The organism is Azospirillum rugosum, assembly GCF_017876155.1.
Classification (GTDB): domain Bacteria; phylum Pseudomonadota; class Alphaproteobacteria; order Azospirillales; family Azospirillaceae; genus Azospirillum; species Azospirillum rugosum.
The window spans coordinates 1-57,671 of sequence record NZ_JAGINP010000015.1; the positions used below are offsets into that span (position 1 = coordinate 1).

Annotated in this window: 38 protein-coding genes and 1 pseudogene (1 of these 39 running past the window's edge); 22 read left to right on the forward strand and 17 right to left on the reverse strand. The window is 68.9% G+C overall.

Features of this window, described 5'->3' with window-relative positions:
- Positions 1-141 precede the first annotated feature (141 nt).
- The 3 genes from J2851_RS19970 to J2851_RS19980 all read right to left on the reverse strand — a co-directional run bounded on the left by J2851_RS19970 (position 142) and on the right by J2851_RS19980 (position 5,921).
- The gene (locus J2851_RS19970) at positions 142-891 is read right to left on the reverse strand and encodes a hypothetical protein (protein ID WP_209768345.1); all 750 of its coding nucleotides are present in this window, start codon (positions 889-891) and stop codon (positions 142-144) included.
- Positions 892-1,014: 123 nt separating this feature from the next.
- Entirely contained in the window at positions 1,015-1,320 is a 306-nt protein-coding gene (locus J2851_RS19975) for a hypothetical protein (protein ID WP_209768348.1), read from the reverse strand.
- 173 nt (positions 1,321-1,493) lie between these two features.
- Positions 1,494-5,921, reverse strand: a complete 4,428-nt coding sequence (locus J2851_RS19980) for a glycosyltransferase family protein (RefSeq protein WP_209768351.1) — start codon at positions 5,919-5,921, stop codon at positions 1,494-1,496.
- A gap of 527 nt (positions 5,922-6,448) precedes the next feature.
- Between J2851_RS19980 and J2851_RS36585 the strand changes: the two genes are divergently transcribed.
- The 13 genes from J2851_RS36585 (at position 6,449) to J2851_RS20045 (ending at position 23,714) form a co-directional block, all read left to right on the forward strand.
- Positions 6,449-8,791, forward strand: a complete 2,343-nt coding sequence (locus J2851_RS36585; protein ID WP_209768353.1) for a glycosyltransferase family 4 protein — start codon at positions 6,449-6,451, stop codon at positions 8,789-8,791.
- Positions 8,788-9,879, forward strand: coding sequence for a GHMP family kinase ATP-binding protein (locus tag J2851_RS19990; protein ID WP_209768355.1), 1,092 nt, complete (start codon positions 8,788-8,790; stop codon positions 9,877-9,879). The genes J2851_RS36585 and J2851_RS19990 overlap by 4 nt, the downstream gene beginning before the upstream one ends.
- Before the next feature lie 38 nt (positions 9,880-9,917).
- Entirely contained in the window at positions 9,918-10,802 is an 885-nt protein-coding gene (locus J2851_RS19995) for an NAD-dependent epimerase/dehydratase family protein (protein WP_209768357.1), read from the forward strand.
- A 31-nt stretch (positions 10,803-10,833) separates the two neighbouring features.
- Entirely contained in the window at positions 10,834-11,187 is a 354-nt protein-coding gene (locus J2851_RS20000; RefSeq protein WP_209768359.1) for a cupin domain-containing protein, read from the forward strand.
- Between the two features lie 155 nt (positions 11,188-11,342).
- A complete protein-coding gene (locus J2851_RS20005; RefSeq protein ID WP_209768361.1) occupies positions 11,343-12,356 on the forward strand; it encodes a GDP-mannose 4,6-dehydratase in 1,014 nt (337 codons plus the stop codon).
- 113 nt (positions 12,357-12,469) lie between these two features.
- The gene (locus J2851_RS20010) at positions 12,470-13,696 is read left to right on the forward strand and encodes an HAD-IIIA family hydrolase (RefSeq protein ID WP_209768363.1); all 1,227 of its coding nucleotides are present in this window, start codon (positions 12,470-12,472) and stop codon (positions 13,694-13,696) included.
- A gap of 81 nt (positions 13,697-13,777) precedes the next feature.
- Complete coding sequence (locus tag J2851_RS20015) at positions 13,778-14,356, forward strand: D-sedoheptulose-7-phosphate isomerase (protein WP_209768365.1); 579 nt, start codon at positions 13,778-13,780, stop codon at positions 14,354-14,356.
- A gap of 38 nt (positions 14,357-14,394) precedes the next feature.
- Positions 14,395-16,839: a glycosyltransferase family protein gene (locus J2851_RS20020; RefSeq protein WP_209768369.1), complete on the forward strand. Its 2,445-nt coding sequence runs from the start codon at positions 14,395-14,397 to the stop codon at positions 16,837-16,839.
- Between the two features lie 76 nt (positions 16,840-16,915).
- Complete coding sequence (locus tag J2851_RS20025; protein WP_209768370.1) at positions 16,916-17,191, forward strand: hypothetical protein; 276 nt, start codon at positions 16,916-16,918, stop codon at positions 17,189-17,191.
- Positions 17,192-17,362: 171 nt separating this feature from the next.
- Positions 17,363-18,136 carry a glucose-1-phosphate cytidylyltransferase gene (gene rfbF, locus J2851_RS20030; protein WP_209768372.1) on the forward strand — a complete coding sequence of 258 codons (774 nt, stop codon included), beginning with the start codon at positions 17,363-17,365 and terminating at the stop codon, positions 18,134-18,136.
- Between the two features lie 2 nt (positions 18,137-18,138).
- The gene (gene rfbG / locus J2851_RS20035) at positions 18,139-19,197 is read left to right on the forward strand and encodes a CDP-glucose 4,6-dehydratase (protein ID WP_209768374.1); all 1,059 of its coding nucleotides are present in this window, start codon (positions 18,139-18,141) and stop codon (positions 19,195-19,197) included.
- A 91-nt stretch (positions 19,198-19,288) separates the two neighbouring features.
- Positions 19,289-20,620 (forward strand): lipopolysaccharide biosynthesis protein RfbH, encoded by a 1,332-nt coding sequence (gene rfbH / locus J2851_RS20040; protein ID WP_209768376.1) that lies wholly within the window; start codon positions 19,289-19,291, stop codon positions 20,618-20,620.
- Positions 20,621-20,651: 31 nt separating this feature from the next.
- A complete protein-coding gene (locus J2851_RS20045) occupies positions 20,652-23,714 on the forward strand; it encodes an NAD-dependent epimerase/dehydratase family protein (protein ID WP_209768377.1) in 3,063 nt (1,020 codons plus the stop codon).
- A gap of 16 nt (positions 23,715-23,730) precedes the next feature.
- Here the strand turns inward: J2851_RS20045 and J2851_RS20050 are convergent, their stop codons facing one another.
- Positions 23,731-26,235: a glycosyltransferase family 2 protein gene (locus J2851_RS20050; protein WP_209768379.1), complete on the reverse strand. Its 2,505-nt coding sequence runs from the start codon at positions 26,233-26,235 to the stop codon at positions 23,731-23,733.
- Between the two features lie 312 nt (positions 26,236-26,547).
- Between J2851_RS20050 and J2851_RS20055 the strand changes: the two genes are divergently transcribed.
- Positions 26,548-27,378 carry a hypothetical protein gene (locus J2851_RS20055; protein ID WP_209768381.1) on the forward strand — a complete coding sequence of 277 codons (831 nt, stop codon included), beginning with the start codon at positions 26,548-26,550 and terminating at the stop codon, positions 27,376-27,378.
- A 35-nt stretch (positions 27,379-27,413) separates the two neighbouring features.
- Here the strand turns inward: J2851_RS20055 and J2851_RS20060 are convergent, their stop codons facing one another.
- On the reverse strand, positions 27,414-28,823 hold the full coding sequence (locus J2851_RS20060; protein WP_209768382.1) for a fascin domain-containing protein: 1,410 nt from the start codon (positions 28,821-28,823) through the stop codon (positions 27,414-27,416).
- 372 nt (positions 28,824-29,195) lie between these two features.
- A pseudogene (locus J2851_RS35865) lies at positions 29,196-29,360 on the reverse strand (IS5/IS1182 family transposase); the annotation flags it as partial.
- A gap of 287 nt (positions 29,361-29,647) precedes the next feature.
- On the opposite strand from J2851_RS35865, the gene gmd reads away from it, so the two are divergent.
- The 7 genes from gmd (at position 29,648) to J2851_RS20095 (ending at position 39,240) form a co-directional block, all read left to right on the forward strand.
- Complete coding sequence (gene gmd / locus J2851_RS20065) at positions 29,648-30,733, forward strand: GDP-mannose 4,6-dehydratase (protein WP_209768385.1); 1,086 nt, start codon at positions 29,648-29,650, stop codon at positions 30,731-30,733.
- Positions 30,734-30,934: 201 nt separating this feature from the next.
- Positions 30,935-31,780, forward strand: a complete 846-nt coding sequence (locus tag J2851_RS20070; protein ID WP_209768387.1) for an ABC transporter permease — start codon at positions 30,935-30,937, stop codon at positions 31,778-31,780.
- Positions 31,780-32,547, forward strand: coding sequence for an ABC transporter ATP-binding protein (locus J2851_RS20075; protein WP_209768389.1), 768 nt, complete (start codon positions 31,780-31,782; stop codon positions 32,545-32,547). Before J2851_RS20070 ends, J2851_RS20075 begins: the two co-directional genes overlap by 1 nt.
- A gap of 37 nt (positions 32,548-32,584) precedes the next feature.
- Positions 32,585-33,577 carry a GDP-L-fucose synthase family protein gene (locus tag J2851_RS20080; protein ID WP_281416061.1) on the forward strand — a complete coding sequence of 331 codons (993 nt, stop codon included), beginning with the start codon at positions 32,585-32,587 and terminating at the stop codon, positions 33,575-33,577.
- A gap of 293 nt (positions 33,578-33,870) precedes the next feature.
- A complete protein-coding gene (locus J2851_RS20085; RefSeq protein ID WP_209768391.1) occupies positions 33,871-36,108 on the forward strand; it encodes a peptidase domain-containing ABC transporter in 2,238 nt (745 codons plus the stop codon).
- Complete coding sequence (locus J2851_RS20090; RefSeq protein ID WP_209768393.1) at positions 36,071-37,429, forward strand: HlyD family type I secretion periplasmic adaptor subunit; 1,359 nt, start codon at positions 36,071-36,073, stop codon at positions 37,427-37,429. Before J2851_RS20085 ends, J2851_RS20090 begins: the two co-directional genes overlap by 38 nt.
- A gap of 113 nt (positions 37,430-37,542) precedes the next feature.
- Complete coding sequence (locus J2851_RS20095; RefSeq protein WP_209768395.1) at positions 37,543-39,240, forward strand: tetratricopeptide repeat protein; 1,698 nt, start codon at positions 37,543-37,545, stop codon at positions 39,238-39,240.
- A gap of 43 nt (positions 39,241-39,283) precedes the next feature.
- Here J2851_RS20095 and J2851_RS20100 read toward each other — a convergent pair whose 3' ends face one another.
- From J2851_RS20100 to J2851_RS20135, 8 genes are all read right to left on the reverse strand, one after another.
- Positions 39,284-40,171 (reverse strand): GNAT family N-acetyltransferase, encoded by an 888-nt coding sequence (locus J2851_RS20100; protein ID WP_209768397.1) that lies wholly within the window; start codon positions 40,169-40,171, stop codon positions 39,284-39,286.
- The gene (locus tag J2851_RS20105) at positions 40,168-41,847 is read right to left on the reverse strand and encodes a glycosyltransferase family 4 protein (protein WP_209768398.1); all 1,680 of its coding nucleotides are present in this window, start codon (positions 41,845-41,847) and stop codon (positions 40,168-40,170) included. The genes J2851_RS20100 and J2851_RS20105 overlap by 4 nt, the downstream gene beginning before the upstream one ends.
- A gap of 114 nt (positions 41,848-41,961) precedes the next feature.
- Complete coding sequence (locus J2851_RS20110) at positions 41,962-43,725, reverse strand: M10 family metallopeptidase (RefSeq protein WP_209768401.1); 1,764 nt, start codon at positions 43,723-43,725, stop codon at positions 41,962-41,964.
- A 405-nt stretch (positions 43,726-44,130) separates the two neighbouring features.
- The gene (locus J2851_RS20115; protein WP_209768404.1) at positions 44,131-45,708 is read right to left on the reverse strand and encodes a class I SAM-dependent methyltransferase; all 1,578 of its coding nucleotides are present in this window, start codon (positions 45,706-45,708) and stop codon (positions 44,131-44,133) included.
- Positions 45,705-46,982 carry a glycosyltransferase family 4 protein gene (locus J2851_RS20120; RefSeq protein WP_209768406.1) on the reverse strand — a complete coding sequence of 426 codons (1,278 nt, stop codon included), beginning with the start codon at positions 46,980-46,982 and terminating at the stop codon, positions 45,705-45,707. Before J2851_RS20120 ends, J2851_RS20115 begins: the two co-directional genes overlap by 4 nt.
- A 115-nt stretch (positions 46,983-47,097) precedes the next feature.
- A complete protein-coding gene (locus tag J2851_RS20125) occupies positions 47,098-47,736 on the reverse strand; it encodes a class I SAM-dependent methyltransferase (RefSeq protein ID WP_209768408.1) in 639 nt (212 codons plus the stop codon).
- Between the two features lie 21 nt (positions 47,737-47,757).
- Positions 47,758-51,993 carry a glycosyltransferase gene (locus tag J2851_RS20130; protein WP_209768410.1) on the reverse strand — a complete coding sequence of 1,412 codons (4,236 nt, stop codon included), beginning with the start codon at positions 51,991-51,993 and terminating at the stop codon, positions 47,758-47,760.
- Positions 51,994-52,148: 155 nt separating this feature from the next.
- On the reverse strand, positions 52,149-53,171 hold the full coding sequence (locus J2851_RS20135) for a calcium-binding protein (protein ID WP_209768411.1): 1,023 nt from the start codon (positions 53,169-53,171) through the stop codon (positions 52,149-52,151).
- Positions 53,172-53,728: 557 nt separating this feature from the next.
- On the opposite strand from J2851_RS20135, the gene galE reads away from it, so the two are divergent.
- Entirely contained in the window at positions 53,729-54,730 is a 1,002-nt protein-coding gene (gene galE, locus J2851_RS20140; protein ID WP_209768413.1) for a UDP-glucose 4-epimerase GalE, read from the forward strand.
- A gap of 9 nt (positions 54,731-54,739) precedes the next feature.
- Here the strand turns inward: galE and J2851_RS20145 are convergent, their stop codons facing one another.
- The 3 genes from J2851_RS20145 to J2851_RS20155 form a co-directional block, all read right to left on the reverse strand.
- Positions 54,740-56,044 (reverse strand): nucleotide sugar dehydrogenase, encoded by a 1,305-nt coding sequence (locus J2851_RS20145; protein ID WP_209768416.1) that lies wholly within the window; start codon positions 56,042-56,044, stop codon positions 54,740-54,742.
- 227 nt (positions 56,045-56,271) lie between these two features.
- A complete protein-coding gene (locus tag J2851_RS20150; protein WP_209768419.1) occupies positions 56,272-56,877 on the reverse strand; it encodes an SIS domain-containing protein in 606 nt (201 codons plus the stop codon).
- Positions 56,878-56,906: 29 nt separating this feature from the next.
- Positions 56,907-57,671 carry the 3' portion of an SGNH/GDSL hydrolase family protein gene (locus J2851_RS20155; protein WP_209768422.1) on the reverse strand. 495 nt of this gene lie beyond the right edge of the window, so only the last 765 of its 1,260 coding nucleotides appear in the window; its start codon lies beyond the right edge, outside the window — the gene reads right to left on this strand; it ends in the stop codon at positions 56,907-56,909.

Below are 57,671 nucleotides of genomic sequence, written 5' to 3' on the forward strand. Positions count from 1 at the left end.
AGCACGGCGCCGTCCTCGTCGCGGGTGACGTAGCGGAACTGCGCGTGCGCGCCCGACAGGCGGCCGTCGCGGTCCCAGCGCACCAGGAATTCGTAAGCGTGCTTTTCCGTCTTCATAAGTGCCTCCAAGACGCGATGTGGATCAGGAAACGGCGGCGCCGTCGGGCCACCGCCAACCGGTGCCGTCGCTGACGGCCAGCCGCCGGTTCGCCGCGCCGTCGGAGACGTAGATCAGCCCGCGCGCCGTCGCCGTCGGCAGAGTGGCGATGGTGTAGCTCGGCAGAGCCGGGACGGAGCCGAACAGCACCCGCCCGCCGCCGTCCGGGTTCAGGTGCAGGTCGGCCACTGCGCCGGCCGCCGTCGCCCCTTGCAGGGCGGCAGCGTTGTATCGGCTGCCGATGAGAACGCGACCGGTGTTCCCGGCGTCGGTGCTGGTGATCTGCGCCACCCACCCGGCCGCGAGGTTGCCGGTCGCGGTCAGGGTGGTGACGGTGGCGGTGCTGGGCGCCGTCGCCCCGATCGGGGTGCCGTTGATCGACCCGCCGGTGACGGCGACGGCGTTGGCGTTCTGGGCCGACAGGCTGCCCAGCGCGGCCAGTTCCGAGTGGACGAAGGCGGTGGTGGCGAGCTGGGTGGTGTTGGTGCCGACGGGCGCGGTCGGCGCGGTCGGCGTGCCGCCGAGGACCGGCGAAACCAGCGGGGCCTTGGCGTTGAGCGCGCCTTGCAGGCCGTTCACATCGGCGACGGCGTGGCCGTGGACGGACGTGGCGAGACCCTGACGGATGGCGTCGACCGTGGTGCGGACGGTGGCGGTGCCGTCGTCGACCGGCACGATTTCCGCTCCCGTCAGGGCGCCCGCGGCGGGCAGCTGGTGGATGGCGATGTCGGGCATGGGACGGTCATCTCCGGATGAGGCGCAGCCCCGACCGCGTCACCAGCGGGCTTGCGAAACGGGTGGTCAGGAGCGTGGCGAGGCGCCGCGCCGCGCTCAGCAGGAGGCCGGTGCGGATCAGCATCACAGCATCTCCGACAGGTGGAGCGTGCCGTCGCCGGTGGCGCGGATGGCGGCCAGGGATTCGCCGGGCACGACGCGGAAATATTCCGGGGCGTCCGCCGGCAGATAGTGGCCGGCCTGGGTTGCGACCGGGCTGCGGCCCAGGACGAGGAAGCAGGGCGCCGTGGCGACGGCGCGCACCACCGTGGTGGTCGCCCCGAAGGGGGCGGAGGCGGTCGACGTGGCGGCGATGGCCACCGCCTGCGCGGTGCCCGGCCGAAGCGCCTGGATGTGGTGGCCATAGTCGTCCGTTGGCAAAAGCGGCATAAGCGCTTCTCCTTCCTGTCGGCAGGGTGTTGTCGGGATCGGCCCGGCCGGCGTGCGCGGCCGGAAAAAAGAAACCCCGCCACGGCGGGGGGCCGGGCGGGGATGCACGTCGGGTGTTGGCGAAAATATTCCTACATTAGGTGGCGTGCCCTGTCAAGCCGCCTCAAGCCGCCTCAAGCCGTCACCCGTCCCGTCCAGGCGGCGGCGGTGGCGGGATCGACCGGCGCGTCGTCGCCCCCCTGCATCCGCATCCGGTGCAGGGCGCCGATCGTCCCCAGGGCTTCCGCGGCCCGTTGCGCCGGGCTGTGGTGATCGCGGATCAGCGCCGCCAGCCGCTGCGCCCGCCTGTCCCGATCCTCGGGACGGGCCATGAGATCGGACACCGCGGCGGCAAGCTCGGCGGCGTCGGCACCGGTGGCGACGGCATCGCCGAACAGCTCCGCGACGGCCGGGGCGGGGCGGGTGACGACGAAGGCGCCGTCGGCCCCCGCCTCGAACAGGTCGAGCGGCAGGAAGCCATCGGCCGCATCGTCGGGGGAAAGGTCGACATAGACGGTCGCCGCGGACGCGCGCAGACGGTGCAGGTCCTCCCCCGCGATCCGCCGGCCTTCGACGCGGTCGAGCGGCGCCGTGCCGTCCCACCCCTCGCCGAAAAGGACGAGCGGCAGCCCGGCGGCCAACGCGTCGACGGCAATGCCGCGGTGCCCGGCGGGACGGTCGCCGACGAACAGGTGGGCGCCGGCGGTGGACCCGGATTGGGGCTCGCGGGGCCGGACCTCGGCGCAGGGGAGAAGCGGCGATGCCGGCAGTCCCGTCTCGGCCAACCGGCGCGCGCAGGCGGCGGAGGCGACGAAGACATGGTCGTAGCCGAGCATTTCCGCGCGCGACACCCGCCCGGGCTGGCCGGTCAGCCACAGGATGTTGATGTGTTCCGGCTGCGGCTCGTAGGCGTCGGGGCCGCGCAGCACGATCACGACGTCGTCCATGCGGTCCATCCGCCGCCATTCGGGCCGGCCGTCGATCCGCACGCGGTGGCCGTGCGCCCGCATGGCCTTCGCCAGGGCCTCGGCCATGCGGCGCTCGGGTCCGCCGGTCTCGCCGCTGCTCCCATTGCTGGCGCCTGGCGTCGGACCGGGCACCTTGAGGGCGATGCGCAGGCTGGTCTCCGCGTGCCGGCGCAGCTGGTCGAGCAGCGACCGGGCCCGCTGCCCGCAGTGGTGGCGCTCCCGCACCAGCGCCGCCAGCCGGGCCGCCAGGGCGTCGCGCTCGTCGGGATGGTCGAGGAAATGGGCGATCCGCCGGGCGAGGTCGTCGCGGTCCGACCAGACCGGCAGCAGCCCGTCGAATGCCTCCCGCGCGGCGGCCTCCGCGTTCGTCAGGACCAGGCGCCCGGCCGCCAGGGCGGCCAGCGTCCGCGGGCCCGCCACGCCCCACCGGCGCTCGTCCGCGCCGGCGCCGTCGACGACCAGGGAGGTCGAGGCGTGCAGGTCGGGCAGGCGGGCGTGGGGCTGGACGCCGCGCGCGCAGGCCGCAAGGCGCGGATCCTCGTCCCAGCCTTCCCCGAACAGGGCCAGCCGGCGGCCGGGCAGCAGCCGGGGGTCGAGCGCGTCGGCCACGGCCGGGCCGACGCGGTGGGCGGCGCCCGTCAGGCAGACGTCGGATTCCAGCTGCCGGTCGGGCCGGCCGGCCGCGTGGAGGTCGGGATCGACGGCGTTGGGAAAGGCCAGGACGGCCGGCCCGAACCGCTCGCCGAGGCGCTGCGCGAAGCTGGCGGAGGCGGACAGGTACAGGTCGTAGCGGTCGAACCAGTCCTGCTCCTCCCACCGCTCGAACCGGTCCTGGCACCAGGCGACGCACAGCAGGTCGGGGCCGGCGTTCACCACGGCGGTCAGGTCGTAGTCCCAGCGGGTGACGATCAGCAGGCTGAGGTCGGCAAGGTCGTACCAGTCCTGGTGCTCGTCCAGGAACACGACCTCGATGCCGGGATGCCGCAGCAGGGCGCGCCCCAGCTCCAGCGCCAGGGCGTGGTCCTCCGCCGTGGCCGCGGGGCCGCTTTCGCTGACCACGAAGCCGATGCGCAGCGGCTCCACGGTGTAGACGCGGTCCCGCGCGACCTGGCTTTCCCGGACCAGCCGCTTGACGGCGTAGCCGTAGCGCCGGGCCAGCAGGCGGTCGTTGTCCGCGTGCCGGCCGGCCACCGCCGGCTCCCGCCCGGTCAGCCGGGTGAAGCCGCGGTGGTGGAGCGCGGTCAGGTGGTTGGCCGTGATCACGCGCTTGCCGAGGCGCTGCCGGTACTTCAGGCAGAGATCGACGTCCTCGTAGCCGTAGACGTACGCCTCGCAGAAGCCGCCGGCGGCCAGGAACTCGTCGCGGCGCACCAGCATGATCGCGCCGGTGGTGGCCGCCGTCTCCTCCGCGACGTGGGCGCCGGCGGCCGACCAGGGCGAGAACTTCTCGTCGTAGGGGCTGTAGACCGGCCGGTCGCTGCCGCAGAACCGCACGCCCAGATGCTGGATCGGCGGGATGTCCAGTTCGGAATGCTTGTCCAGCGTGTCCAGCAGCTTGCAGCCGACCACGCCCACGCCGGGATCCTGGTCGAGGATCGCCGTCATCGGCGACAGGATGTCCTGGACGAGGATGACGTCGTTGTTGAGGAACAGCACGTGCCGCCCGCGCGCGAGCGCCGCCGCCCGGTTGTTCGAGGCGGAAAACGAGCCGTTGTGGTCCAGATAGGCCGTCACGATGGGAAGCCGCGCGCACCAGCCGTCGACGATGGCGCGGCTGCGGTCGGTCGAGTCATGGTCGACCAGGATGATCTCGTAGGTCCCCGCCTTGCACCAGCGCTGGATCGACCGGAAGAGCGGGTCGAGCAGGGCCTCCCCGTTGCGGTTGAGGATCACCAGGGAAACGGCGCAGGACTCCGCGTCGACGGTGACGGGCGGGGCGGGATCGGCGGGGAAGGCGCGGAAGAAGTCGGCGAGCGCCGGCGGCGTTCCGCCCAGGCGGCCGCGCTTGGGGAAGCTGACCCGGATCGGGCTGCCGTTCAGGGGATTGCCGCTGCCCACCACCCGGACCACGGCGTCGTGGGGCCGCCCGTCGCGCACGAAGGCCGGGGTGTCGATCCGGAAGCCGCAGTTGCCCGCCCTGGGATGGCCGCTCTTCACGTCGGGACGGAAGACGTTGGTGGTGAAGCGGCCGATCACCTTGCCGTCCACGACGAGTTCGAGATCGATGGGCCGCTCGGGCGCGTTGAGGTCGAGCGCCCAGCCGACGGCTTCCCAGCGGCGCAGGGAGTCGAAATAGCCGATGATGTGCTCCGGCGCCTCCGGCTGGCGGACCAGGGCCGGGGAGCGGGCAAGCTCGTACCCGGCGCCGACGACCTCCACGCGCACCATGGCGTCGGTGGCCAGCGGCGGTTCGAAGGGCAGGTGGAAGGCGAAGGCCGCGTCGGCGGTGCCGGCGTCCGTCACGTCGGTGCGCGGCGACAGCGCGGCGGTGGAGGCGATCGTCCGCCCGTCGATGGACGCGGCGACGCGGATGCGCCCGCCCGCGTCCTTCCCCTTCACGCCGATCCATCCGTCGATGCCGGACGGCGTGGCCGTCTCGACCACGCCGACGTAACGGCCGAAGCGCAGGCGGCGCTCGCCGTCCGCCAGCGGGGTTCCGGTCCCGGCGATGCGGACGGCCACCTCGTGCTCGAAGCCGTCGCGCAGGACCGCCGGCGTGCCGATCCGGAATCCGCAGGAGCCGCCCGGCGCCTTGCCGTCCTCGGTTGCCGCGGGCGCCGGCTCGGCGCGCTTCAGGGAGGCCCGGCCGCTGGCCGCCACCGCGCCGTCCACCAGCACCTCGACGACGGCGGGCGCGCCGGCGGCGTCGCCGAGCGCCCAGCCTTCGATGACGTGGGCGTCGAGGAACTCGACCGCCCCCTCGTTCCGTCGCGCCGCCCCGGCGTCGTCGCCGCCGGGAGCGACGGTGACGAGGACCGGGCTGTTGTCGAGTTCGCCGCCGCCGGCCACCCGGACGTGGATCCGCTTGGGCGTCCCGTCGGCCAGGCAGGCGGGCAGGCGGGCGTGAAAGCCATGGCGCCCGACGCCGCTCCCCCCGAAGAGGTTCGGCTCCGGTTCCGGGACGGTCTGGTCGGCCAGGCATTCGGCCACGACCGCGCCGTCCACGACCAGTTCCAGCGCCAGCGGCTCGTCCGGCCGGCGGTGGTCGAACGCCCAGCCGTACAGGCTGCGCGCGGTGACCGTGTCGATCTGCCCGGCCAGCGGCGGCTTGATCACGAAGTCGGTCGGACGCGGCAGGTCGGACCCGTCGGGGCAGACCGCCCGCAGCGTTGCGAAGGCGTCGGACGGCACGTCCGGCGGGATGTCGAAGACGAAGCTGTGCGCGCCGATTCCGCCGGCGTCGAGATCCGGGCGCGGCTGGTCGGCGCGCACCGACCCGATCGGCGTCCGTCCCAGGAGGATCGTCACCTCCACCACGTCGGACCGCTGGTCCGTCCGGACGACCCAGCCCCGGATGTGCCGTGGCCCGATGCCGTCGAGAAAGCCTTCGTAGGACAGGACGAAAGCATCGCTAACGGCGTCGGCGGGCAGCATGCAGCAACGTTCCCTGGTGAGCAGGGTGGCGAGGCCGGGCAAGGGCTCGTCCACCACGGGTTGGTGTCATCGGACCACATTCCCCGGAAAGAGTGGATGCCGGGTTAACGGGCCGGCCGGCGGCGCTGCGCCGGACTCTTCATCCCTTCTGCTCCGCTCCACGCGGAAAGGACCCGGCCAGGGAAATATCGGCAAGGCTTGGCAGAAGGTTCGCCGACGGTTGCATTGCAAACTTGTAACATTTATTTCCGAGGCGAAAGCCTCATCCTCTCCAGCGATCCGTCAGTGACATCAATGGGCGATGACAAATGATTGATCGCCCCGCCCGGACAGGCAAGCGTATGGGGATGATGTTGATCCTGCTTCCATCGCCGTGATATAGGTCTTCCGACCGAGTTACCCAAATTGGCTGAGCCAGCAGCCTTTCTTGCCGCAACCTGGCAGGGAAGCGCGGCGAGGGTTGCGTTGGTTCGCACGATGTCAGCCCGCCGGCGCAAGCCGTGGGGCGCAAATGCCGGAATGTCGCTGTGCTTGTAGATCCGCCTCCGGTGCTGGTGCCGGGTTTTCCGGACCCCCGAACGAATGATTCCGGAACCGAGCACACCGGCGGTCGCCCCTTCGCCACGGAACAGGCCTGGCTGGACAACGTCCGGAAAACCATCTGGCTGATCCGTCCCGACCTCCGCGATCACTGCGGACAGGATTGGGAGCGCTTCAACGCGTGGTTGCTGCTGAACGGCGCGGCGGAATACCGCGCCCTGGCCGAGATCAGCGAGGAGCAACGAGCCCGCGACCTGGAGTCGGAGCCGGCGGAGGAAGCCTTCCCCGACGTGCGGCCGCGCCTGACCCGCCTGATGAAGCAGGCCTGGTCGCTTCTGCCCGACCTGAAGACGGTGTTCGACCTCGCCACGCCCGAAGGGCAGCGCGACTTCGCCACCTGGCTGATCGTCCACGGCCGGCGCCAGTCGGATGGCTGGGCGGATCTGGCCCTGGCCGTGGCCCGGCCGCTGCTGTCGGAGCCGGCCCCGGAGGCCGTGCCGGGGCAGTATCCGGTGCTGACCAGATTCATGACGATGGTGCACCGGGCGCGGGCCGACCTGCCGAACGCCTTCAACCTCGCCACGCCCGAAGGGCAGCGGGACTTCGCCTGGTGGGTCTTCATCAACGGGCCGGGCGAACTCGGCCTCGCCCGCTACATCACCGACGAGCAGAAGCGCTTCCTGAACGAGCCGGACGAGAGCCTGCCGGCCGACACGCCCATCCCCATCAGCCGCCTGATGCGCCAGATCTGGCTCCGGCGGCCCGACCTTCAGGCGGCCTTTCCGCTCGACCAGGCCGGCGGCCGGGCCGGATTCCTGGCCTGGTACGTCGTCCACGGCGTCGGGGAGCTGCAGCTGGCCGAGGTGATCGACGCGCCGATGGCGGGGGAACTGCTGGCCCCGGCCGGCGAGGCGCTGCCCGTGCCGCGCGTCCTGTCGCTTCTGTGGACGGGTGACGTGGCGCTGCAGGAGCGCTTTCCCGATCCCGCCGCGCCGGACTTCCGCCTCTGGGCCGATGGCGAGGGCCGCGCGCGCTATCCCGTCCTGGCGCGCCTGGCCAAGCTGGCCGCGACGCCGGCCCAGGGGACGCCCGCCCCGGCGGTGCGCAACGGGCGGGGCGACCTGCCGTTCGGCGTCAACCTGATCGGCGCCGCGCGCGGCCAGTTCGGCATCGGCGAGGACGTGCGGATGGCCGCGCACGCCATGCGCGTCGCCGGCATCCCCTTCAGCATCTACAACGTCGATCCCGGGCCCAGCGTGTGCCAGGGCGACGACAGCGTCGAGGGGCTGATCGGCGACGGCCTGCCCTATGCGGTCAACATGATCTGCACCACCGGCATCGAGACGGCGCGCCTGGCGGCGTTCGAAGGCCGGCGCCTGTTCGACGGGCGGCCCGCCATCGGCTTCTGGCCATGGGAGCTGCCCGAATGGCCGCGGGAATGGCGGCACGCCTACGACCTCGTCGACGAGGTCTGGGCGTCGACCCGCTACACCTACCAGGCCTACGCGGCGAGCTGCCCCAGGACGGTGCGGCACATGCCCATGACCGTCACGGTGGACGCCAGCGACGGGCTCGGCCGGCGCGACTTCGGCCTGCCCGAGAACCGCTTCCTCTTCGTCTTCTCCTTCGACGCGCTGTCCAGCTTCTTCCGCAAGAACCCGGAGGCCTGCGTGCAGGCCTTCCGGATGGCCTTCCCGCGCGGCGACGAGCCGGTCGGGCTGGTGATCAAGGCGATGCGCGCGACGGGCGAGAACCCGGTGTGGCTGTCCATGCTCGACACGGCGGCGGCCGACCGGCGCATGACCATCATCGGGCGGACGCTGACCCGCGGAGCCGTGCTCGACCTCTACCGCGCCTGCGACTGCTTCGTCTCGCTGCACCGGGCCGAGGGCTTCGGGCGCGGGATCGCCGACGCGATGATGCTGGGCAAGCCGGTGATCGTCACCGGCCATTCCGGCAACCTCGACTTCACCACGCCGGGCTGCGCCGCCCTGGTGGACCACCGGCCGCGGCCGGTGGGAGCGGACGAATACCCGTTCGCCGCCGGCCAGATGTGGGTGGAGCCGAGCGTCGAGCACGCCGCCTGGTGGATGCGGCGCCTTTTCGAGGAGGCGCAGCTGCGCGAGCGGCTGGCCGAGCAGGGGCGGCGGCTGACGATGGCGACCTACGCGCCCGAGGTGGTGGGCGCCCATTACGCCGCGGTGCTTCGCCAGGTGATGTCCGGCCAGGGGATTTCCGGCCGGAGGACGTCCGAATGGCGCTGCCAGCCCGAGGCCGCGCAAACCGACCACGATTCCAATCAGCACCTAATCCGGGGCTTCCAGCGATGAAACACCTCTCCGATTCCGTGATCCGGTCGCGCGCCCCGTTGCGCCTGGGCTTTGCCGGCGGCGGAACCGAGATTTCGCCCTACGTCGACCGCTTCGGCGGCGTCGTGCTGAACGCGACGCTCGGCCTGCATGCCCTGACCAGCATCCAGCCCTCGCCGGACGGCCGCATCCATTTCCACGCCAAGGACATGGAACAGTCGATGTCGTTCGACCTGGCGGACGAACTGCCGACGGACAACGCGCTGCAGCTGCACTGCGCGGTCTACAACCGGATGATCCAGAGCTTCGGCGATGGCCGGGCGCTGCCCATCACGGTGACCACCCATTGCGACGCGCCTCCGGGATCGGGCCTCGGCTCGTCCTCGACCCTGACGGTCGCGATGATCAGCGCCTACGACCGCCTGCTGCGCGCCAGCCTCGACGAATACTCCATCGCGCGCGTCGCCTTCGAGATCGAGCGGATCAGCCTGGGGCTGCAGGGCGGCCACCAGGACCAGTACGCGGCCTCCTTCGGCGGCTTCAACCTGATCGAGTTCCTTCCCGACGGCGAGGTGGTGGTCAATTCGCTGAAGATCGCCCCGCGCATCATCCGCGAACTGGAAAGCTCCCTCGTTCTCTATTACACCGGCCGTTCGCGCTCGTCGGGCGACATCATCGCCAACCAGGCCAAGAACCTCGCCGAGCCGTCGTCGGAAGCGGTGGAGAGCATGCACCGGATCAAGGAGATGGTCGGCGACATGCGGCAGTGCCTGGTGGCCGGCGACATCGCCCGGCTGGGCCGCCTGCTGCATCAGAGCTGGGAAGCGAAGAAGCGCACGGCCAGCAGCGTCTCCAACAGCCACATCGACGATTTGTACGAGGCGGTGCTCAAGGCCGGGGCCATCGGCGGCAAGATCTCCGGCGCCGGCGGCGGCGGCTTCATGATGCTGGTCGTCGATCCGGTGCGGCGCCTCGACGTGATCCGCTCGCTGAGCCGGGACGGCGGCTTCGTCCTGCCGACCTCCTTCGTCCAGGAAGGGGTGCAATCCTGGCACGTCCCGCAGACGGACACCGCCTTCAACCGCCGCCGAGCCCTTATTCCCGCCTGAACCGGCGTTTGAAAGACATCGTCTAAGGATATCGCACCATGTGGCTTATCGTCGGTGCCTCCGGTTATCTCGGAAGCTACTTCCTCAAGAACATCCTCGAACACACCGACGACAGGATCGTTGCCACCTACTGCAGCACCCCCCCGGCCGACGATGCGGGCGGGCGGGTGTCCTGGCGTCCCCTCGACCTCGCCAAGCGTGAGCAGATCACCGCGCTGGGCGCGGAACTGGCCGGCGTGACGGAGCCGCTGCGCGTCATCGTGCTGTCGGCCATCCATCACCCCGACAAGGTGCGCGAGAACTTCGCCCAGGCCGCGGAGATCAACTTCATCGGCTTGACCGCGCTGCTCGGCGCTCTGCCGGCCGGGGCGCGGCTGTGGTACGTGTCCTCGGACGTGGTCTACGGCGAGAGCGTCGAGAAGCACTTCTTCCGCGAAACCGACCCGGTCGGGCCGGTGAACGCCTACGGGCGCCAGAAGGTGGTGGCGGAGCAGATCGTCCTGGCCTTCGGGCACAACGTGGCGCGCTGCTCCTTCCTGATCGGGCCCAGCCGGATCGGGCGCCCGCATTTCTACGACGTCATCGCCTCCACCCTGCGCCGGGGCGACGTCATGGAGATGCTGGCCGACCAGTACCGCTCGGCCATCGACTTCGACCAGGCGTCGGAACTCATCCTGCGGCTGATGCAGCGCTTCCCCCACGACCGCCTGGGGGTGGTCAACATCGGTTCCGACCAGCCGCTGTCCAAGTTCGAGGTGGCGCAGGCGATCGCCCGCGCCCACGATCTGCCGGAAAGCGGATTGAAGCCGGTCCTGTTCGGCGACAGCACCTTCTTCGCCGACCGGCGCGCCCGCGACATCCTGCTCGACAACAGCAAGCTCAAGCGCCTGCTCGGCCTCGACCGGGTCGTGTGCCGCTTCTGACGCCCGCCTTCAGAGAAAAAAAGGCCTCACAATGATCACGTTTCTAGAGCCGGAATTCACCCACGGGGACGAGCGCGGGTCCCTGCGTCAACTCGTCTCGGGGGGCTGGTCGCAGGTCAACGTCATCCAGTCCGCCGCCGGGACCGTCCGCGGCAACCATTGGCATGAGCAGACCCGCGAAATGTTCTTCTGCGTGTCCGGCGGATTCAAGCTGACGCTGGAAAAGAACGGCGAGAAGCAGGAGCACCAGATCGGTGCCGGCGCCTTCTTCCATATTGATCCCGGTGTGCGCCACACCTTCGCCTACGACCAGGACAGCGTGATCGTTGCGCTCTACGACCGCGGAGTCCAGTTGGAAGACGGCACGCTCGACATTCACAGCTGACGGCGCGCGTCGATCGTTCAACGGGAAGTCCGCTCATTGTTTGCTAAGAATTTAATGGCATTCAATCCGGCGTGATGCCCTTCCGGAAGCGGACCAGGGATACGCTGCGGGCTTCCCGACCAATACCTTTTCAAGCCTAAGGAGCTTTTTCGACGATGACCAAGGCGCGTGCGCTCATCACTGGCATCACCGGCATGGTCGGGTCGCATCTGGCCGACTACCTGCTCGAACACACGGACTGGGACGTTTACGGCTTGGCGCGTTGGCGCAGCCCGCTCGACAACATCCAGCACCTGATCCCGCGCATCAACAGCAAGGACCGGGTGTTCCTGGTCCATGGCGACCTGCGCGACAGCCTGTCGATGAACGCGGCCCTGGCGTCGGTCAAGCCGGACTACATCTTCCACCTCGCGGCGCAGAGCTTCCCGAAGGTCAGCTTCGACTCGCCCATCGAGACGGTCGACACCAACATCACCGGCACCGTGCGCCTGCTGGACGCCGCCCGCCAGTACTGCCCGAACGCCATCATCCACAACTGCGCCTCGTCCGAGGTGTTCGGCCGCGTCCCGCGCGAGAAGCTGCCGATCAACGAGGAATGCTCGTTCCACCCGGCCTCGCCCTACGCCATCTCCAAGGTGGGCACCGACCTGTTCGGGCGCTTCTACGCCGAAGCCTACGGCATGACGGTGATGAGCACCCGCATGTTCACGCACACCGGCCCGCGCCGCGGCGACGTGTTCGCGGAGTCCACCTTCGCCAAGCAGATCGCGCTGATCGAGCAGAACCGCATTCCGCCGGTCATCAAGGTCGGCAACCTGGATTCGCTGCGCACCTTCGCCGATGTGCGCGACGCCGTGCGCGCCTATTTCATGCTGGTGACGAAGAACCCGCAGGCGGGCGAGTACTACAACATCGGCGGCACCTACACCTGCACCATCGGCGAGATGCTGGACACCCTGCGCGGCATGTCGACCGTGAAGGACATCGCGGTCGAGACCGATCCGGAGCGCCTGCGCCCCATCGACGCGGACCTGCAGGTGCCGGACACGGCCAAGTTCAAGGCGCACACCGGTTGGGAGCCGGAGATCCCCTTCCAGACGACGATGTCCGACCTGCTCGAATACTGGCGGGAGCGCGTCCGGACCCACAAGGACTTCCTGACCCGCTGACCATCCGGGGCAGGGCCGGCGGACATCGGCCCTGCCCGTTTCCCTTGCCGTTTTTCAGTCAACGGACCGACCTCCGGGCGGATCGACTTCCGGAACGAGCGAGCCCAGAATCCATGGTGCATCAAGCCATCATTCTTGTCGGCGGGCGGGGAACGCGGCTTGGTCCGCTGACCGACGACACGCCCAAGCCCCTGCTGCCGGTGGGGGGGCGCCCGTTCCTCGGCTATCTCGTCGACACGCTGTTCCGGCACGGCTTCCGCGACATCGTCATGCTGGCCGGCTACCGCGGCGAGAGCGTCGCGCGCTTCTGCGAGGAGGCGCGGCGGCCCGGGCTCAGCCTGCGCTGCGTGATCGAGACGGAACCCGCCGGAACCGGCGGCGCGCTGCGTCCGGTGGCCGACCTTCTCGAACCGCAGTTCCTGCTGCTCAACGGCGACACGCTGTTCGACGTCAACTTCAACGACCTGACCGTTCCGCCCCTGCCGGAGGACGGGTCCCGGCTGGCCCGGCTGGCGCTGCGGCGGGTTCCCGACACCAGCCGCTACGGCGCCATCGCCGTCGACGGCGAGCGGATCGTCGCCATGCGCGAGAAGGCCGGGCAGGGCGAGGGGCTGATCAACGGCGGCATCTACCTGCTGGACAAGCGGGTGCTCGACCGGCTGCCGGCGTCGCCCTGCTCGATCGAAAGCGACCTGTTCCCCCGCCTGGTGGCGGAGGGCGCGATCGAGGGGCGGGCCTACGACGCCTTCTTCCTCGACATCGGGGTGCCCGCGGACTTCGCCCTGGCCCAGACCGTCATTCCCGCCCGGACCCGGCGCCCGGCCGCCTTCCTCGACCGCGACGGCGTGCTGAACGAGGACGTCGGCTACGCGCACCGTCCCGACCAGATCACCTGGGTGGCCGGCGCCAAGGCGGCGGTGAAGCGTTTGAACGACGCAGGCTTCTACGTCTTCGTCGTCACCAACCAGGCCGGCATCGCCCGCGGCTACTACGGCGAGGACGACGTCCGCGCGCTCCACGGCTGGATGCAGGACGAGCTGCGCGCCATCGGCGCGCATGTCGACGCCTTCTATCACTGCCCGCACCATCCGGACCACGGCGAGCCGCCCCTGCGCGCCGACTGCGCCTGCCGCAAGCCCGAACCGGGGATGCTGACGCAGGCCATGGCCGACTGGCCGGTCGATGCGGAACGCAGCTTCCTGGTCGGCGACAAGGACAGCGACCTTCTCGCCGCGCAGCGCGCGGGCGTCGCCGGCACGCTGTTCCGCGGTGGCGATCTCGACACCGTGGTCGCCGGCATCCTCGCCCGTTCCGGGAGTGAGCCGTTCCGCACCACCTGACTCCGTTCCAAAGACGCCGACCTGCGGACCGAGGGCACCGTTCCCGCTCGCTTGGCAAGCAAGCCTCAGGAGTATTCGAGCATGTCGACCCTAAACAGCTACTTGGCGGAAAGCGCTGAACTCTTCCGCAAGACCATCGAGCAGGATCTGTCCTCCGTCACGGACCAGGCTGTCGACGTCCTCGCCAAGGCCCTCGACCGCCGTCTTCCGGTTCTCGTCTGCGGCAACGGCGGGTCCTCCAGCGACGCCATGCACATCGCGGGCGAACTGGTCGGGCGCTTCCTGGTCGAGCGGCGGGCGCTGAACGTCATGGCGCTGTCGGCCAACACGTCGGTGCTGACGGCGTGGAGCAACGACTACGACTACAACAGCGTCTTCTCGCGCCAGGTGGAGGCCCACGGCCAGCCGGGCGGCGTCGTCTGGGGGATTTCGACCAGCGGCAACTCGGGCAACGTGATCGCCGCCTTCGAGAAGGCCAAGGCCATGTCGATGACGACGATCGCCCTGACCGGCGAAGGCGGCGGGCGGATGGCGGCGCTGTCCGACGTGCTGCTGGCCGTGCCGTCGCGGGTCACGCCGCGGATTCAAGAGCTGCACATTGCCCTCTACCATTTCATCTGCGCCAAGGTCGAAGAAGCCGTGGCCGGAAAGAATCTTTAAGGAGTGAAATGCCTATGGCTTCCCAAAGACACTTTGCGTTGATCGTAACTTGGCCGGACGTACACAACGCCGAGTATGAAGCCATCCTGCGCATTCAGCGGGCGGCCAAGACGATGGGCATCCAGTGCAGCCTCGTGAACAACGAGGGCTTTCTTCTGTCGACCCTCTCATCGGCCACGCCGCACCGTCTGCGCCCGCAGGACATCGACTTCGCCCTTTCGCTCCACTTCGAATCGCCCAAGCTGTTCGACGCCTACACCTACACCGCGCTGTGGAACCCGATCGAGTTCTACCCCGACTGGGGCTATGAGAAGTCGGTCAATCAGCTGATCTCCCACGACGACTTCGTCTATTCCGGCTCCGACCGGGCCCTGCGCCACGTCCAGCGGCTGCGCCCCCATTTCCCCCGCCTGCCGAACGACGCCGTCGAGTTCTACCCGTCGATCTCCGATTCCATCTTCGCGCCCACCTTGGGCGAGCGGAAGATCTTCTATTGCGGCATGAACTGGGAGAAGATCAGCAACCAGAAGGGCCGCCACCACGACCTCCTGCGGCTGCTCGACGAGTCGGGCAACCTGGCCCTGTACGGGCCGAAGGAATTCATGGGGGTGAAGGTCTGGGGCGACTACGAGAGCTATGTCCGCCCGATCGCCTTCGACGGCTGGTCGCTGATCCGCGAGATCAACAAGTGCGGCATCTGCCTGGCGCTGATGTCGGACGTCCACTTCCATTCGGGCATCGCCTCGTCGCGCCTGTATGAAGGCCTGTCGGCGGGTGCCCTGGTCATCACCGACGACCATCCCTTCTTCCGCGACCGCTACGGCGACAACCTTCTCTACATCTCGCCGCTGGCCGACGGCCGCAAGCGCTTCGAGCAGATCTCCGACCACCTGCTGTGGATCGAGCGCAACCCCGAGGCCGCCCTGGCCAAGGCGGCGGAGGCGCAGCGGATCTATCTTGAGCGCTTCGCCATGGACAAGCTGCTCGAGAACCTGTTCGCCGCCACGGAAACGCGCCGCGCCGCCATCGGCCGCAGCGTCCATGCCAGCAAGACCGACGACGCCATCGAGGTGATCATCCCCTTCGTGTCGGGCCCGGTGTCGGCGCTGCAGAAGATGCTCGCGTCGCTGGCCACCCAGACCTACCAGGCGGTCACCTTCACCCTGCTTCTGGACGAAGGCTTCTTCGCCCACATGGGCGACGAGGTGCGGGCGGTCGTTCCGGCGGGGCTCCGCGGCGAGGTCCTGACCTTCCCGTTCTACGAGAGCGACGGGGTCAGCGCCAGCGTCGGCCCGCGCCTCGTGCGCCTGGGCGAGGCCGTCGACCGCGCGCTGTCGCGCAGCCGCGCCGACTATTTCTGCTTCATGACCGCGGCGGAGAGCTGGTTCTCCGACCACCTCAGCCGTCTCAAGCGCGTGCTGGACGACGACCAGACCGCGCTGGGCGCCTATTCCGGCGCCATCTTCGAACACACGGAGCCGGCCGGGAAGGGTCGCCGCACGCTGGACTTCCTGCGCTTCGACCGGCTGTACCGCCAGCAGATGGCCCGCCTGCAGCGCCACCCCGGCCTGTTCCTGTTCCGCCGCGGCCTGTACGACGCCGAAACCACGCTGGCGCTGCGCGACCTCGACGGCATCGAGCATCTGCTGTTCGCCACGGCGGCCGAGCATCGCGGCGCCCTGAAGCCGACGACCAGCGCCACCTGCATCCGGCACCTTGAGAACGAGCGCCACATCCCGGTGCCCATGCTGGCGATCAGCCTGCAGCAGAGCTACCTGGAAGACCTGGGCTATCTCGACCGCATCGTCCGGCCGGAGGTGCAGCCCCTCGCCGACGGCGAGCTTCTGCTGACCCCGGCCGCGCGCGAAATGCGCGGCTTCCCGCGCGGCCTGGCGCCGTACCGCCAGCAGTCCGTGATCATCTTCGGCAAGAGCGGCAACCACGCCGACTATCTCGGCAAGGGGTGGAGCGTCACCGAGGACCACTGGGTCTGGATCGATGGCGTCCACGCCCAGGTGTGCATGCGCCAGCAGCTGGTCGATCCGCCCTCGAACTGCTTCCTGCGCTGCGACCTGGAGCCGCTGATCACCGGGAAGTTGCCGAGCCAGACGGTGACGCTGTCCGTCAACGGCACGGCGGTCGCCACGGTGACCCTGTCGAGGCCCGGACGGGCGATCATCACGGCGGCGGTTCCGGAGGGCGTGGTCCGCGCGGGCGAGCCGCTGACCATCGACATCGAGTGCGCCAACGCCTACCGCCCGCCGGGGGAAAGCCGCTACCTGTCGGTCCGTCTCTACGCGCTGATGCTGTCGACGGGCGAGGAGCATCCGGTTCCCGAACTCCTGTACCTCAACAGCGAGTTCAACGAGGACCGGTACCTGGCGCTGAACCCGGACGTCGCCGCGGCCAAGCAGGCGGGCGAGTTCAAGAACGGCTACGAGCACTTCTTCCGCCACGGCATCGGCGAGAAGCGCGGCTACTGACGCGGGTGTCGCCCGGCGGGAAACCCGCCGGGCGCCTGCAGCCCCGGCGGGGCGGGAGCGAAAGGGGAAGACGGGAATGACGTCGTGCACCTTGAGGACCCTGTCCCGCCGGCGCAGCGTGCAGGTGCGGTGCCCCAAGCGCTTTGAATGGCGGCGCTTCGAAGGAAATAGTGAAGAATTTGGAATCGGCCGGATCCGCAACATCAGAAGGCCGGTCGTCAAGTTGAAGCCGAATGCCGGCAATCGCGGGCGGCGCGGCCATCAGGAACTTCGGCTGGCCAACGTGCCCGATGCCAAGACGTTATTGTGGCGTTTCGTGCTTTCTGTTGACGGCAGGCTATGTGGATGGTAGAGGTGCGATTTTGGTTAACAAAAAGCGAGAAATGTCCACGGTCCATACTGTGCGTTGCCAAGCCGTTTATTGATGGCGTTGCCGGAATTTGGGCCGAGGATTTTGCAATAGGTCGACGACATAGGATTTGCCGCAGCCATGCGAGTCGAACGCACCCCTGATATATCCCGCATGAAGGCCGTCATTCTGGCCGGTGGATTGGGTTCCCGTTTGAGTGAGGAGACGGTCACCAAGCCAAAGCCGATGGTCGAGATCGGCGGGCGGCCTATCCTGTGGCACATCATGAAGATTTATTCCCACTTCGGTGTGCGGGATTTTGTGATTTGTCTGGGGTACAAGGGCTTTTACATTAAGGAATTCTTCGCCAACCTCAACCTGGCGGCATCCGACGTGACGATCGACGTGGCGCGGAACACGGTGTCCGTGCTGCAGAGCGAGATCGATCCCTGGCGGGTCACGCTGGTCGACACCGGGTTGGAGAGCATGACCGGCGGGCGCCTGAAGCGGATCCGGCGCTATCTCGACGACGACACCCCGTTCTTCATGACCTACGGCGACGGCGTCGCCGACGTCGACATCACCAAGCTGCTGGCCCATCACGTGGAAAAGGGGCGGCTGGCGACGGTGACGGCGGTTCGGCCGGTGGCCCGCTTCGGCGCGCTCGGCATCACGGAGGGCATCGTCACGCAGTTCGCCGAGAAGCCGATCGACGAAGGCGGCCTGATCAACGGCGGCTATTTCGTCCTGTCGCCGGAGACGCTCGACCTGGTCGACGGCGACGACACGATCTGGGAGCGGCAGCCCATGGAGCGGCTGGCGGAAGCGGGGCAGCTGGCGGCGTTCCAGCACCACGGCTTCTGGCACCCCATGGACACGCTGCGCGACCGCAACTACCTCGACCAGCTTTGCTCCACCGGGCGTGCGCCCTGGATGACGTGGGTGTGATCATGGCCGTGAACAAGGCATTCTGGCAGGGCCGGCGGGTTCTCGTCACCGGGCACACGGGCTTCAAGGGAAGCTGGATGAGCCTTTGGCTCGAACGGCTCGGCGCGCAGGTCTGGGGCCTGTCGCTGCCGCCCTACACGGAGCCCAACCATTTCGACCTGCTCGGCCTGGAGCGCCGCATGCAGCACCGCGTCGGCGACATCCGCGACCGCGCGCTGGTGCGGGACGTGGTCGCCGAGGCGGCGCCGGAGGTGATCTTCCACATGGCGGCCCAGCCGATCGTCGCGCTCGGCTGGCGCGATCCGCAGGGCACCTTCGCGACCAACGTCATGGGCACGATCCATGTCCTGGAAGCGGCGTTGGAATGCCCGTCGCTGCGCGCGGCGCTGGTGATCACCTCCGACAAGGTCTACGCCAACCCCAACGACGGCGTCGCCTTCACCGAGGATTCCCCGCTCGGCGGCGAGGATCCCTATTCCGCCTCGAAGGCGGCCACCGAAATGGCCGTGCGCGCCTTCCACGCCCCCTTCGCGGCGCGCGGGCTGGGGCTGGCCTCGGCGCGCGCCGGCAACGTGATCGGCGGCGGCGACTGGTCGGCGCACCGCATCGTCACCGACTTGGCGCGGGCGGCGGCGGCCGGGACCGTCCCGGTCCTGCGCCGGCCGAACTCCGTGCGGCCCTGGCAGCATGTGCTGGAACCCCTGTCGGGCTATCTGCGGTTCGCGGCCCGCCTCGTCGAGAAGCCGGACGGCGCGCCCGCCGCCCTGAACTTCGGCCCGCCTCCGGAGGATTGCCGGACGGTGGCCGAACTGGCCGAGGCCTTCGCCGCCCGCTATCCCTATTCTCCCGCCTGGCAGGACGGCGGCGAGTCGATCGGGCTGGAAGCGGGGCTCCTGACGATCGCCTCGGACGCGGCGCACCGGGAACTCGGCTGGTCGCCGCGGCTCGATTTCAAGGCGACGATCGACTGGACGGCGGAGTGGTACGCGGCCCACAACGCGGGGGCCGACATGCCCGCCCTTTCTCTCGCGCAACTTGAGCGTTTTGGCCTAGAGCCTTAGAAGTAATCCTGCCGGCAGGATGGCTGGCGCGGATTTCCTGACGAGGCCCGCTCCAGGGCGGGCTCCCTTCACCAGCGAGAAGACAGCACCAATGACGACCGACGAGACCGCGGACAGCTTGAAGCAGGAAATCCTTGCGAAGGTGCGCACCTATTACGAGGTGGCGCACCGCCGCAAGCCGTTCGTGCCGATGCAGACCCGCATCCCCTACGCGGGCCGCGTCTATGACGACCGCGAGCTGGTCAGTCTGGTCGATGCGTCCCTGGATTTCTGGCTGACCAGCGGCCCCTGGACCGAGAAGTTCGAGGATTCGATGCGCCGGATGTTCAAGGCGCGCGACTTCCTGATGGTCAATTCCGGCTCCTCGGCCAACCTGCTGATGATCTCGACGCTCTGCGCCCCGCAGATCGACGCGAACCTGGCCGACTCCCCGCTGCGCCGCCTGATGCCGGGCGACGAGGTGATCACCCCGGCGGTGACCTTCCCCACCACGCTGGCGCCGATCATCCAGAACAATCTGGTTCCGGTTTTCGTCGACTGCGAGGTCGGGACCTACAACGTCGATCCCAAGCAGCTTGAGAACGCCATCGGGCCGCGCACCCGGGCCATGTTCCTGCCGCACACGGTGGGCATGCCCTTCGACCTGGGAACGGTCGTGGAGCTGTGCGAGAAGCACAACCTGTGGCTCATCGAGGACGGCTGCGACGCGCTGGGCGCCACCTACGACGGAAAGCTGGTGGGCACCTTCGGCGCCCTGTCGTCGATCAGCTTCTATCCGGCCCACCACATGACCACCGGCGAAGGCGGCGGCGTGGTGGTCAACGACCGCCGGCTGAAGCGCACGGCGCTGTCGCTGCGCGACTGGGGCCGCGACTGCTGGTGCCCGTCGGGCGTGTCGGACACCTGCCAGAACCGCTTCGGCTGGCAGCTCGGCAACCTGCCGCAGGGCTACGACCACAAGTACACGTACTCCAACATCGGCTACAACCTGAAGGCCACCGACCTGCAGGCCGCCATCGGCGTCGTGCAGTTCGGCAAGCTCGACCAGTTCATCGCCGCCCGCCGCCGCAACTTCGACCGCTACATGAACGGTCTGGCCGACCTGGCGGACAAGCTGATCCTGCCGCGGGTCGACCCGCGCGCCGGCCTGTCGCCCTTCGGCTTCCCCATCACCGTGCGCGAGGGGATCGAGCGGCTGCGGTTCCAGAAGTGGCTGGAGGAAGGCAACATCGAGACGCGCCTCGTCTTCGGCGGCAACGTCCTGCGCCAGCCCGGCTTCATGAACATCGAGCACCGCGTCGCCGGCACGCTGGAGAACTCCGACCGCATCATGAACGACACCCTGTTCATCGGCGTGTACCCGGGTCTGACCGACGACATGATCGACTACGTCATCGAGCGGATTCACAAGTTCTTCCAGTAAAGCGTCTCGAAACGGAAGGGTGCTGGTCCCCATGCGCATACTGATTACCGGGGCGACCGGCTACATCGGTCAGCACGTCGCCATGGCCGCGGCGGAGCGGGGGTGGGACGTCCATGCCCTGGTTCGCCCCGGGTCGTCGACGGACCGGCTGGTCGCGGCCGTGCCGGGTGTGCACCTGCACACCGCCGAGCCGACCGCGGCATCCCTTGCCTTGGCCGTGGCGGCGGCGGCACCCGACGTCGCCTGCCATGTGGCGGCCGACTCCCGGGCCCAGGTGCCGGCGGCCGAAATGGCCGACCAGCTTGCGGCCAACGTCACCTACGGCACCCTGCTGGCCCAGGCCCTGATCGCGGCCGGTTGCCGCCGCTTCGTCAACACCGGGAGCTGGTGGGAATACGACGAGTTGGGAGGATACGCTCCCAACAGCCTGTACGCGGCGAGCAAGCGGGCTTTCCAGGATATCCTGGCCCATTACGCCCGCCAGCACGCGATGGCGATCGTGACCCTGGTGCCGTTCGACGTCTATGGTCCCGGGGATTGGCGCGGCAAGCTTCTGCCCAGCCTCGTCGCGGCGGCCCGTCGTGGCGAGACGATGGCCACCACCGCCGGCGAGCAGATGATGGATCTGGTCCACGTCGCCGACGTGGCGCAGGGGTTCGTGACGGCCGCCGAACGGACCGCCGCCCGGAACGCGGCGGGCCGCCACCAGGTCTTCGCCCTGTCCAGCGGGCGCCACACCTCGCTGCGGGATGTGGTCGGCATCCTGGAAGCGGCGTTCGGGCGTCCGATCGAGATGGGCTGGGGGCAGCGCCCCTATCCGCCGCACCAAGTGTTCCAGCCCACCGACCGCTTGCCGAATCTCCCCGGCTGGCAGGCCAGGCGCAGTCTGGAAGATGGCTTGGCCGAACTCGTCAACGCCCATGCCGAAGCTGCCGCACCGGGAGAGGCGATTGCGGAGAAAGGCCTGGGAACGAGCGGCGCCACGGAACGGCGGCCCGGAATTTTCTATTTCATCACATGGCACCAGGATCTTTCTTCCTTGGTGCGCATGCTTTACTATATCTATGACGAGCGTAATTATTATTACATTTCGATCGGCGGAAATTACAAGAGAGGGGAAGTCTCCCTCGATTGCATCCTGCAGGCTCCGAACATCACCGTGTACCATGGGCGTCCCGTGTCCTGGGGCGGGCCACGGCTGCTGTTCGACAATGTGCTGACCGCCATGCGGTTGTTCCTGGATTTGAAGCCTGAATGCCAATGGTTTCAGGTTCTCTGCAACCAGAGCTTTCCGTTGCTGAGCCAGAACGGCATCCGGTCCTTTCTGGTCGATTCCGACTGGATGGAGAGGCACAGCCGGCCGCCGGCCTGGAAGCCGGAATTTCTGGACGATCCGGATGGCCACGGGATGATGCCGCGGATGCTGCACGATGTTTTCAGCGCATGCAGCATCGATCCTGTGCTTCAGGCGCCGACCTTTCTGCCCTCCGATCCCGCGGCGAGCAACTTCAACTTCACCGCCGAGCCGCGCAGCTTGGATTCCAACGTCCGGGGCGCAAAGCAGCGCTACATGATCATGCCGCAATCGGCTGACATGCGTGGCCTTGCCTTCAACAAGTACATTGAGTTCCTGGACCTGACGGAAGAGGATCGCACCTATGTGCGGATGCTGTCGCCGCACGCCATGCGCTGGGTCCATTCCGTGTTCCGTCGCTATCCCCTCCACAGCGGCGATCCTTTCCTGACCGCCTGCCGCACCTTCGCCCGCTTCGTTCTGGAAGACGACCGCGCCCAGGAAATCCACGGGGCGATGTGCCATCAGTTCGGTCCGGAGATGAACTTCTTCGACACCATCAAGCACAACTTCCCGCCGGCCGAGCGTGGTTCCATGAGCCACAACGTCTGGAACGGGCAGGCGGGCAATCTGGCGGTGACGGAGGACGACATCGAGCCTTCGGAGAAGGCGGCGGCCAACTTCCGGCGAATGTTCATCCGCAAGGTGACGCGTCCGGCGGGCGTGGGGCTGGCGCGCCACTTCGGGGAGCGGATCGAGGCAGAGCGCCCCGAGGACGACCGGCGTTGGTCGCTGGCCTTGATACGGGAACCGGGCGCGGCGGGGCGGCGGGTCGAAACCTTTGCGCCGTTCGCCGGCAGCGTGTGGCGGCTGCGCACCCTGACCGGGGACGTGCTGGGCGAGTTGCGGCCGCAGAATGGGACGGACAACGGAAAGCTGTTGGACGGCTCCGGAGAGCCCGCCGGCCATTGGTGGCGCGTCGATGGCGCCATCCGCATCGCCCTGGCGGCCGAGAACGGCCGGGTCGAGTTCTACCGCCGCGCCTCGGCCAGCGGCGGCCGGCTCATCCTGGTGCCCGACGAAGTCGTGGGTGTCGGCAACGGCTGGGGGCGCTTCCTCGACCAGCCGCTGGAGGATGGCTTCGCCGCGGAACCGTCGCGGCCGGTCACGGTGAACATCGTCTGCCGCGACGGCACGCTCCACGGGGCCGAGGAGGTGGTGCGCGAGGGCAAGTCGGCGCTGGGGCTGGTGCTGGACGCCCACAGCGACGTGCCCGACGACCCCATGCTGGTGGTGACGCGCCACCGCGGCGTCCGCTGGGACGGCCTTGAGAGGGACGAAACCGGTGCGGTCCTGGCCCGGCTGACGCTGGGCGACACGCCGCAGCGTCTGGAACTGGCGCAGCTGTCGGTGTCGCCGGAGCGCAGCGTGCTGGTGTTCCGGCGTCCGGTCGCGGAGCGCCCGGAGAGGGTGCCGGTGCCGGCCGACGGTGCCGTGACGATCACGCTGGACGAGGCGGCGCTGTGCGAACGGCGCTGGGTGGTGACGAGCCGCCTCTTCTCCCGCGCCCGGCCGATCCACTTCCGGTCCGACCGGCGCGTCGAGGTGGAATGCGGCGGCGCCGTCGGCTACTGGCGCCTGGACGGCCATCGCCTGCTGCTGGCCGACGTGGCCGACTGGCGGCTGGGTGAACTCACCCAGTTCGTCCTCGACGAGGGCCGCTGGCGCATGGCCGGCTATGGCCAGTACGACCTCGCCGAGGACGATTGCCTCCACATCGTGGAGCGGGACGGGTTGTAGCCGCGGCCCGGCGCCGTCATTCCGACGGCGGGCGGAGCAACCGGTAGGTGGGGCCGCAGGGCTCGAAATGGGGGTTGTAGAAGGAGTCGTCGCGCAGCTGGTCGCCCCAGCGGGCGCGCAGCCGGTGGGCCTCCCCGGCCAGGCGCTCCATCTTCTCCGGCGTGTCGTCGGTCCCCCGGGTCTGGGTTTCCAGGTGGTACAGCCGCGCGTGCGGCGTCCACAGAACGCGCAGGCCCGCGTGCTGGAGCTTCAGGCAATAGTCCACGTCGGCGTAGGCCACGGGCAGGTTCACCATGTCGAAGCCGCCGACCGCGTCGAAGGCGGCCCGCGAGGTCAGCAGGCAGGCGCCGGTGACGGCCGAGACCGTCCGCGGCAGCACCGCCTGGCCGAGGTGGCCGGGCTCGTCGGCGCCCAGCCCGACGAAGGCATGCCCGGCGATGCCCTCCGCGCCCAGGACGATGCCCGCGTGCTGGACCGTGCCGTTGGGGTAGAGCAGCTTCGCCCCGACCGCCCCGACGCCGGGCCGCGCCAGCAGGGAAACCATTTCGGCCAGCCAGCCCGGCGCGATCGCGACGACGTCGTTGTTGAGGAAGCACAGCGCGTCGCCGCGGCAGGCGCCCACCGCGGCGTTGTTGATCGCGGCCCAGTTGAACGGCCCGTGGAAATCGACGACGCGCACCCGCGGGTCGCGCGCAAGGCTGTCGAAAAAGGGACGCGAGCGCGGGTCGGCACTGTCGTGATCGACCAGGACGATCTCGTAGTCCGGATAGTCGGTCTTCGCCAGCAGGCTCGACACGCAGTCGCGGACCAGGTCGACGGCGTCCTTGGTCGGGACGACGATGGACACCTTCGGCGCCGGGGCGGGCAGGGGGTAGCGGATGCGGGCGCTGAACAGCCCGCCGGAGCGGGCGTGCGTCTCGCGGTCGGCGGTCACGGCGGCGCGGCTGCCGATCCGGCCATGGTGTTCCGCCACCACGCGCTCAAGCCCGGCCAGCAGGGCGGCCGGGTCGCCATTGCCCGAGAGCGAGGCCGGGTTGATGCGCCAGTGATAGAGGATGCGGGGAACGTGCCGGATGCCGGCGGCGCCGACCCGTTCCAGCAGTCGCAGCACGAGGTCGTGGTCCTGGACGCCCTCGTACCCCTCGCGCAAGCCCCCGATCTCCAGCAGCAGCCGCCGTTCGGCCACCAGCAGGTGGCAGACGTAGTTCAGGGACGACAGAAGCTCGGGATCGAAGCCCGGCTTGAAGGCGGGCGCCACGTGCCGTCCGTCCGGGGCGATGCGGTCCTCGTCGCTGTAGAGCACCGGGACGGGCGCCCGCGCCAGCTCCTCGGCCATGACCAGCAGGGCGTCGGGGGCCAGCCGGTCGTCGTGGTCGAGGAAGGCCACATGGTCGCCCGACGCCAGCGACAGGGCGCGGTTGGTGTTCGCGCTCACCCCGCCGCGGGTTCCGCTGAACACCGCGCGGATGCGGGGATCGCGGGCGGCTTCCTGCCGGATCAGCAGGCGCACCGCGTCGTCCCGCGAGGCGTCGTCGGCGATGCACAGCTCCCAGTGGCCGTAGGCCTGGGCGCGCACGGACTCGATCGCCTCCGCCAGCATCCACAGCGGCGGGTCGCAGACGGGCATGACCACCGAGAAGAGCGGGCGCCGGTCCAGCCCCGCCGCGCGCGCCGACAGCCGCAGGCGGCGGGTGGCGGTGTCGGCGTAATGCTCGTCGAAATAGGCGGCGTAGTCGGCGACGGAGCGGGCGGCGGCGGCGCGGCGGCGCGGCATCTCAGCGCGGATGTCCTCCAGGATGCCGGCAAGCTCCTCCAGCCGGCCGGCCAGCGGGTCGTTCCGCCCGCCGTCCTGCTGGTCCAGCGTGATGGCGAGGGGGCCGAAAACGATCTCGCCGCTGCGCCGGTCACGCAGATGCAGGACCCGTCCCGACCGGACGGAGAGCAGGACCTCGAACCCGTGGTCGCAGGTGGAGAAGCGCGCCAGGAGGTCGCGGCGCTGCCGGTTCGCCGAGACGCCGGCCACGACGGCGTCGTCGACCAGGACGTCGATGTCCACCGCCTCCTGCTCGTCCTGCGTGTTGACCGCCCAGCCGACGACGCGCGGCCCCTCCACGCCGTCCACGTTGGCGACCACCGTGCGGGGGGCCTCGGGGATGGACGATCCGTTCTCCAGCAGGTGCCCGGTCGCGGCGACCCGCACGGCAATGGCCGTCCGCGACGGGTCGATGCCGGGGAAGAAAAGCGCCAGGTCGATGTCGAAGCCGCAGCGGACCGGCCGGCCGAGCAGGTGCGACAAGACACCGCTGTCGCGGTCCGGCACGATCGTGACGGAGGCCGGGCCGGCGGACAGGACGAGCGGGACGGGGGTGTCCGGGGCCGCCACCGACAGCGCCCAGCCGAACAGGCGCGTCCCGTCACGCCCCTCCAGCCGCCCGTAGAACGGCTCCGCCGCCGACCGCCGCCCCAGGTCGCCGGTGGTGGTGTCGGTGGGGGGTGATGACGTCGGGAAGGCGTTGGTCATGACGGGGTCCTGCAAAGGCGTGTGGCTGCGCGCGACCACCGCCGGCCGTTCGGCTGCAATCGGTTCGGGGCGTCCCTTGTCTCAGCCGCGGCGCGGCTCCGTCAAGGGGGGCTCCATTTGTCACCGTAAACGGAAGACGGGTGTATTGGCTGCTGTCCTCATACTCGATATCTCTCTTTTTTCGTATGATGGCGTCGATGGGAACTACCTCCAATCGGAGACTGGCTATAAGATAGTTAATCCCCTGGAGGCCTTCCAAAGTCCGAGGATTCACGGCGCGGGTGCCTTGAAAGAGAAAACGGAGAAGTTGTAATGAGTGTCGCCTATATCCAGCCAATTTTTGTTCCGGATGAAAGGCTTTTCCAGAAAAACATCAGATCAATCCGTTCTCTGAAAGAGTATGGGAATGTTTACAAAATTCCCGATCGGTTGATTTTTGGTGGATGGGGTGTTGATCAATATGTTTTTGAGATTGAAGAAGAAATAAAGAAGCTTTTTCCGGAGAGCGTCTGTGTAAAATATGAAAAGAATTTTGGTAAGGCACATATTGTAAATGATCTTTACAATAAATATATAAAGGATGACGAGAGTATAGAGTATTTGTTATTGTCTGATTCGGACATTGTTTATGACTTGAACATTCCGAATTTTGTTGAGCGTCTGATTGTCTCTGGAGAGACGCTATCAGAATGGCAGGGAAAGCCGTTTGGCTTGATTGCTCCCAATCAGGCTGAGGGAAGTTGCCATGCCTTGGAGAAGATTCTGGCGAACCGATACAATTTCGACACCGCCTCGCATCAAGAGTCCGTGACCTATCCGAATGAGCCAAGCGGGATCGCGGGCAGTTGCTGGCTGACGGCGCGGCGGGCGTGGGACGCCGTCGGCGGGTATCGCACTATGGGAGTCTATGCTGGTGAGGATGCCTATTACCTGATGGACTTGGATGCCCAAGGCTTTTCGTACAGCATGTGTGACTCAATCCACGTGATTCATCCGCCCGACACGGATCCCGATTACAACAAGTGGAAGTACGACACCTGTGTCAGGGACACGACGGGCCATGTCGTTGCGGACTTGGACGATAAAATCAAGGACGCGAATGACTTTTGGTCCAGTCGGAATCCGAACAAGGCGCCAAGCTGACCGATGAGCGGGGGCTCCGCCAGTCGCCCCTCACGTCAAGAGGCGCGACTGGCGTCGATGGCATCCACACTGGGAGTCGGTTCCGGGCTGTCGTTCGACAGATGATCGACGTAACGGCTCATTTCCTTCGCTTTGTCCGATGCCCCCCAGAAGTGCACGAAGCCAAGCCGCTGCTTTCCGCCGCAAAGGACGTCGGCGTCCACCCATCGGACCTTGTCGGACAGGAGGTCGAGATCGAAACTCGACGTCTTGAACGCCACGTAGTTCGCAATGGCTTGGTCGAAGTGCGAGAGTGCCCGCCGGTTGGACTTCGCCTGGGCGTACCGGTAGATCGTGTCCCGGATTTTCAGAAGCGTCCGTGCATGGTCGCTGATCGACGGAATGCCGATGATTCCGGAATTGAACCCGCGCTCGTCATCGGGCGGCTTGCAACCGGCCTCCTGCAAGAGCGTGGCTCCCACGGATGGCGCTGTTGCCAAAAATGAAAAATCTTCTCGCTGTGCCGTCATCTTGGCGCTCAAGGCGAGCGTCTGCATCAGATCCTGCACGCCTAAATCGAACAGCACGTCTGTGTCGACGTATAGGAAAGGCTGGAACCCCGCGACCTTGCGCCACAAGGGAATCATGTACCGGGCCGCGCAGAAATCGATGAAGTCGCAGGCCGGCAGATTCCACACGTGAATGCGAGGGCGCATTTCTTCGGGGGCGTGACGGTCGACGAAATCCTTGTCCTTGTCGCCGATCACCAACACGTCGCCGCGGTAGTCGGCCAAAAAATGAAGAGATTTCAGGCTGCTCTTCAGAAGATTAAACGATTTTTCTCCGAAAGCACAGTAATAGATGAGCGGCCGATAAAGGGAGAACTCCTCCGCTTGCCAGTTGTTCAGCCAAAACGAAAAGCCATTGAACACAGCTGGGTCATAGGAAGGCGGAGTGCCCAGCCCTTGGAAGGATTCCGAGGTTTTTCGGAAAGGAATCGGCAAATTATCTTTCATTAATATTTTATAAGGTCCGAATGATAAGCAGAATTCGGAAGAAAATTTGATTTCGCTTTTCTCGATTATCCGACCGTCGGATCGAGAAATCCAGTCGTTTGCGGTAATGAAGCAGATATTATCCAGTTCATCCCAGGACAAAATCAGGAAAGTTTCCCAAGGGTTTGCCTCTGTGCGGGATGCGTGGACGTTTCCATCGGGGTCTGCACACAGGAAGAGGCCGTTGAGGCGCAGATGGACAGCCCTTCCGCCTTCGGGGTTAACAATGTCAAAGGCGATTGGGGCTCCTTCCACAGATGAAAGAGTGCTCGCTCCAACATAAAATTGTGAAATATCGTTGCGGTCGTGAGTGTTGATCAATTTCCTATGAATGAACTTCTGATGTTTTTCATCATAGCAAACAAATGTTCCGAAAAAGGTAAGCAATACGTGGTATTTGTTATTATTCATCGCTGAAGCCTTTAAAATTAGCCGCATTTTTGCGGATCATAGACATTCGTGGTTAACAAAAAGTTGAGGGTTGTTTGGCGGTACTGCGCACTCATACCGGCGGCGCATGAACACTTCCAGTGAGCGCCGCCGGTAAAAGCCCGGCAGATCAATGCGATAGCATTGATCGAGAGGGTGATACGGACGACGCCTTCAGGCGCCGTCCGTATCATACATTGCCTTTGCGAAGGATTGGCGGATGCAAACCTCCCTTGTTCAGGCGGGATTGCCGGGATAAGCGGTGGCCGTTGGGGTCGTCAGGAATTCCGTGTGCGGCCCATAACCGAGAGGCCGGAGGGGCCGCATAGCGCACGACGCAAACAGCCCAGTATCCTTCTTGATCGACTGCCGCTCCAAGCGCAGCGAGTAGGCTTGGAGTGGCAGCGTCCATAGCTGCTTCTCCAGCGGGATCAAGGGCCGCCCGATCCGGGAATACAGGCCCTCAAAGGTCGGCGACATTACCTCCCGCGCTTCGTCTGCGATGGCCCGGATCGACCGCCCAAGCACAGCCCTTTCCCCGCGTCCTGTTAATGAAGGTCTGCCCAATTTCCATTTGCGTATACGCGAAGTTTATGAGTGGTTGAATCATGGTGCCGCGCAGGCAAAGAGGTTGACGCGCGTGGTGGAACCGCGCACTCATGCACCGCCTTTGCAAGGGGGTAGCGGATGCGGATCCTTTGTTCAGGCGGTGATGCTGGGAAGGCCGTGATGCCGTCACGGCCCCTCGGGCTGGAACCGCGTGGCTTGGAACAACGGCAGGATCACGGTCTCGCAAGCAGGAGCGCATGTTGAGCAAGGTTGCACTGATCACCGGCGTCACGGGGCAGGACGGCGCCTATCTGGCGGAACTGCTGCTGGCGAAGGGCTACACCGTCCACGGGGTCAAGCGGCGCTCGTCCTCCTTCAACACGGAGCGGGTGGAGCATCTGTACCGTGACATGCACGAGGACGACGTCCGTTTCCGCATGCATTACGGCGACCTGACCGACGCGACCAACCTGATCCGCATCGTCCAGGAGGTCCAGCCGGACGAGATCTACAACCTCGCCGCCCAGAGCCACGTGCAGGTGAGCTTCGAGACGCCGGAATACACGGCGAACGCCGACGGGCTCGGCACGCTGCGCCTGCTGGAGGCCGTCCGCATCCTCGGCATGGAGCGCCGGACGCGCTTCTACCAGGCCTCCACCTCGGAGCTGTACGGGCTGGTGCGGGAGACGCCGCAGACGGAGACCACGCCCTTCTACCCGCGCAGCCCCTACGCGGCCGCCAAGCTCTACGCCTACTGGATCACGGTGAACTACCGCGAGGCCTACGGCATCCACGCCTCCAACGGCATTCTCTTCAACCATGAGGGGCCGACCCGCGGCGAGACCTTCGTCACCCGCAAGGTCACCCGCGCGGTCGCCGCCATCCAGTTCGGCCTGCAGAAGACGCTGTACCTCGGCAACCTGGACGCCAAGCGCGACTGGGGCCACGCCCGCGACTATGTCGAGGGCATGTGGCGCATCGTCCAGCAGGACCAGCCGGACGACTATGTCCTCGCCACCGGCGAGACCCACTCCATCCGCGAGTTCGTGGAGCTGGCCTTCGGCCATGTGGGGCGCCGGATCGAATGGCGCGGAACGGGCGTGGACGAGAAGGGCATCGACGCCGACAGCGGCGACGTGCTGATCGAGGTCGATCCGCGCTACTTCCGCCCGACCGAGGTGGATCTGCTGCTGGGCGATCCGTCCAAGGCGCGGGCGCGGCTGGGCTGGACGCACACCACCAGCTTCCCCGATCTCGTCCGCGAGATGATGGACAGCGACCTTGCCCGCCTTGGCCGAAACGACCGTGCCCGCTTCGGGGAAGAGGCGGGACGCCGCGCCTGATCCGGAGGCCGTCCCGTTCCACGGAAGCCGGCCATCCGCGTGTTAAGGCTGTGAAGCCACCGATGGACGGAGTATACAGGCCGCCGTTCGGTTCGTTTCGTTTCGGAGTTCGCGTGGTGTTGTCCAGAGCCTCCTCGCCATGGCGGCGCAGGCTTGCCGTCGCCGTTCGCAACCAGGGTGCCCGCAATGACGAGTGAGAGCATGACCGGCGCCCTGTTCCACCGGCGGAGCGGGGACATCTACGACTCCGGCGACCGCAGCCAGTCGGAACGGGCCTGGGACGACCTGCTGGACGGCGGCCGGCGGTGGCGGCTGTGGAGCAAGCTCGGCTGGCACGACATCCGCAAGCGCTACCGCCGCTCGGTCCTGGGGCCGTTCTGGCTGACGCTCAGCATGGCGGTGATGGTGGCCAGCCTGGGGCTGATCTACGGGACGCTGTTCCGGCTCGACCTGGAGAACTATCTGCCCTTCCTGGCCATCGGCCTGGCGACCTGGAACTTCGTCGCGTCCTTCCTGAACGAGGGCTGCACGAGCTTCATCGACCTGGAACCGCTGATCAAGAACGTGCGCATCCCGATGTCGCTGCACATCCTGCGCGTGCTGTGGCGGAACCTCATCATCTACGCGCACAACATCGTCATCTTCGCGGTGGTGGCGGTCATCTTCGGGGTGTGGCCGGGGGTGACGGGCGTGCTGCTGGCCCTCGCCGGGCTCGGCCTCCTGCTGGTGAACGCCGGCTGGATCATGCTGTTGTGCGGCATGATCTGCACGCGCTTCCGCGACGTGCCGCCCATCGTCGCCAGCGTGATCCAGCTGCTGTTCTTCGTGACGCCGGTCATGTGGAAGCCGGAGCTGCTGGGCGACCGCCGCTACCTGATGGTGCTCAACCCCTTCTACCACCTGATCGAAGTGATCCGGGCGCCGCTGCTCGGCCAGACGCCCGGCTGGGAGAACTGGGCGGTCGGCCTGCTGTTCGCCGCGGCCGGCTGGGCGTTCACCTTCGCCGTCTTCGCCCGCTTCCGCAAACGCATCGCCTACTGGCTGTAATGGCTTCGATCCACCTGAACGACGTCTCGGTCGATTTCGTCCTGTACCAGGGAAGCGCGCGCTCCCTGAAGAAGACGCTGCTGCGCTCCTCCACCAGCGGCGTGCTGAAGCACGACGCCCATCACCGCGTCACCGTCAAGGCGCTGAGCAACTTCTCGCTCGGCCTGGAGCACGGCGACCGGGTCGGGCTGGTCGGGGGCAACGGCGCCGGCAAGACGACCCTTCTGCGCGTGCTCGCCGGCGTGTACGAGCCGACGGCCGGGCGGATCCGCGTCGAAGGGCGCGTCACGCCGCTGTTCGACCTCGGCCTCGGCCTCGACATGGACGCGTCGGGCTACGACAACATCCGGATGCGCGCCGCCTATTTCGGCATCGACGCCGACGAGGTGGAGCGGAAGATGGACGACATCGCCGCCTTCACGGAGCTTGGCGACTATCTGAACCTGCCGGTCCGCACCTATTCGGCGGGCATGACGCTGCGCCTCGCCTTCGCCGCGGCGACCTCGGTCGATCCGGAGATCCTGCTGATGGACGAATGGCTCGCCGTCAGCGACAAGAAGTTCCTCGAAAAGGCCCAGCGCCGGGCCGAGAGCTTCGTGAACCGCTCCAGCATCATGGTCATCGCCTCCCACGTCGAGGACGTGCTGCGGCGGCTGTGCAACAAGATCCTCTGGCTCGAACGGGGCACGGTGCTGCGTTTCGGGCCGGTCGACGATGTGCTGGACGAGTACAACGCACGGACCGGGAACGACGCTCCGCTCCGCTGAGGAGGCGGTCGCGGGCGGTTCCAGAGCGGAGGAACGGATGACGGCGGGCACGGAGTTTTCCCTGGAGGGCAAGCGCGTCTGGGTCGCGGGGCACCGCGGCATGGCGGGGGCGGCGATCGTGCGCCGGCTGGAACGGGAGCCGTGCGAGATCCTCACCGTGGGCCGCGACCGCGTCGACCTGCGCCGCCAGGCCGAGGTGGAGGACTGGATGGCCGAGGCGCGGCCCGACGTCGTCTTCCTCGCCGCCGCCCTGGTCGGCGGAATCCACGCCAACAACATCCGCCCGGCCGAGTTCATCTACGAGAACCTGGCGATCGAGACCAACGTCATCCACGCCGCCAAGACGGTCGGGGTGCGCAAGCTCGTCTTCCTGGGCTCCTCCTGCATCTACCCGCGGATGGCGCCGCAGCCGATCCCCGAGGACGCGCTGCTCACCGGCCCGCTGGAGCCCACCAACCAATGGTACGCGATCGCCAAGATCGCCGGCATCCGGATGTGCCAGGCCTACCGCCGGCAGTACGGCTGCGACTTCATCTCGGCGATGCCGACCAACCTGTACGGCTTCGGCGACAACTTCGACGTCGAGCAGGGGCACGTCGCGGCGGCCCTGATGGTCCGGATCCACCGCGCCAAGGAGGAGGGCGCCGACAGCGTCGTCCTGTGGGGCGACGGCAGCCCGCTGCGCGAGTTCCTGTTCGTCGAGGATCTGGCGGACGGGCTGGTCTTCCTGGCGAAACATTATTCGGACGAGCCGCACATCAACCTCGGCTCCGGCCATGAGATCTCCATCCGCGGCCTGGCCGAACTGCTGCGCGAGGTGATCGGCTACCGGGGCGACTTCCGCTTCGACACCTCCAAGCCGAACGGCCCGCCCCGCAAGATCATGGATTGCAGCCGGCTCCATGGCATGGGCTGGACCGCCCCGACGCCCCTGCGCGAGGGGTACGAGCGCACCTACCGCTGGTACGTGGACAATCTGGGATCGGGAGTCCTGAGGGGTCTCGGGCGGGGTATGGGCGAAGCCCGCTGAGAGGACCGCCCTGAAGACGAGCGCCGCCCAGCCGCCATGATGACGCGGCGGATTGTCAAGCATTCCAACAGTCGGTGCGGCGCGGTCCGGCCGGGATATATTTAAGACGCGGTACAGTGCAGGGGACGGCTTATGCTGTCGGACATCTGTGGGGATAACTATTAACCAAAGCCCCTATACCTTGCCTTGCGCAGACTCGCCCAAATTGAGCCATTCGAGTGTGCGCTTGTATCTCATAAGGGTGGTACAGTACAGTGCCGCCACCGGCAGAGCGACCGAGGCACAGAGGCCATATGCAGAGCACCACCTCCAACGATCCGCAAGGCGTCTCTCCGGAGGGCGCACGCACCACCAGCCTCCACGCGCTTGCCATTGTGGCGCGTCATCATGGCCTGCACCTCTCCGTTGAGCAGATGCGGCGCGATTACGCCGTCGAGGCCGGGGAACCGAACACCCGGCTGCTGATGAAGATCGCCGAGGACAGCGGCCTGACCGTCCGGTCGTCCAAGCTGTCCTGGAAGCATCTGTCCCGCCTTGGCAAGGCCCTGCCGCTCCTGCTCCGCCTGCGCGACGGCAGCACGATGGTGCTGGTCTCCTTCCGGAAGGACGGCGACACCCCGGCCGCGATGCTTCAGGATCCGCTGAGCCCGGACCAGGCCTGCATCGCCGTGGACGAAATCCGCCTCGCCTCCGTCTGGGACGGCGACGCGATCTTCGTGAAGCGCCGCTACCGCGTCACCGACGAGGAGCGGCCGTTCGGCTTCGCCTGGCTGATCGGCCAGATCCTGCGCGAGAAGAAGATCTTCCGCGACGTCGGCATCTCCGCCCTCGTCCTCAGCCTGTTCGCGCTGATCCCGCCGCTGGTCTTCATGGTCATCCTGGACCGCGTGCTGGTCCACCAGCGCCTGTCCACCCTCTACGTGCTGGTCGCCGGCATCGGCTTCATGCTGGTCTTCGACACCCTGTTCGGCTTCCTGCGGCGCCATCTGGTGGCGCTCGGCACGGCCAAGGTGGACGCCCGCATCAGCACCTACATCTTCGACAAGATGATCGGGCTGCCGATCGACTTCTTCGAGCGCACGCCGACCGGCGTCATCTCCTACCGGCTGAACGAGGTCTGGCGCATCCGCGGCTTCCTGACCGGGCAGCTGTTCGGGACGCTGCTCGACAGCCTGACGCTGGTCGTGCTGATCCCGGCGATGTTCGTGCTGAGCGCGCCGCTGGCCTTCATGGTGCTGGGCGTGGCCTCGATCATGTTCCTGGTCGTGGCGATCTACATCGGGCCGCTGGCCCGGGCCTACGGCAAGGTGGTCGAGGCGGAGACGCGCAAGGGCGCCTTCATGATCGAGGTGCTGCACGGCATGCGCACGGTCAAGTCGCTGGCCCTGGAAGGCCGCAAGCGGCTCGACTGGGACGTCCGCGTGGCCGAGGCGGTGCGCGCCAACACCGCGATGCAGTTCCTGTCCAACCAGCCGCAGACCATCCTGCAGCCGCTGGAAAAGGGCATCTACGCCGGCACCCTGGCGGTCGGCGCCTACCTCGCCATCGGCGAGGGGGCGATCGTCAACGGCGGCACGCTGGTCGCCTTCAGCATGATCGCCAGCCGCGCCACCCAGCCCTTCGTGCAGATCGCCGCCCTGCTGCAGCAGTTCCAGGAAGTCCGCGGCGCCGTCGCCCAGGTCGGCAAGGTCGTCAACCAGGAGTCCGAGCAGGGTCTGGGGCGCCAGGGCGTGCGCCCGGTGATCAAGGGCGACATCAGCTTCTCCGAGGTGCGCTTCCGCTATCCGGGCGCGCAGAACCCGGCGCTCGACAACACGACCTTCGGCATCAAGGCCGGCCAGGTCATCGGCATCATGGGGCGGTCCGGCTCGGGCAAGACGACGGTCACGCGCCTGCTGCAGGGCCTGCACCAGAACTACGACGGCCTGATCAAGATCGACGGCGTCGACCTGCGCGAGATCGACCTCAACCACCTGCGCTCGAACCTGGGCGTGGTGCTGCAGGACAACTTCCTGTTCAACGGCACGATCCGCGAGAACATCATGGCGGCCAAGCGCAGCGCCTCCCTGGAGGAGGTGATGCGGGCGGCCCGCCTCGCCGGCGCGGAGGAGTTCATCGAACGCCTGCCGCGCGGCTACGAGACGGTCATCGAGGAGGGGTCGAGCAACCTGTCGGGCGGCCAGCGGCAGCGCATCGCCATCGCCCGCGCCCTGCTCGTCGACCCCGCCGTCCTCATCCTGGACGAGGCCACCAGCGCGCTCGACCCGGACAGCGAAGCGATCATCAACAACAACCTGACGCGCATCGCCCAGGGCCGGACGATGATCGTCATCTCCCACCGCCTCGCCTCGCTGGTGAACTGCGACCAGATCATCGTGATGGAGCGCGGCAAGCTCTACGACATGGGCAAGCACGACGAACTCCTCCAGCGTTGCGACGTCTACCGGCACCTCTGGTTCCAGCAGAACCGCCACCTTTCCCCGGGAAGCACTCATGACCGCGCTCCTCTTACGTCGGCCGCAAACAGCTGATCGCTTCGCCGAGCAGGCGATCAACGATTTCCAGGGCGAGACCGCGGAAATCACCGGCCGTGCGGATCCGATCGCCGCGCGGGCCATGGTGTGGGCACTCACCGGCATGCTGGTCGTGTTCATCACGATGGCCTCGGTGATGAAGCTCGACCGCGTGGTCAGCGCCCAGGGGCGCGTCGTGTCCCAGGCGCCGACCATCGTCGTCCAGCCGCTGGAAACCTCGATCATCCGCAGCCTCAACGTGCGCGTCGGCCAGACCGTGAAGCGCGGACAGGTGCTGGCGACGCTCGACCCGACCTTCTCGTCGGCCGACGTCGCCCAGCTGGAGCGGCAGATGGCCAAGCTGTCGGCCGAGATCGCCCGGCTGAAGGCGGAAGCCAAGAACACGCCCTTCGCGGCGGGCGGGGACGATCCGGACATGGTCCTGCAGGAATCCATCTGGCGCTTCCGCCAGGCGGAGTACGCGGCCAAGCTGGTCAACTTCGACCAGCGCCTGGCCACCCTGCAGACGACGGTCAAGAACAACCAGACGGACGCCGAGCATTACCGCTCCCGCCTGAAGATCGTCGGCGAGATCGAGACGATGCGGCGGACGCTGGAGAAGAACCAGACCGGCAGCCGCCTCAACTCGCTGATCGCCAGCGACACCCGGGTGGAGACGGAGCGCAACCTCGGCAACAGCGAGAACACCATCCGCACCGCCACCCACGACATGGAAGCCCTGCGCGCCGAGCGCGAGGTCTACATCCAGCAGTGGCGCAGCACCCTGCTGACCGACCTGTCGACCCGCCAGGTCGACCTGGAGCGCGTCCGCGAGGAGCTGGCGAAGGCGCAGAAGCGCCGGGACCTGGTCGAACTGCGCGCGGTGGACGACGCCGTGGTGCTGGAGGTCGGGAAGTACTCCGTCGGGTCGGTGGTCGAGCAGGCCCAGCCGGTCTACACTCTGGTGCCGCTGAACGCGAAGCTGGAAGTGGAAGCGGAGATCGCCGGCATCGACCAGGGCTTCGTCAAGCCGGGCGACCCGGTGCAGGTCAAGCTCGACGCCTACCGCTACGTCGAGCACGGGATGGCCAAGGGCGTGGTCAAGACGATCAGCGAGGACTCCTTCACCAAGCGTGAGGACCAGACCCAGATGGCGCGCCCTTTCTTCCGCGCCCGCATCGAACTGACCGACGTGACGCTGCGTGACGTGCCGGCCGATTTCCGGCTGGTCCCCGGCATGCCGCTGACGGCCGACATCGTGGTCGGCGCACGGACCATCATGGCCTATCTTGTCGAAGGAGCCCTGAAGAACGGTTCCGAAGGCATGCGCGAGCCGTAAGGGCGAGGGCTGGCGAACCGCCGGCACCGGATCGCCGCAGGGCGGTCCGGCGCGGCCGTCGGCAGCCCCGGCGGCCAGGGATCGGTACGGTTAAGGAAAGGGTGTTGAGGCCGATGCGCAAGCTCATCAAGGCAGCCGGGCGGCTGTTCGGCGCCGCTTCGCCGGACGACGAATACGCCAGGGGCCTGAAGGCGCACGAGCGGGAGGACTACAAGGCGGCCCTGCAGGCCTGGCTTCCGGCCGCCCGGGCCGGGCACGCCGGCGCGCAGTACCAGATCGGCCGCCTCTACGACCTGGGCAAGGGCGTGGTGCGCAACGCGGTCGACGCGGTCGGCTGGTACCGCCAAGCGGCCGACAACGGCCATGGCGACGCGCAGGCGCGGCTGGCCGAGATCTACTATTACGGCTGCGACGCGCCGAAGGGCATCGCCCCGACCGACGAGGCCCTGTCGGTCCTCTTCCCCAACGGCCTGAAGATCGAGCAGGACTACACGGAAGCGCTGCGCTGGGCGCGCGCCGCCGCCGAACAGGGCGTGGTCGGCGCGCAGGCCATGCTCGGCTACATGCACGCGTCCGGCTTCGGGATCGCCCCCGATTACGCCGAGGCGGAGCGCTGGTACCGCGTCGCCGCCGAACAGGGCAACGCGGCGGCCCAGCTCGGGCTCGGGACGCTGCTCGCCGGCGGCTACGGCGGCGGGTCCGACCCCGCGGCCGCGCACCAGTGGTTCCGCAAGGCCGCCGACCAGAAGAACGTGATGGCCTGGTATTACCTCGGCACCCAGTACGCCTCCGGCATGGGGGTGGAGCCGGATCCCGCCGAGGCCGTCGCCTGCTTCCGCCGCGCCGCCGAGGCCGGCGCCGCCGCCGCCCAGCGGGCGCTCGGCCTGATGTACGCGCGCGGGGTCGGCGTGGCGGCCGACCCGCACACCGCCGAAACCTGGCTGCGCAAGGCGGCGGTCCAGGGCGACACCGAGGCGATGATGCAGCTCGGCCACCTGAACAGCCGGGGCGCGGGGATGCAGCCCAACCTGTTCGACGCCGCGGTCTGGTACCGGTCGGCGGCCGAGATGGGCCACCGCGAGGCCCAGAAGATCATCGCGCAGATGTATTTCGCCGGATCCGGCGTGCCGCGCGACGAGATGGAGGCGGTCCGCTGGCTGGAGCGCGCCGCCGGCCAGGGCGACCCGCAGGCCCAGCTGCGCATCGGCGCGCTGTACGCCGAGGGGCGCGGGGTGGCCCGCGACTACGACCGGGCGCTCGACTGGTTCCGCCGCGCCGCCGAGCAGGGCAACAGCGACGCGGTCTACAACATCGGCACGCTGCACAGCCTCGGCCTCGGCGTGCCGCGCGACCCGGCGAGCGCCCTGAGTTGGTACGAGCGGGCGGCCGAACAGGGCAGCGTGCTCGCCCAGTTCCGGCTCGGCACCATGCTCGCCGCCGGCGATGGCGTGCCGCAGGACTACGCCCGCGCCGCCTTCTGGTCGCAGAAGGCCGCCGAGCAGGGCCATGTCGGCGCCATGATCAACCTGGGGCGCTTCTGCATGCAGGGGCTGGGGGTGGAGCGCAACACCGGGGAGGCGCTCCGCTGGCTGACCGCCGCGGCGGAGCAGAAGGAGCCGTCGGCCATGACGGCGCTCGGCGAGCTGCACGGCCATTGGAGCGACCAGAAGGACTTCGCCCGCGCCCGCAACTGGCTGGAGCGCGCGGCCGCCCTCGGCGAGGAGCGGGCCAAGATGCTGCTGCAGCGCATCCCCGCGGAGCCGCGGGACGATGAAGCCCCCAACCAGCTCCGCGCGGCCGGCGAGGGCTGATCCGGCCACCGCCGATCGGGCCGCCAAGTCAAACCACCTCAGGTCAAACCACCAGGGTGACGACGCCGGTCCCCTCGGGCCGGCCCCTTGCGGGCAGGCCGAGGGCCATGCGGCGGTGGATCTCCCCCGTCTCGGGCAGCGCGACCGGCCCCAGGTCGGCGTAGCCCAACGCGCGGTAGAGCGCGAGGGCGCCGGCGTTGTGCGGCAGGACCGCCAGCTCCAGCCGTGCGCAGCGGCCGGCGGCCCAGCGGTGCGCGGCCAGCATGAGCGACCGGCCCAGCCCGAAGCCGCGGACGTCCGGATGCAGCTCGATGCCGAGGGCAAGGGCTCCCGAACCGGGCGGCGCCGGCCAGTCCGGGCCGATCCGGCAATGCCCGACGATGCGGTCCCCCCGTTCCGCGACCAGCCAGCAACGGTCGTCCCCGGCCAGCTCCCCGGGCAGCCCCCCGGCCACCCAGGCGCGGACGTCCGCCGCCTCGGGGACGGCGGTGGCGGGGATGCCGCCGTTCAGGCGCGCCATGTCGGCCAGGAACGCGCGCAGCCGCGCCAGATCCGCGTCCGTCGGGCGGAGCGCCCGCAGGGTGACGAGGCCGAGCGCGGCGATGGCCAGCCGCGGGGCGCCGCGCAGCCGGGCCTCGGGAAAGTCCGGCAGGCGCACGTCCACGGCATGCTCCCGCCCGGCCAGGGCGTCGGGCACCGGCACGACGAAGCCGCAGCGCCCATCCCCCTTGCCGGCGGCTTCCAGGTCGGGGCGGTGCCGGTCGGCCGGCGCCTCGATCCGCGTCTCGACCCGCATGGCCTCCCGCATCGAGGAACCGCCGAACAGGATCTCCACGCGCAGCCGCCGGCCCGGATCGGACGGCAGCCAGGCCCAGCCGGCCACCACGGGGCCGACCGCGTCGAGGAAGCCTTCCGGGACGGCCGGCGTCATGCCTCCCGCGCGACGAGCGGCTCGACCGTGCGCAGCAGGCCGAACTTCATCAGGTGGACAAGGCTGCGCAGCAGCAGGAGCTGGCGCTCCGGCGGCACCAGGGCGGCGAGGTCGTCCACCGTCCGGCCCGGCGGGTCCAGGGCGTCCAGTGCCAGGACGAGGTCGGCCGCCGGGGACAGGATGCCGCGCGCCGGGGAGTTCAGCGGGTCGGCCTGCAGCGCCGCCAGGGCGTTGCCGACGGCCGTCCGCGTGGCGCCGTCGGCGCGCACCAGCCGCAGCCCCGGCTCCAGCACGCGCGTCGGGTAGGCCTGGAACATCCGCAGCGGATCGGGGCGCAGCGGGTTGCCGTCCTTCCCCGGGGCGCAGGGCGCGCGCTCCGGCGCGTGGCGGCGGATGTCGGCCAGCTGGCGCCAGATCTCCAGATACTGCGGGATGATCGCCCGCCAGTCGAACAGGGCGGCGGCGCGGGCGCGGCCCGCCTCGCCCATCCGGCGGCGCAGGCCCTCGTCCGCGGCCAGCCGCGCGTAGGCCTCGGCCGCCGCCTGCACGTCCACCGCGGTGATCTGCGAGGTGCGGCCGATGTAGTGGTCGTAGCTGTCCAGCCCGGCGGCGTAGCGGTCGGCGAGGTCGGCGCCGGCGCCCGGCGGCGGCAGGACGGTCGGCACGCGGAAGCCGTCCACGCCGTGGCGCACCGTCTCGCGGTAGCCGTTCCAGTCCGTGACGACGCAGGGCAGGCCGGCGGCCATCGCCTCCACCGGGGTGATGCCGAAGGTTTCCTGCACGTTGTCCACCAGCGAGGTGAACAGGTCGGCCGCCGCCCAGACGCGGCTCCGCACCTCGGGCTTGCGGCCGTCCAGGAAGATCGCGTTGACGCTGGGGCAGTAGCGCCGGGCTCCTTCGGTGAAGGCGGCGGCGATGGCGTCGTTGCCGAACCAGCCGGCCTGGATCAGGTGGATCCGCTTGCCGGTCAGGCGGGCGGCCTGCTCCAGCGCCAGGTACATGGGAAGCGGGTGCGCCTTGGCGTGGAAGCTGAGGCGGCCCATGAACAGCACCGCCACCTCGCCCTCGCCGATGCCGAGCGCCGCGCGCTCCGCCGCGCGCACCGACGGGTCGAAGCGGAAGGCATCCGTGTCCACGCCCAGCGGCACCACCGGCAGGTTCGGCATCGGCACCTCGGCCGCCCCCAGCCGGTCGCGCAGATACTCCGCGTAGGGGCGCAGGACGGCCTCAACCGAGGAACGCGCCGCCTGGGAGGTGCAGATCACCGCGTCCCAGGGCTGGAGCGGCGCGGTCGCCAGGGCGCCCAGGTTGTCCGGGGATTCCGACGTGGTGTGGGTGACGCCGCACAGGCTGTAGCCGCGCTGGTCGCGGGAACGCCGGCGCCAGGCGAAATGGTCGATGCTCGGCCCCGGCACGAACAGGCAGCCGACGGCGGCCAGCTTCGACGGTTCGGACGTCGGGTAGAGCGCCACGCGCCGCCCCGGCGCGTGTCGGGCGGCGAGGTCCACGAACAGCGGCGCCAGGTCCGGATGGTCGACGTGGCAGGCGAAGCTGTCCAGGTTCGAATGCCGGAAGAAGCCGATGAGGAAGGATTCGCCCGCCACATGGCGGCCCTTCAGGTCGGTCCGCGCGGTCTCATAGCCTTCGGGGTGGAAATAAATGGCGGCGTTGGACACGGGCGGCGGACGTCCTGGGCGTTGTAATAGGGCGGGGCAACGGGGCGGGAATGCCGGCCGGAGAGTAGCGGGGCCGCCCGCCCTCGGCAACGCGCCTGAACGCCGCGCCGTTGGTTATCCCTGCAGCCAGAGCCCCAGGTAGCCGTTGCCCTGCACGGTGCCCGGCAGCGCCGCGACCGCGCCGACCGCCTTGCCGGCCAGCGTCAGGCTGGCGTCGATGCGCCCGTCGCCGTCGATGTCGATCTGGGCGGTGGCCCCCTGGTAGCCGGCGGCCCCGTTCATCTCCGCCCAGGACAGGGTCGACCGGTCGTCCTGCCAGCCCCAGACCGTCACCGTCTCGCCCGCCTCCAGGTCGGTCACGGTGGACCAGACCGGCTGTCCCGTGCGGCCGTCGACGAAGAAGGTGTCCTTGCCCGCCCCGCCGGTGAGGAAGTTGGAGCCCGTGCCGCCGTCCAGCACGTCGTCGCCGGCCCCGCCGTCGATGGCGTCGTCGCCGCCCAGGCCGTTGATGAAGTCGTTGCCGGCGCTGCCGGCGATCACCTCGCCGGCGCCGCTGCCGATCCATTGCCATTGCAGCGACGACAGGGGGCCGGAATAGGAGGAGGCCTCCTGCAGGATGCCCTTGCCGGTCGCGCCGTCGGCCACCGCGTAGAAGGTGGTGGGCACGGTCCCGGCCTGGGCGTTGGGGTCGAGGGCCAGGGTCATGTCGCCGAAGGACAGCCGCTCGATGCTGCGCAGGGTGACCGTGCCGCTTGAGCTGGCCACCACCACCTCGCCGGCGCCGTTGTGCATGATGCTGTAGGCCCCGGGCGGTTTTTCGAACAGGGCCGTGTCGATCCCGTCGCCGCCGTCCAGCGTGTCGTTGCCACCGCCGCCGGTCAGCGTGTCGTTGCCGGCGCCGCCGGCCAGGAGGTTGTCGCGCTCGCTGCCGATCAGCAGGTCGTCGCCCGACCCGCCGACCGCGTTCTCGATCCAGCAGTCGTAGGCGATGCCGAGGGTCCGCGGCTCCAACAGGAATCCCGACGACCAGGCGGGGCCTAAGTCGCTGTAATGGCCGGGGCGCAGGTCGATCCTGGCGGCGGCCGTCTGGTTGGCCCAGCTGATGGTGTCGTTGCCGCCGCCGTCCCAGATGGTTTCGAAGATCGCCTGGCCCGGCGCCCAGGAATAGACGGTGTCGCCGGCGTTGGTGGCCATGTTGGCGCCGTACAGGTACTGCATCGCCTGGATGTCGTCGATCATCGGCGTGGTGGCGAAGCGGTCCTGCCAATAGCCCGTCGTCGGCGAGGCCCCGGCGAAGGACTTGTAGCTCATCACGCTGTAGAGCTGGCTGTCGATGGCCGTGGGTGCGGCGGGAAAGGCGGCCCCGCCCTCCTCGTGCGTGTGCTTCAGGCCGAGCGCGTGCCCGACCTCGTGCAGGGCGGTGAGGTAGGCGTAGGTTCCGCCGCTCCAGGACAGGGACGGGTCGGCGAAGCTGGTGCCGAACCAGACGTCCCCCCCTTCGGGCAGGTCGGCCCCCGCCATGATCGTGTAGGCGACCCCCGGCGACGCGCTGCCGCCGATGCGCAGGTCGCCGCAGGAGGTGGCGGTGTCGGCGACCTCGGTGCAGCTGATGTTCGCCACCGCGCTCCAAGTGCCGATCGCTTGGCGGATCGCCGCCTGGGCCGTGCCGGACAAGGTCCAGACGCTGCTGGGATCCGGCGTGGCGTAGCCGTCGCGGTAGGCGGACAGCCCGGCCACGCCGAAGGAATAGGTCAGGGAAACGCCTGTGCCGGGGGTGCCGTCCGTCCCCCATTTGTAGCCCGACAACAAGGAATCGATGGTGATGTTGCCGCTCGCGGTAACCCCAGATACGGGATACGTGTAATCAATTGCGCTCATCACTCGATATTCCGAAATGAAGATGGGCCGCGAGGAGCGGATGCCTCTTCATTTCAGAATGATTGCGAGCCGAACAACTATTCGAGAGAACGGCTACCCGGAAGCAGTCGTTGCCAAAGAGAGGTGTTTGATGGGGTTTGTTTGTCGTTCTTTTGGAAAGGGCGGCAACGCGCGGGCGTAACTCAGCCGGATGCCGGAAGCCATGGGGGTGCGCCGGGTTGTCGGTGGGCACAACCGGCCGGGCATCGGGGCGCAAACGGGACAGCGGATCGGATGAGGCCGGCATGAAGGCGGCGCCCCGGTCGGGCCCGGGACGTCTCCTCATCCATCATCCGCTTGGCGGCCGCCCGAACTTTCGCGGCGCCGCCATCCTGCCCTTCGGCGATTGTCCCCGTGGCCTTGGGGTCAAAGCATTCCGGTGCGCCGCCAGGCGGGCAGCTTCCGGTCCAGCAGGTCCGGCAGCACCACGGCGAGCCGGTCCCGCATGGCCGCGGGATCGGTGATCGGGCTGCCGTCCTCGGCCAGCACGGACCGGCCGAAGCTCTTGAGCGTGTCCGCCACGAAACCGCCCAGCGCCTGGACATCCGGCACCTGAGAGTCCGGTGGCCCGTTCCGGTCGCCGGTCAGCAGGCCGGCCAGGACGAGGCGGTCCAGCGAGTCCGCCGCCACGCCCTGCCCGACGACCGGTGCCGCGAGATAGAACAGCGCTTCGTCGAGCCCCATGCGCCGGGCGATCGCCCGGTTCAGCCGGCCGGCCGCCGCGCGGCCCTCCTCCGACGGTTCCACCAGCGGGTGCGCCTGGTTGGAGGACACCAGCAGCGCCAGGAAGCGCGACAGCGTGCCGAAGTCGTGCCGGGCCATCTCCGGCATCGCGGCGATCTCGCCCAGGCTCGGCGCGCCGGCGGCGAGCGCGTCGAGGATCGGCAGGCCGAGCGACGGGTCGTGGCGCAGCTCGCCCAGCGGGACCGGGACGGCCAGGCTGGCGTCCTCGCGCGGGACCAGCAGGGTGAAGCGCAGCCGCTTCAGCGCCGCCTCCGTCTCCGCCGGCGGCATCGGCTCCGGGCCGCGGACGAAGACGTCGCGGCGGAACACCTGGTTCACCGCGAAGTCGCGCACCGTCTCGGCCAGCGTGGGGTCGGCGATCTCCGCCAGGATGGGGCGCAGCTCCGCGCGCACCGCGAGGTCGTCGAAGTTCTGCGGGATGGTCGCCGAGCCGGCGTAGCCGAGCTTGGCGCGCGCCAGATCCGTCGCCACCTGGGCGTGGCCCAGCGGCTCCCAATGGCTGTTCAGGTATTCGTGGCTGAGATAGCGGCGATCCTGCTTCGCCATCATGTCCAGATGCTGCCCGGCCGCGCCGTTCACCGCGAAATAGCCGGCCCCGGCCTCGTTCAGCCGGTTGAGGAAGCCCAGCGCCGCGTCGAACTGGCGGTCGCTGCGCGCCGGGTTGGCCGCCGCGTGGGCCAGGATCAGCTTCTGCAAGGGCATCAGCGGCGCCCAGCCCGGCTGGCTGTTGTAGCTGAGATAGACCAGCCCGCCCGGCTTCAGCATCCGTTCCAGGATGTCCACGACCGCCCGGCGGTTCTCCGGGCTGATCCAGCTGTAGACGCCGTGCAGGGCGATGAAATCGAACCCGTCCCCGGCGTCCTCGGCGGGCAATCCGTCGGCGGCGACCTGCTGGAAGCTGCGCTCGTGGAAGGCGACGTTGGGAAGCTCCGCCTCCTCGGCCAGCCGGCGGGCGCCCGCGATGTGCAGCGGGTTGAAGTCGATGCCGACGAAGCGCCCCTGCGGATGCGTCGCGGCCAGGATGTTCAGGGTCATCCCCTGGCCGCAGCCCAGCTCGCAATAGCGGAAGGGCCGGTCGGCGCGCGGCGGCCGGATGCCGTTCAGCAGGCAGACGTAGGAGAGATAGCCGGGGGCCAGCTCCCGGTAGGCGCCGTGGGTGTAGGCGATGTCGGCGTTGTAGCCGTCGCTCCACGCGCTCATGCCGGGGTCCTCTCGGCAAGCGTCCCCGTCGCCAACGTTCCCTGGGCCGGCGTCCGGCCGGCGATCAGGTCGTCGGTCAGGGCGAGGAAGCGGGGCAGGGTGACGGTGCGCAGGTCGTAGTTCTCCACCGCCGTCTGCCGCGCCCGGTCGCGCAGCGCCTGCATGCGGTCGGGATGCTCGAACACCTCGTCGATGCGGTCGGCCAGCCCGGCGCCGTCGAAGAAGTCGACCAGCAGCCCGTTCTGCCGGTCGCGCAGCACCTCCTCCACCGGGATGGTCGAGGAGCCGATGATCAGGCAGCCGGCCGCCATCGCCTCCAGGAAGGACCAGGACAGGACGAAGGGGTAGGTGAGGTAGACGTGGGCGGAGGAGACCCGCAGGATCGTCAGGAAGCTGGGATAGGGCACCTTGCCGAGGAAATGCACCCGCTCCCGGTCGATGCCGGCCCCGACCTCGTCCAGCAGGATGTCGCGGAAGCTCCGGCCGTCGGGGGCGGCCTGGCCGTAGCTGACCTCGTCGCCGCCGACAACCAGCACATGGGCCTTCGGGCGCCGCTTCAGGATGCCCGGCAGGGCGCGCATGAAGACGTGGAAGCCGCGGTAGGGCTCCAGGTTGCGGGCGACGTAGGTGATCACCTCGTCCTTGCGCGTCAGCGTCAGGCCCGATGGCAGGCGCAGCCAGGCGTCCGGCTCCGGCCGCACGATGGTGGTGTCCACGCCTTCGTGGACGACGCTGATGCGGGAGCGCATGTAGTCGGGGTAGAGCGACCACTGCCAGCCGGTCGGGGTGTGGCCCCAGTCGGCGGCGTCGAAGCCCAGCGTGTTGATCGCGTTCTTGGTCCGCACCCGCGGCCCGTCGTTCAGGTTGACCGGCAGCGACGGGTCGAAGCCGATGTCGGCCCCGGTCAGGTGGTAGAAGAACTCGAAGTAGGCGAGCAGCGGCACGTCCGGCCAGACGTCCTTCATGTACAGCGTCTCGCCCCAGCCGTTGTGGCCGATCATGATGTCGGGGCGGAAGCCCTCGGCCTTCAGCCGCCGGCAGACCTCGTAGACGCCCTGCCCGTAGATGACCGCCTGCTCCAGATCCTGGAGATAGTGGTGGGTCGAGGGCCGCGCGGCGCGGAAGGGCTGGTAGGTCGCGCGCTCCACCCCGGGAATCTGGAGGGGGTTGTCGTGCGAAATGAAGACCACGCGGTTGCCGGGCTGCGCCGCCAGATGCTGGACGACGTGCTGGTACTGGCCGGGGAAGTTCTGGTGGACGAAAAGGTAATTCATTGCACGTCGCCGATTCCGCAGGGGGCCCGCCGCGGGCCGTGTCGTCGTTGTTCCGTGGGCGCCGGGCCTGTCGGGCCAGAAGCCGTTGGGCCAAGAGCCGTTGGGCCGTGAGCCGTCAGGCCGGGGAGAAATCCTGGGCGATGCTGTCCGGCGGCGAGCCATCCGGGGCCGGGGTCCGGTACGCCCTGACCCGCAGCTCGTAGGCTTCGCCCCGGCGCCACATCGCGAAGCTTTCGAAGCCCGCGTCCTGCAACGCCTTGCCCAGCGTCCGCGGCGTGAAGCCGGTGCGGTGGGCCATGAAGCGGTTGCCGGCGGCAAGCGCCGGGCCATAGCCGTAGAGGACGTCCAGGGGGCGGACCGGCCCGGTGCCGGTCTCGTAGAGCGGCTCGTCGAGCTGGTCCGCCGCCACCAGCCGCGCCACCGCCTGGAGGTCGGGCACGGTCAGCAGCAACTGCCCGCCCGGCCGGAGAACCCGCCGGAACTCCAGCAAGGCCTGCGGCACCTCGTGCGGTTCGAGGTGCTCCAGGTTGTGCGACGACCACACGGCGTCCACCGACCCGTCCTCCACCTCCGGCATCCCGGTGATCGAGGCGGTGATGTCGGGGTCGACCGCCGGGTCGATGTCGAGCCGCAGTTCCCGCCACTCCTCGGCCGGAAAGGCGTCGCCGATGACGCTGAGGGCCCGCGGACCGCACCCGACGTTGAGCACGGTCTTGCGCGGAGCCGGGGCCGCCTCCGGAAGCGACTGGGGCATCAGCCTGCAATCCGCTCCGGATCAGAAGGAGCGCGGCTGGGCCAGGGCGCCCTGCTTCTCGACCAGGCGCAGCAGGATGCCTTCCAGCGGGTCGCCGATGGCGTCCGACCGGCAGGGGCTGCCGTTCTGGCCGGCGGGGGACCGGTAGCCGCTGACGAAGGCGCCTTCGTAGACGCACTCGAACCGCTCCGCCACGGCGCCGCGCAGGCGGATCGAGAAGCCGATCAGGGGCGTGCCGAGGCCGCGGCTGCCGCACATGTTGCCGCCGGTGATCCAGGGCGTCTCCCAGCCGTTGGCGGTCAGGCCCTTGTACTCGATGTCCTCGGGCGACAGGCCATCCACCGGGGTGATGGAGAAGGCTTCGATCCACAGCCGCTGCCCGACGGCGCCGGCCCAGTTGGAATCGGCGAAGCGCAGGTCGCCGTGGCGCTGGACGTGGGCCAGGATTTCGGCGCGCGGGGCGCGGGCGGCCCCGATCGGAGCGGACACGACCGGGGTGGCGACCGGAGCGGCGGCGACGGGAGCCGGAGCCACGGGGGCCGCGGCGGCGGGCGTTCCGACGGCGGGCGTTCCAACGGCGGGCGTTCCAACGGCGGGGGCCGCAGCCGCCGGCTGGGCGGCTCCGCCCGGCACGTCGTCGATGCGGGCGAACTGGAGCGACAGCAGCGCGTTCGTGCGGTCGATGTGCTTGTAGGAGCTGAGGATCAGGTTGGCGGTGCCGCCCGCGACCTTGATGATGATCGTGTCGCCCGGCTTGGCCAGCCAGTTGCCCGGGACGCTGGAGATCATCTCCACCGTGACGCCGGCCTGGCCGTTGGGCGCGGCGGCCAGCTGCACGCTCGGCAGCGGAAACTCGCCCGGCGCCGCGGCCGAACCGCCGCCCGTGACGATCAGGGAATAGAAGCCCGGCGCCAGAGGCAGGGTCTGCGCCGTGGCCTTGATCTGGCTGGACTGAGTGGCTTCTGCGGACGCAACGCTACCGATCATCGACGACCCCCCGCGGGCGTGAAAGGTTGAAAAATCGTGAACGGGCGCTTCCAAATCCGTCATAGGACCGGAAGGCCTGTTATCAGGCCGAAAGGAAGTAGGCCTTTCGATTGCTACGCCATGCACTGTGCGAGCGTCAAGGATACCCAGGAGCGTGTCGTTGATTGTCGCAGGGTCGAGTCCGAGTGGCAGCCGGTGGCCTCCACCCGCGCTCCGGATCCGCTCGCCCAGCGCCCCCAGGTCGAAGGCGGCGACCTCCAGCCCGGCGCGCCAGGCGGTGGACAGCGCGTAGCACCAGGTCTCCGGCGAGATGGAGGGCAGGAAGGCGAGATGGGCCTGCTGCGCCCGAACCAGGGCGACGGCTTCCTCTTCCGAAAAGCGGCCGGTCACGAAGATGCGCCCGGTCTCGAAGAGCGGCGGATCCTCCTCGCTGAAGCCGACGACCACGAACTCCAGCGGCAGGTCGCGCGCGGCGGCGTCCCGCGCACAGGCGAGCAGGACCTCGTAGCCCTTCTGGATGCCGACGGCGCCGATGGTGCAGACGCGCCAGCGTCCCCCCGGCGGGCGCTGCGGCCGGGCCCCGCGAGGCGGCTCCACCGCCTCCCAGGGGCGGACGTCGATGGGGCGCGGGGCCATATGGAGCAGGTCCGTGTGGCGGGCCAGGCGGGCGGCCACGTCCCGCGTCGGGACCGTCACCCGGCGGGCGCCGGCGACCAGGGCGCGCGTGCGCCGCCGCAGCGCGGTCACCGTCAGGTCCGGGTCGGCGCGGTCGTCCGGGTCGGCGGTGCAGCGCTCGCAGGCGGCCAGATCCGGCTCCCCGCAATAGCGCCCGGCGCCGTCCACCAGGTTCACGCGCGGGCAGATCAGCCCATAGTCGTGGACGGTGACGTCGTAGGGCACGCCGAGCCGTCCGGCGAGGTCGAGCACGGCGGGATCGTGGCCGAGCGTGTGGTGGATCTCCACCGCCGCCGTCCCGGCCTGCCGCAGCGCCGCCACCAGCTCGTCGAACTCGGCCCGCGTGCGGAACACCAGGTCGCGCAGGTCTGGCCGGTCCGTCACCTCGATCCGGCAGCGCCGTTCGGGCGGATCCGCCTTGGCGCCATCCTCCTCGTCCTCATCATCGGGCCCATCCTCATCGGGTGGCGCGTCCGGATCCTCGCCGGTCTCCGGGGACAGGCGCAGGACGCGCCAGCCCTCCGCGCGCAGCGCCGCGATGCGCTCGGCGACGAAGCGCGCGACGCCGCCCCGGCCGGACAGCGTGACCAGCAGGACGGCCGGCGGGCGCGGCGCGGCCTCCTCGGCGGCCCAGCGGGCGAGATCCAGGCGGCGCCGCGCCGCCAGCAGCGGGTCGGCGGCGATGAAGTCCTGCACCAGCGCGTCGTAGCCGGGGTGCAGCCGTTCCAGCAGGCGGCCGTTGCGCGCGGCCAGGATGGCCTTCTGCCGGCCGAAGGACCGGCCGCCGACATGGGCGACGAAGACGTCGGCCGCCCCCAGGTGGCGCCAGCCCAGGCGGCGGGCGCGCAGGCAGAAGTCGTTCTCCTCGCCGTAGCCGCGCCCGAACAGGCGTTCCTCGAAGGGGCCGGTCTCCTCCAGGCAGTCGCGGCGGATGTACAGGCAGAAGCCGACGCCCACCGGCAGCTCGGCCCGGACGCCGGTGTTCACCGCGCGGGCCGTCCGGTCGAGCCGCGCGGTCTCGTCGAGGGTCGGGGCGGGTGGGCGGACGGTGCCGGAGGGGTAGCTGAGGATGGTGGCGTCGTTGGACAGGGGCGTGACCGTGCCGGCGTCGTGCGAGCCGTGGGCGGCGGCGCGCAGGCGGGCCAGCCAGTCGCCGGCGACCAGCGTGTCGGCGTTCAGCAGGACCACGTCGCGGTCCGGATGCAGGCCGAGGCCACGGTTGACCGTCGCCGGGAAGCCGAGGTTGCGCTCGTTGCGCAGCAGGGTGATGCGCCCCGCGGCGGCAAGAGCCGCGAGGTCGCGGGCGAGGTCCGGCTCCGGGCCGGCGTCGTCGATGACGATGACCTCGTGCGGCGTGCGGTCCTCCCGCGCGGCGGCGAAGACCGAGCGCAGGCAGGCCAGCGTTTCCTCCCGGCCGCGGTAGACCGGGACGATGACGTCCACGATGGGAGAGGGAAGCCGGCCCTGCGGCCGGCGGGCCGGCGGGGGCTCGACCGGCGTCGGCCGGCGCTCTGGTGCCTTCTTGTCCCGGCCCGGCCCGGGCCAGGGCAGGGGGCTGCCGGCGAGCGGCACGTCCCCCGGCCCGGCGGTCACGCGCAAAAGGCCGGGTTCGAGCCCGCTGCCGTCCAGGTCGAGCGTGAAGGCATAGTCGCCGTCCTCGATCCCGAAGGCCTGGGCGGCCTCCATGGGCCGGTCGGTGGCCAGCGTGACGGAACGGCCGGCGGAGTCGCTGACCCGCACCGTCACCCGCTGCGGCGGGTCGCCCGGGCACCAGGCCCAGCCGGACAGGCGCGAGTTCCCATCCGCAGCGTCCTCGATGACCGCGCTGCCCTCGACGGCGGCGTGGCGGCGCGGGTGCAGCGGCGCGCCGAGCAAGGGGCGGCCGTCCAGCGTGACGGACAGCGTCTCACCCTCCGCCTCCGGTCCCAAAGGCAGGGTGAAGCGGATGACGCCGGCCGCCGGGTCGGGCTGGCCGTAACGGTGCAGGAAGGACGGGCCATCGAGGGCCAGGAGGGAGCCCCGGCCGGACTCCACGCGCAGGACGCTGCCCGCCCGGATCCGGTCCGGGTGCAGCGCGCCGACGATTCGCAGGCCGAGGTCGGCCGATGCCCATCCCGCGGCAGCACCCGACCGCAGGGCATGGTCGGCGAGATCCGCCAGCATGGGGGCCACGCCAACGGGGAAACGGTGCAGCAGCCGTTCGACGAGCGGGACGAAGCGGTCCATCGCGCCGAGCCGGGCCAGGGCTTGGCCGAGCACGATCGACGCGGTCGGGGTGGGGGCCCGCTCGGCCACCGATTCCAGCAAGGGCGGCACGTCGCCGGGGCGGTCCGCCGCGACCAGCAGGGCGGCGAAGAAGGCCTTGAGCGCGATGTCGTTGGGGGCGAAGCGGGCGCTGCGTTCGGCCCAGCGCAGGGCCTCGCCGAGATCGCCGCGGGCGATGGCGCAGCGGGCCAGCCCGGTGGCGCCGTGGCTGTGGCTGCGGTCGTCGCGCAGCAGGGCGCGGGCTTCGCGCTCCGCCTCGGCCCAGCGGCCGTCGGCGATGGCGCGTTCCAGGGGTCCTGGATCGGGTTTCGGCTTTTTCGAGGAACTCATGCTTGCGGATCACCCTTGCGGGCACGGGACGGGCCGCGCCTGCCATGCCCCCTCGGGGCGCCCCATGATGAGGAAGCCCGAGGGAAATGCACGGCATAAAAATGGACCTGCCGATTGCTCGGCAGGTCCATCAGGGTGCTGCAGGGGCCTTCTTATCAGACGGCGAAGTTGCTGGCGGTCAGGTTGGTGACGCCGGCAACCGTGATCTGCGTGCCGTCCGACAGGGCGATGACCGAGCTGCCGCCCGACACCGTGACCTTCGCCGCGACCTGGGCCGCGGTGAGGCCGTAGCCCTGGACCGCGATGAGGTCGGAGCCGGCGGTGAAGTCGCCGATGACGTGCTTGCCGCCGCCGAAGACGGTGCTGAACACGAAGATGTCGTTGCCGGTGCCGCCGAACAGCGTGTCGTTGCCGACGCCGCCGACCAGGGTGTCGTTGCCGGCGAAGCTGCCCAGGAGCGCGTTGCCGCTCTTGGAGGTGGCGCCGATCAGCAGGTCGTTGCCCGAACCGCCGGCGATCGTGGTGTTGCCCGAGCCGCCGAACAGGGTGTTGTTGCCGGCCGCGGCCGCGATGGTCGAGTTGCCCGAACCACCGATGACCATGTTGGAGCCGCCGACGACGTTGATCACGGCGTTGCCCGCACCGGCGCCGATGGTGGCGTTGCCGCCGCCCGCGATGACGGTGTCGTTGCCGGCCGCATAGACCTTGTTGTTGCCGCCGACGAGACCGATGAGGTTGTTGCCCTCACCGGCGGTCAGCACGTTGTCGCCGGCCGCGGCCACGACGGTGTCGGCGCCCGTGCCGCCGAGGATGGTGGCCGAACCGCCCGTGACGGTCGAGGTGCCCAGCAGCTGGCCGTTGGCGCCGCCGACGATGGTCTGGTTGGCGCCCGTGCCGGCCTGCAGGATCGTGCCGGCCTTGTCGTTGGCGACGAGGAGCTGGTTGTTGCCGGCGCCGCCGATCAGGGTGACCGGGGCCGTGTTGTCGGAGGCGATGACCGCGCCGCCCGAAACGGTGGACAGGGCGTAGGTGGCCCCGGACACCGTGGCGTTGACGATCGCGCCGCTGTTCAGCTTGGTGGAGTCCACCAGGCTGGTGTTCTTGAGAATCGCGCCCGCCAGCGTGGAGGGCGCGGTGGCGTTGGAGATACCACCCGTGACCGTGGTGACCGTCGACATATTCGAAACCCCCGCAAAAGCGAATAAAACTTATGCCTAAGGGTCGGATACCATTGGTAATCCTTTTTTGCAAGTGCGGAATGGAACATGTCGTTGGAGTGACCACCATGAGGTTACCCATGTCACAGGACAGTGCTCTCCGCGGATAATGTTTCATTTCAGAAACGTTAACGGGCGGTTGCGCGAACCCCTGATGAGGGCTGGGGACTCACGCCTTCGGGCATCCGGCGGTTCATGTCGGAATTGAAGTTTTGGGTTCCGGCGGCGCCGGAAGGTCTTTCCCGCCCCCGTCTTCGCATTTCGAGGGTTGCCCGGGCGGGTGATTCGTGTCGCTCGCCGGCCGGTCCCCGAAGCGGATCGCGATCCGCCCCGGGCCGCGTCCGTGGTTCCGGCCGCCGATCGGGGCAGCCCGCTTTCGCCGCCCCCTGGCCGGCCCGGCGCGGCGCGGCCATTCCGGTCAGGTTGACAGATCCGCCAATCCCGCCTAGCTCCGGACAACGCCGCCGGGGACGCCGGCCGGCGTTGTCCGGACGACACGGGATAAGGAAGTGCCCAGCATGCTCGACCAACCGGCGGCTCCGCGCCGCGTCCTGGTGACTGGAGGGGCCGGCTACATCGGCAGCCATGTCCTCCATGCCCTGACCGACGCCGGGATTCCCGCGGTGACCATCGACAACCTGTCGACCGGCCGGCGCGCCGCCGTGCCGGAGGCCGTGCCCCTGGTCGAAGGGGACGTCGGGTCGGCCGACCTGCTGGAGCAGGTGATTCGCGGGCACGGCGTCGACGCGGTCATGCATTTCGCCGGCTCCATCGTCGTGCCGGAGTCGGTCGAGAAGCCGCTCGCCTACTACCGGAACAACACCGTCAACAGCCTGACCCTGCTCGACGCCTGCGTGCGGCTGGGGGTGGACAAGGTGGTCTTCTCCTCCACCGCGGCCGTCTACGGCGCCACCGACCGCGTGCCGATCGACGAGGAGACGCCGACCGCCCCGATCAACCCCTACGGCGCCTCCAAGCTGATGACGGAGCAGATGCTGCGCGACGCCGGGCCCGCGCACGGCCTGCGCAGCGTCATCCTGCGCTATTTCAACGTGGCCGGCGCCGACCCGGCGGGGCGCACCGGCCAGGCGACCCCGACCGCGACCCACCTGATCAAGGTCGCCTGCCAGGCGCTGCTCGGCCGGCGGCCGGCCCTGTCGATCTTCGGCACCGACTACCCGACTCCGGACGGCACCTGCATCCGCGACTACATCCACGTCAGCGACCTGGCCGAGGCGCACGTCCTGGCGCTGCTCCATCTGCGCCGCGGCGGCGAAAGCCTGACGCTGAACTGCGGCTATGGGCGCGGCGCCTCGGTGCTGGAGGTCGTGCGCACGCTGGAGGAGGTCAGCGGCGAAAAGGTCCCCGCCACCTTCGCCGACCGGCGTGCCGGGGATCCGCCCCAGCTGGTCGCCGGGGCCGACCGGATCCGCGAGCGGCTCGGCTGGGTCCCCAAGCACGACCGGCTGGACGAGATCGTGCGCAGCGCGCTCGCCTGGGAGCGCTCACTCCCAGGCTAAAAGGCGCCGTTACAGCCGCCAGAGATCCACGCCGTCCGGCACCGCGCGGCGGTCGAGCAGGCCCTTGACGTCCATCACGAGGCCCCGGCCGTCCTTCAGAAGGCCGGTGACCAGCCCCCAGCCCTCGGCCCGGTAGGCGGCGTGCGGGACGGCCAGCACCACGGCGTCGGCCGGCGGCAGGTCGCCGCGCGGGGTCAGGGCGAGGCCGTATTCGTGCGCCACCTCGTCCGCCGCGGCGAGCGGGTCGTGCACCGCCACCTCCACGCCGAAGCTGCGCAGCTCCGCCACGATGTCCACGACGCGGGTGTTGCGGATGTCGGGCACGTCCTCCTTGAAGGTCAGGCCCAGCACCGTGGCGCGCAGCGGGCCGGGCTGGCCCCCGCGGGCGCGCAGCAGGCGCTTCACCGCCTCCTGCGCGACATATTGGCCCATGGTGTCGTTGATGCGCCGCCCGGCCAGGATGACTTCCGGGTTGTGGCCCAGCTGCTCGGCCCGGTGGGTCAGGTAGTAGGGGTCGACGCCGATGCAGTGGCCGCCGACCAGCCCCGGCTGGAACTTCAGGAAGTTCCACTTGGTGCCGGCGGCGGCCAGCACGTCGCGGGTGTCGATGCCCATGCGGTGGAAGATCACCGCCAGCTCGTTCATCAGCGCGATGTTGACGTCGCGCTGCGTGTTCTCGATCACCTTGGCGGCCTCCGCCACGGCGATGGAGGCGGCCGCGTGCACGCCGGCCTTCACCACGCTGCCGTAGACCGCGGCGACGAGGTCCCGCGTCGCCGGGTCGGAGCCGGAGACGACCTTGGTGATCGTCTCGAAGCGGTGCTCCTTGTCGCCGGGATTGATGCGCTCCGGCGAGTAGCCGACCGTGAAGTCCCGCCCGTAGACGAGGCCCGATTCCGCCTCCAGCACCGGCACGCAGTCCATCTCGGTGGCGCCGGGATAGACGGTGGACTCGTAGACCACCACGTCGCCGCGTTTCAGGTGCCGCCCGACGGTGCGGCTGGCGGCCAGCAGCGGGCGCAGATCCGGGCGCCGCGCGTCGTCGATCGGCGTCGGCACGGTGACGATGTGGAAGTCGGCCCGCGCGAGATCGGCCGGGTCGGCGGTCAGGTGCAGGTTCGCCGAGACCAGATCCGCGTCCGCCACCTCGCCCGTGTGGTCGTGCCCCTCCCGCAGCGCCTTGATGCGGCGCGCGTCGATGTCGAAGGCGACCACGGGCACGCCGGCGGGCACGCCCGTCCGGCCGAACGCGACGGCCACCGGCAGGCCGACGTAGCCGAGTCCGATCACCGAGATGCGGCGGGAATGGGTCATGGTGGCGAAGGTTCCTCACGGGGAAACAAGACGGCAAAGCGAGGGGGTTTATACACGCTCCTCCTTGTTGGAGGAGGGGTGAAGTGGGCGGTGGACGCGGCGCACGCTCGCCGCCCGTGCGCGGTCGCCCTTTGCAGGAAGCCGAAATGGCCGAGCGGGCCGGACGCTGCCTGAAGTGCGCCGGGCCCGGCACGGATCAGCCATGCCCGCCCGGCTTCTTCCCTCGCTTATCGCTTGGCTTCCCAAGCCATTTCGTTGCGCTTCAGGTCGGGATGGCTCACCACCAGATGCCAGACCACCGCCTGGAAGGCCTCGGTGTGCGGCGTCACCGTCGCGGCATCGACGGTGGGGACGATGACGACGGCGTCGCCCACCTGGGCGGTAAAGCCGCCGTCCCGGCCGACCACGCCCAGGATCCTGGCGCCGACGCCCTTTGCCAGCTTGAGGGCCTCGACGATGTTGATGCTGACCTTCTTCTCGGCGTTTCCGCCCCCCACCGAGAACACCAGGACGGCGTCCTGGGGACCGATGCGGCTTCCCTCCAGCCAGTTGCGGAACGAGCTGTCCCAGCCCTCGTCGTTGATGCGGGCCGTGAGTTCGGAGACGTTGTCGGTCGGAGCGTAGCTCTCGATCCCAACGATCTTGCGGAAATCATTGACCGCATGACCGGCGTTTCCGGCTCCCCCGCCGACCCCGAGGATGAAGAGCCGTCCCCCGGTTTCGCGGACGTTCGCCAGGATCCGAACCATGCGGTCGATCGCCGACCGATCAAGCCCCTGGAGGATGCGGATGGCGTCCTCGATATAGGCGGAGGTGTAAGTGGTCGTGTCCATCAGATCCTCATACATCCGAACGGTCGCCTTCAGGCGACGGGAGAAACGACGGCGGCCGTGCCCGGCTTCGGGCTTGCCACCGGAAGGAGCCTCCGCCGCATGATCTCTTCGGCCGCCTGTTCGGCGATAAGGCGGCTGAATTCGGCGGTGTAGTGGACGTTGTCGACATAAAGGGGGCGTTCCAGCTTTTCCTGCATGTCGGCAAGCCAGATGAAATGATCACCCTCCGGCTGTTCGGCGAGCTGCCGCTCCATCAGCCGATAACCGGTTCCGGAGCGGCCGTGCCCGCCAAGCCCGTAGTGCGGCTGCAGCGCCAGATGGTGCGCGAGGTTGTAGCGGTAACCCGGCACCGGCTGCCACAGGAATATGGGCTGGACCCCGTATTCGGAGGCGAGCAGCTCGATTTCCTTCTTGTTGTGGCGGTAGCGCCGGATGACGGCGAGCAGCGCGTCTTCGGATACATCGTCCGACCAGTAAGCAGGAGCCTTTTCATCCTCGCCCGCAACCATGCGGCGGGCGGCGATGTCCAGAGCCCGTGACAGCGGCAGGCTGGTGATGAAGCACGTCAGGCTGTGCCAGTCCGGAACCGCGCCGCGGCGGCCATGAAACTCCGCCCAATGCCGTTTTTGAAAATCCTCATATAAATTGGAGAACGTGCCATAGGTGCTGGGATTGTCGTCATAAAAGAAGAAGTCGTTGAGGCCATGCAGGAATACGGCGACATCCGGCCGGATTCCTTTGGACAGCAAACGGCTGAAAAGGATCATATCCTGGGTGGAGAAATAGGCCGGGCG

What these genes read in the sequence shown, in the direction of transcription:
- J2851_RS19970 (WP_209768345.1), bottom strand. Translation starts at nt 891, where the DNA reads ATGCCCGACATCGCCATCCACCAGCTGCCCGCCGCGGGCGCCCTGACG.
- J2851_RS19975 (WP_209768348.1), bottom strand. Translation starts at nt 1,320, where the DNA reads ATGCCGCTTTTGCCAACGGACGACTATGGCCACCACATCCAGGCGCTT.
- J2851_RS19980 (WP_209768351.1), bottom strand. Translation starts at nt 5,921, where the DNA reads ATGCTGCCCGCCGACGCCGTTAGCGATGCTTTCGTCCTGTCCTACGAA.
- J2851_RS19990 (WP_209768355.1), top strand. Translation starts at nt 8,788, where the DNA reads ATGAAACACCTCTCCGATTCCGTGATCCGGTCGCGCGCCCCGTTGCGC.
- J2851_RS19995 (WP_209768357.1), top strand. Translation starts at nt 9,918, where the DNA reads ATGTGGCTTATCGTCGGTGCCTCCGGTTATCTCGGAAGCTACTTCCTC.
- J2851_RS20000 (WP_209768359.1), top strand. Translation starts at nt 10,834, where the DNA reads ATGATCACGTTTCTAGAGCCGGAATTCACCCACGGGGACGAGCGCGGG.
- J2851_RS20005 (WP_209768361.1), top strand. Translation starts at nt 11,343, where the DNA reads ATGACCAAGGCGCGTGCGCTCATCACTGGCATCACCGGCATGGTCGGG.
- J2851_RS20010 (WP_209768363.1), top strand. Translation starts at nt 12,470, where the DNA reads ATGGTGCATCAAGCCATCATTCTTGTCGGCGGGCGGGGAACGCGGCTT.
- J2851_RS20015 (WP_209768365.1), top strand. Translation starts at nt 13,778, where the DNA reads ATGTCGACCCTAAACAGCTACTTGGCGGAAAGCGCTGAACTCTTCCGC.
- J2851_RS20025 (WP_209768370.1), top strand. Translation starts at nt 16,916, where the DNA reads ATGACGTCGTGCACCTTGAGGACCCTGTCCCGCCGGCGCAGCGTGCAG.
- rfbF (WP_209768372.1), top strand. Translation starts at nt 17,363, where the DNA reads ATGAAGGCCGTCATTCTGGCCGGTGGATTGGGTTCCCGTTTGAGTGAG.
- rfbG (WP_209768374.1), top strand. Translation starts at nt 18,139, where the DNA reads ATGGCCGTGAACAAGGCATTCTGGCAGGGCCGGCGGGTTCTCGTCACC.
- rfbH (WP_209768376.1), top strand. Translation starts at nt 19,289, where the DNA reads ATGACGACCGACGAGACCGCGGACAGCTTGAAGCAGGAAATCCTTGCG.
- J2851_RS20045 (WP_209768377.1), top strand. Translation starts at nt 20,652, where the DNA reads ATGCGCATACTGATTACCGGGGCGACCGGCTACATCGGTCAGCACGTC.
- J2851_RS20050 (WP_209768379.1), bottom strand. Translation starts at nt 26,235, where the DNA reads ATGACCAACGCCTTCCCGACGTCATCACCCCCCACCGACACCACCACC.
- J2851_RS20055 (WP_209768381.1), top strand. Translation starts at nt 26,548, where the DNA reads ATGAGTGTCGCCTATATCCAGCCAATTTTTGTTCCGGATGAAAGGCTT.
- J2851_RS20060 (WP_209768382.1), bottom strand. Translation starts at nt 28,823, where the DNA reads ATGAATAATAACAAATACCACGTATTGCTTACCTTTTTCGGAACATTT.
- gmd (WP_209768385.1), top strand. Translation starts at nt 29,648, where the DNA reads ATGTTGAGCAAGGTTGCACTGATCACCGGCGTCACGGGGCAGGACGGC.
- J2851_RS20070 (WP_209768387.1), top strand. Translation starts at nt 30,935, where the DNA reads ATGACCGGCGCCCTGTTCCACCGGCGGAGCGGGGACATCTACGACTCC.
- J2851_RS20075 (WP_209768389.1), top strand. Translation starts at nt 31,780, where the DNA reads ATGGCTTCGATCCACCTGAACGACGTCTCGGTCGATTTCGTCCTGTAC.
- J2851_RS20080 (WP_281416061.1), top strand. Translation starts at nt 32,585, where the DNA reads ATGACGGCGGGCACGGAGTTTTCCCTGGAGGGCAAGCGCGTCTGGGTC.
- J2851_RS20085 (WP_209768391.1), top strand. Translation starts at nt 33,871, where the DNA reads ATGCAGAGCACCACCTCCAACGATCCGCAAGGCGTCTCTCCGGAGGGC.
- J2851_RS20090 (WP_209768393.1), top strand. Translation starts at nt 36,071, where the DNA reads ATGACCGCGCTCCTCTTACGTCGGCCGCAAACAGCTGATCGCTTCGCC.
- J2851_RS20095 (WP_209768395.1), top strand. Translation starts at nt 37,543, where the DNA reads ATGCGCAAGCTCATCAAGGCAGCCGGGCGGCTGTTCGGCGCCGCTTCG.
- J2851_RS20100 (WP_209768397.1), bottom strand. Translation starts at nt 40,171, where the DNA reads ATGACGCCGGCCGTCCCGGAAGGCTTCCTCGACGCGGTCGGCCCCGTG.
- J2851_RS20110 (WP_209768401.1), bottom strand. Translation starts at nt 43,725, where the DNA reads ATGAGCGCAATTGATTACACGTATCCCGTATCTGGGGTTACCGCGAGC.
- J2851_RS20115 (WP_209768404.1), bottom strand. Translation starts at nt 45,708, where the DNA reads ATGAGCGCGTGGAGCGACGGCTACAACGCCGACATCGCCTACACCCAC.
- J2851_RS20120 (WP_209768406.1), bottom strand. Translation starts at nt 46,982, where the DNA reads ATGAATTACCTTTTCGTCCACCAGAACTTCCCCGGCCAGTACCAGCAC.
- J2851_RS20125 (WP_209768408.1), bottom strand. Translation starts at nt 47,736, where the DNA reads ATGCCCCAGTCGCTTCCGGAGGCGGCCCCGGCTCCGCGCAAGACCGTG.
- J2851_RS20130 (WP_209768410.1), bottom strand. Translation starts at nt 51,993, where the DNA reads ATGAGTTCCTCGAAAAAGCCGAAACCCGATCCAGGACCCCTGGAACGC.
- J2851_RS20135 (WP_209768411.1), bottom strand. Translation starts at nt 53,171, where the DNA reads ATGTCGACGGTCACCACGGTCACGGGTGGTATCTCCAACGCCACCGCG.
- galE (WP_209768413.1), top strand. Translation starts at nt 53,729, where the DNA reads ATGCTCGACCAACCGGCGGCTCCGCGCCGCGTCCTGGTGACTGGAGGG.
- J2851_RS20145 (WP_209768416.1), bottom strand. Translation starts at nt 56,044, where the DNA reads ATGACCCATTCCCGCCGCATCTCGGTGATCGGACTCGGCTACGTCGGC.
- J2851_RS20150 (WP_209768419.1), bottom strand. Translation starts at nt 56,877, where the DNA reads ATGGACACGACCACTTACACCTCCGCCTATATCGAGGACGCCATCCGC.